56 protein-coding genes and 2 tRNA genes (1 of these 58 only partly in view) are annotated in these 57138 nt (G+C 70.1%); 38 read left to right on the forward strand and 20 right to left on the reverse strand.

Annotated elements, in window-relative coordinates:
* Positions 1-943 (forward strand): inositol-3-phosphate synthase (locus VF557_06760; GenBank protein ID HEX8079894.1); only part of this gene is annotated, 943 nt, incomplete at its 5' end.
* A gap of 92 nt (positions 944-1035) precedes the next feature.
* Here the strand turns inward: VF557_06760 and VF557_06765 are convergent.
* The 3 genes from VF557_06765 to VF557_06775 all read right to left on the reverse strand — a co-directional run bounded on the left by VF557_06765 (position 1036) and on the right by VF557_06775 (position 3749).
* On the reverse strand, positions 1036-2316 hold the full coding sequence (locus tag VF557_06765; GenBank protein ID HEX8079895.1) for a hypothetical protein: 1281 nt from the start codon (positions 2314-2316) through the stop codon (positions 1036-1038).
* A 92-nt stretch (positions 2317-2408) separates the two neighbouring features.
* Positions 2409-2894 carry a hypothetical protein gene (locus tag VF557_06770; protein HEX8079896.1) on the reverse strand — a complete coding sequence of 162 codons (486 nt, stop codon included), beginning with the start codon at positions 2892-2894 and terminating at the stop codon, positions 2409-2411.
* A 276-nt stretch (positions 2895-3170) separates the two neighbouring features.
* On the reverse strand, positions 3171-3749 hold the full coding sequence (locus tag VF557_06775) for a YqgE/AlgH family protein (GenBank protein ID HEX8079897.1): 579 nt from the start codon (positions 3747-3749) through the stop codon (positions 3171-3173).
* Positions 3750-3857: 108 nt separating this feature from the next.
* Here VF557_06775 and VF557_06780 point away from each other — a divergent pair, with 108 nt between their 5' ends.
* Positions 3858-5312, forward strand: coding sequence for an MFS transporter (locus tag VF557_06780; GenBank protein ID HEX8079898.1), 1455 nt, complete (start codon positions 3858-3860; stop codon positions 5310-5312).
* On the opposite strand, the gene VF557_06785 is transcribed toward VF557_06780, so the two are convergent.
* On the reverse strand, positions 5307-6848 hold the full coding sequence (locus VF557_06785; GenBank protein HEX8079899.1) for a CCA tRNA nucleotidyltransferase: 1542 nt from the start codon (positions 6846-6848) through the stop codon (positions 5307-5309). The genes VF557_06780 and VF557_06785 overlap by 6 nt on opposite strands.
* 40 nt (positions 6849-6888) lie before the next feature.
* Between VF557_06785 and VF557_06790 the strand changes: the two genes are divergently transcribed.
* The 6 genes from VF557_06790 (at position 6889) to VF557_06815 (ending at position 14840) form a co-directional block, all read left to right on the forward strand.
* Positions 6889-7356, forward strand: a complete 468-nt coding sequence (locus tag VF557_06790; protein ID HEX8079900.1) for an NUDIX hydrolase — start codon at positions 6889-6891, stop codon at positions 7354-7356.
* Complete coding sequence (locus tag VF557_06795) at positions 7353-9515, forward strand: hypothetical protein (GenBank protein ID HEX8079901.1); 2163 nt, start codon at positions 7353-7355, stop codon at positions 9513-9515. Before VF557_06790 ends, VF557_06795 begins: the two co-directional genes overlap by 4 nt.
* Positions 9512-11512: a murein biosynthesis integral membrane protein MurJ gene (murJ, locus tag VF557_06800; protein ID HEX8079902.1), complete on the forward strand. Its 2001-nt coding sequence runs from the start codon at positions 9512-9514 to the stop codon at positions 11510-11512. Before VF557_06795 ends, murJ begins: the two co-directional genes overlap by 4 nt.
* Before the next feature lie 72 nt (positions 11513-11584).
* A complete protein-coding gene (gene trxB / locus VF557_06805; GenBank protein ID HEX8079903.1) occupies positions 11585-12550 on the forward strand; it encodes a thioredoxin-disulfide reductase in 966 nt (321 codons plus the stop codon).
* 144 nt (positions 12551-12694) lie between these two features.
* Positions 12695-13024 carry a thioredoxin gene (gene trxA / locus VF557_06810; protein HEX8079904.1) on the forward strand — a complete coding sequence of 110 codons (330 nt, stop codon included), beginning with the start codon at positions 12695-12697 and terminating at the stop codon, positions 13022-13024.
* Positions 13025-13328: 304 nt separating this feature from the next.
* The gene (locus tag VF557_06815) at positions 13329-14840 is read left to right on the forward strand and encodes a S8 family serine peptidase (protein ID HEX8079905.1); all 1512 of its coding nucleotides are present in this window, start codon (positions 13329-13331) and stop codon (positions 14838-14840) included.
* 134 nt (positions 14841-14974) lie between these two features.
* Here the strand turns inward: VF557_06815 and VF557_06820 are convergent, their stop codons facing one another.
* Positions 14975-15595: a GNAT family N-acetyltransferase gene (locus tag VF557_06820; protein ID HEX8079906.1), complete on the reverse strand. Its 621-nt coding sequence runs from the start codon at positions 15593-15595 to the stop codon at positions 14975-14977.
* A gap of 5 nt (positions 15596-15600) precedes the next feature.
* The gene (locus tag VF557_06825; protein ID HEX8079907.1) at positions 15601-16827 is read right to left on the reverse strand and encodes a pyridoxal phosphate-dependent aminotransferase; all 1227 of its coding nucleotides are present in this window, start codon (positions 16825-16827) and stop codon (positions 15601-15603) included.
* Positions 16828-16903: 76 nt separating this feature from the next.
* On the opposite strand from VF557_06825, the gene VF557_06830 reads away from it, so the two are divergent.
* Positions 16904-17533, forward strand: a complete 630-nt coding sequence (locus VF557_06830; GenBank protein ID HEX8079908.1) for a nitroreductase family protein — start codon at positions 16904-16906, stop codon at positions 17531-17533.
* Here VF557_06830 and VF557_06835 read toward each other — a convergent pair.
* From VF557_06835 to rpmH, 8 genes are all read right to left on the reverse strand, one after another.
* Positions 17530-18633 (reverse strand): ParB/RepB/Spo0J family partition protein, encoded by a 1104-nt coding sequence (locus tag VF557_06835; protein ID HEX8079909.1) that lies wholly within the window; start codon positions 18631-18633, stop codon positions 17530-17532. The two genes, VF557_06830 and VF557_06835, sit on opposite strands and share 4 nt — an antisense overlap.
* Positions 18633-19478, reverse strand: a complete 846-nt coding sequence (locus tag VF557_06840) for a ParA family protein (GenBank protein ID HEX8079910.1) — start codon at positions 19476-19478, stop codon at positions 18633-18635. The genes VF557_06835 and VF557_06840 overlap by 1 nt, the downstream gene beginning before the upstream one ends.
* A 457-nt stretch (positions 19479-19935) precedes the next feature.
* The gene (gene rsmG, locus VF557_06845) at positions 19936-20637 is read right to left on the reverse strand and encodes a 16S rRNA (guanine(527)-N(7))-methyltransferase RsmG (protein HEX8079911.1); all 702 of its coding nucleotides are present in this window, start codon (positions 20635-20637) and stop codon (positions 19936-19938) included.
* Positions 20634-21149, reverse strand: a complete 516-nt coding sequence (locus VF557_06850; GenBank protein ID HEX8079912.1) for a R3H domain-containing nucleic acid-binding protein — start codon at positions 21147-21149, stop codon at positions 20634-20636. The genes rsmG and VF557_06850 overlap by 4 nt, the downstream gene beginning before the upstream one ends.
* A 66-nt stretch (positions 21150-21215) precedes the next feature.
* A complete protein-coding gene (gene yidC / locus VF557_06855) occupies positions 21216-22460 on the reverse strand; it encodes a membrane protein insertase YidC (GenBank protein HEX8079913.1) in 1245 nt (414 codons plus the stop codon).
* A complete protein-coding gene (yidD, locus tag VF557_06860) occupies positions 22460-22780 on the reverse strand; it encodes a membrane protein insertion efficiency factor YidD (GenBank protein HEX8079914.1) in 321 nt (106 codons plus the stop codon). The genes yidC and yidD overlap by 1 nt, the downstream gene beginning before the upstream one ends.
* A complete protein-coding gene (rnpA, locus tag VF557_06865) occupies positions 22777-23169 on the reverse strand; it encodes a ribonuclease P protein component (GenBank protein HEX8079915.1) in 393 nt (130 codons plus the stop codon). Before rnpA ends, yidD begins: the two co-directional genes overlap by 4 nt.
* Before the next feature lie 14 nt (positions 23170-23183).
* Positions 23184-23321: a 50S ribosomal protein L34 gene (rpmH, locus tag VF557_06870; protein ID HEX8079916.1), complete on the reverse strand. Its 138-nt coding sequence runs from the start codon at positions 23319-23321 to the stop codon at positions 23184-23186.
* Positions 23322-23794: 473 nt separating this feature from the next.
* Between rpmH and dnaA the strand changes: the two genes are divergently transcribed.
* From dnaA to VF557_06940, 14 genes are all read left to right on the forward strand, one after another.
* Positions 23795-25384, forward strand: a complete 1590-nt coding sequence (gene dnaA / locus VF557_06875; protein HEX8079917.1) for a chromosomal replication initiator protein DnaA — start codon at positions 23795-23797, stop codon at positions 25382-25384.
* Between the two features lie 444 nt (positions 25385-25828).
* A complete protein-coding gene (gene gnd / locus VF557_06880) occupies positions 25829-26752 on the forward strand; it encodes a decarboxylating 6-phosphogluconate dehydrogenase (GenBank protein HEX8079918.1) in 924 nt (307 codons plus the stop codon).
* Between the two features lie 21 nt (positions 26753-26773).
* Positions 26774-27913, forward strand: coding sequence for a DNA replication/repair protein RecF (gene recF, locus VF557_06885; GenBank protein ID HEX8079919.1), 1140 nt, complete (start codon positions 26774-26776; stop codon positions 27911-27913).
* 136 nt (positions 27914-28049) lie between these two features.
* On the forward strand, positions 28050-28556 hold the full coding sequence (locus tag VF557_06890; protein HEX8079920.1) for a DciA family protein: 507 nt from the start codon (positions 28050-28052) through the stop codon (positions 28554-28556).
* Between the two features lie 226 nt (positions 28557-28782).
* The gene (gene gyrB, locus VF557_06895) at positions 28783-30726 is read left to right on the forward strand and encodes a DNA topoisomerase (ATP-hydrolyzing) subunit B (protein HEX8079921.1); all 1944 of its coding nucleotides are present in this window, start codon (positions 28783-28785) and stop codon (positions 30724-30726) included.
* An 89-nt stretch (positions 30727-30815) separates the two neighbouring features.
* Entirely contained in the window at positions 30816-33842 is a 3027-nt protein-coding gene (gyrA, locus tag VF557_06900; protein HEX8079922.1) for a DNA gyrase subunit A, read from the forward strand.
* 7 nt (positions 33843-33849) lie between these two features.
* Positions 33850-34494 carry a DUF3566 domain-containing protein gene (locus VF557_06905; GenBank protein ID HEX8079923.1) on the forward strand — a complete coding sequence of 215 codons (645 nt, stop codon included), beginning with the start codon at positions 33850-33852 and terminating at the stop codon, positions 34492-34494.
* Positions 34495-34622: 128 nt separating this feature from the next.
* Positions 34623-34696, forward strand: a tRNA-Ile gene (locus VF557_06910).
* Between the two features lie 275 nt (positions 34697-34971).
* Positions 34972-35044, forward strand: a tRNA-Ala gene (locus VF557_06915).
* A 432-nt stretch (positions 35045-35476) separates the two neighbouring features.
* Positions 35477-37618 (forward strand): immune inhibitor A domain-containing protein, encoded by a 2142-nt coding sequence (locus VF557_06920; GenBank protein ID HEX8079924.1) that lies wholly within the window; start codon positions 35477-35479, stop codon positions 37616-37618.
* Positions 37619-37816: 198 nt separating this feature from the next.
* Entirely contained in the window at positions 37817-38062 is a 246-nt protein-coding gene (locus tag VF557_06925; GenBank protein ID HEX8079925.1) for a helix-turn-helix transcriptional regulator, read from the forward strand.
* A gap of 6 nt (positions 38063-38068) precedes the next feature.
* Entirely contained in the window at positions 38069-38755 is a 687-nt protein-coding gene (locus VF557_06930; GenBank protein ID HEX8079926.1) for a HipA N-terminal domain-containing protein, read from the forward strand.
* On the forward strand, positions 38673-39416 hold the full coding sequence (locus VF557_06935) for a HipA domain-containing protein (protein HEX8079927.1): 744 nt from the start codon (positions 38673-38675) through the stop codon (positions 39414-39416). The genes VF557_06930 and VF557_06935 overlap by 83 nt, the downstream gene beginning before the upstream one ends.
* 292 nt (positions 39417-39708) lie before the next feature.
* Positions 39709-39939, forward strand: a complete 231-nt coding sequence (locus VF557_06940) for a hypothetical protein (protein HEX8079928.1) — start codon at positions 39709-39711, stop codon at positions 39937-39939.
* Positions 39940-39985: 46 nt separating this feature from the next.
* Here VF557_06940 and VF557_06945 read toward each other — a convergent pair whose 3' ends face one another.
* Positions 39986-40174 carry a hypothetical protein gene (locus tag VF557_06945; GenBank protein ID HEX8079929.1) on the reverse strand — a complete coding sequence of 63 codons (189 nt, stop codon included), beginning with the start codon at positions 40172-40174 and terminating at the stop codon, positions 39986-39988.
* A gap of 268 nt (positions 40175-40442) precedes the next feature.
* On the opposite strand from VF557_06945, the gene VF557_06950 reads away from it, so the two are divergent.
* From VF557_06950 to VF557_06965, 4 genes are all read left to right on the forward strand, one after another.
* Positions 40443-41714 carry a DUF1727 domain-containing protein gene (locus tag VF557_06950; protein ID HEX8079930.1) on the forward strand — a complete coding sequence of 424 codons (1272 nt, stop codon included), beginning with the start codon at positions 40443-40445 and terminating at the stop codon, positions 41712-41714.
* A 33-nt stretch (positions 41715-41747) separates the two neighbouring features.
* The gene (locus VF557_06955; GenBank protein ID HEX8079931.1) at positions 41748-42461 is read left to right on the forward strand and encodes a glutamine amidotransferase; all 714 of its coding nucleotides are present in this window, start codon (positions 41748-41750) and stop codon (positions 42459-42461) included.
* A 169-nt stretch (positions 42462-42630) separates the two neighbouring features.
* Positions 42631-43158: a peptidylprolyl isomerase gene (locus VF557_06960; GenBank protein ID HEX8079932.1), complete on the forward strand. Its 528-nt coding sequence runs from the start codon at positions 42631-42633 to the stop codon at positions 43156-43158.
* Positions 43159-43202: 44 nt separating this feature from the next.
* Complete coding sequence (locus VF557_06965; GenBank protein HEX8079933.1) at positions 43203-44255, forward strand: rhomboid family intramembrane serine protease; 1053 nt, start codon at positions 43203-43205, stop codon at positions 44253-44255.
* 25 nt (positions 44256-44280) lie between these two features.
* Here VF557_06965 and VF557_06970 read toward each other — a convergent pair whose 3' ends face one another.
* A complete protein-coding gene (locus VF557_06970) occupies positions 44281-44562 on the reverse strand; it encodes a cell division protein CrgA (protein ID HEX8079934.1) in 282 nt (93 codons plus the stop codon).
* 215 nt (positions 44563-44777) lie between these two features.
* On the opposite strand from VF557_06970, the gene VF557_06975 reads away from it, so the two are divergent.
* From VF557_06975 to VF557_06990, 4 genes are all read left to right on the forward strand, one after another.
* Positions 44778-45578, forward strand: a complete 801-nt coding sequence (locus tag VF557_06975) for a DUF881 domain-containing protein (protein ID HEX8079935.1) — start codon at positions 44778-44780, stop codon at positions 45576-45578.
* A 127-nt stretch (positions 45579-45705) separates the two neighbouring features.
* On the forward strand, positions 45706-46821 hold the full coding sequence (locus tag VF557_06980; GenBank protein ID HEX8079936.1) for a class E sortase: 1116 nt from the start codon (positions 45706-45708) through the stop codon (positions 46819-46821).
* Positions 46822-46825: 4 nt separating this feature from the next.
* The gene (locus tag VF557_06985; GenBank protein HEX8079937.1) at positions 46826-46996 is read left to right on the forward strand and encodes a hypothetical protein; all 171 of its coding nucleotides are present in this window, start codon (positions 46826-46828) and stop codon (positions 46994-46996) included.
* Between the two features lie 23 nt (positions 46997-47019).
* Entirely contained in the window at positions 47020-47679 is a 660-nt protein-coding gene (locus tag VF557_06990) for an aminodeoxychorismate/anthranilate synthase component II (GenBank protein ID HEX8079938.1), read from the forward strand.
* A gap of 16 nt (positions 47680-47695) precedes the next feature.
* Here the strand turns inward: VF557_06990 and hutH are convergent, their stop codons facing one another.
* Positions 47696-49282, reverse strand: a complete 1587-nt coding sequence (hutH, locus tag VF557_06995) for a histidine ammonia-lyase (protein ID HEX8079939.1) — start codon at positions 49280-49282, stop codon at positions 47696-47698.
* On the opposite strand from hutH, the gene VF557_07000 reads away from it, so the two are divergent.
* Both VF557_07000 and VF557_07005 read left to right on the forward strand, forming a co-directional pair.
* Complete coding sequence (locus VF557_07000; protein ID HEX8079940.1) at positions 49281-50270, forward strand: NAD(P)H-quinone oxidoreductase; 990 nt, start codon at positions 49281-49283, stop codon at positions 50268-50270. The two genes, hutH and VF557_07000, sit on opposite strands and share 2 nt — an antisense overlap.
* 70 nt (positions 50271-50340) lie before the next feature.
* Positions 50341-50913, forward strand: coding sequence for a bacterial proteasome activator family protein (locus VF557_07005; GenBank protein ID HEX8079941.1), 573 nt, complete (start codon positions 50341-50343; stop codon positions 50911-50913).
* Between the two features lie 31 nt (positions 50914-50944).
* On the opposite strand, the gene VF557_07010 is transcribed toward VF557_07005, so the two are convergent.
* On the reverse strand, positions 50945-51778 hold the full coding sequence (locus VF557_07010; protein HEX8079942.1) for an HAD family hydrolase: 834 nt from the start codon (positions 51776-51778) through the stop codon (positions 50945-50947).
* 221 nt (positions 51779-51999) lie between these two features.
* Between VF557_07010 and VF557_07015 the strand changes: the two genes are divergently transcribed.
* The 3 genes from VF557_07015 (at position 52000) to VF557_07025 (ending at position 53827) form a co-directional block, all read left to right on the forward strand.
* Positions 52000-53160 (forward strand): inorganic phosphate transporter, encoded by a 1161-nt coding sequence (locus VF557_07015; protein HEX8079943.1) that lies wholly within the window; start codon positions 52000-52002, stop codon positions 53158-53160.
* 5 nt (positions 53161-53165) lie between these two features.
* Positions 53166-53390: a hypothetical protein gene (locus VF557_07020; protein HEX8079944.1), complete on the forward strand. Its 225-nt coding sequence runs from the start codon at positions 53166-53168 to the stop codon at positions 53388-53390.
* Between the two features lie 113 nt (positions 53391-53503).
* The gene (locus VF557_07025; protein ID HEX8079945.1) at positions 53504-53827 is read left to right on the forward strand and encodes a co-chaperone GroES; all 324 of its coding nucleotides are present in this window, start codon (positions 53504-53506) and stop codon (positions 53825-53827) included.
* A 29-nt stretch (positions 53828-53856) separates the two neighbouring features.
* Here VF557_07025 and pheA read toward each other — a convergent pair whose 3' ends face one another.
* Positions 53857-54810, reverse strand: a complete 954-nt coding sequence (gene pheA / locus VF557_07030) for a prephenate dehydratase (protein HEX8079946.1) — start codon at positions 54808-54810, stop codon at positions 53857-53859.
* A 55-nt stretch (positions 54811-54865) separates the two neighbouring features.
* Positions 54866-55402, reverse strand: coding sequence for a DUF4446 family protein (locus tag VF557_07035; protein ID HEX8079947.1), 537 nt, complete (start codon positions 55400-55402; stop codon positions 54866-54868).
* Positions 55403-55486: 84 nt separating this feature from the next.
* On the opposite strand from VF557_07035, the gene VF557_07040 reads away from it, so the two are divergent.
* Positions 55487-56086: a TMEM165/GDT1 family protein gene (locus tag VF557_07040; GenBank protein HEX8079948.1), complete on the forward strand. Its 600-nt coding sequence runs from the start codon at positions 55487-55489 to the stop codon at positions 56084-56086.
* A 30-nt stretch (positions 56087-56116) separates the two neighbouring features.
* On the forward strand, positions 56117-57138 hold the 5' portion of the coding sequence (hisC, locus tag VF557_07045; protein HEX8079949.1) for a histidinol-phosphate transaminase. It continues 67 nt past the right edge of the window; 1022 of the gene's 1089 nt are visible here — the first part of the coding sequence; it begins with the start codon at positions 56117-56119; its stop codon lies beyond the right edge, outside the window.

Raw genomic sequence — 57138 nt, forward strand, 5'->3', positions numbered from 1 at the left:
CGTGCGCGACATCGAGTTCGTCGCCGCCTTCGACGTCGACGCCAAGAAGGTCGGCCGCGACCTGTCCGAGGCCATCGTCGCCAGCGAGAACAACACCATCAAGATCGCCGACGTGCCTCCGATGGACGTCACCGTCCAGCGCGGCGTCACGCTGGACGGTCTCGGCAAGTACTACCGGGAGACGATCGAGGAGTCCGAGGCCGAGCCGGTCGACGTCGTGGCTGCGCTGAAGGACGCGCGCGTCGACGTGCTCGTCTCCTACCTCCCGGTGGGCTCGGAGGAGGCCGACAAGCACTACGCGCAGTGCGCCATCGACGCCAAGGTGGCGTTCGTCAACGCGCTGCCCGTGTTCATCGCCGGCACCCCCGAGTGGGCCGAGAAGTTCCGCGCCGCAGGCGTCCCGATCGTCGGCGACGACATCAAGAGCCAGGTCGGCGCGACCATCACCCACCGGGTGCTGGCGAAGCTGTTCGAGGACCGCGGCGTGGTCCTCGACCGCACGATGCAGCTCAACGTCGGCGGCAACATGGACTTCATGAACATGCTGGAGCGCGAGCGGCTGGAGTCGAAGAAGATCTCCAAGACCCAGGCCGTCACCTCCAACATCGACCACGACCTGGGCTCGCGCAACGTGCACATCGGCCCGTCGGACTACGTCCAGTGGCTCGATGACCGCAAGTGGGCCTACGTCCGGCTCGAGGGCCGCGCGTTCGGCGAGGTGCCGCTGAACCTGGAGTACAAGCTCGAGGTGTGGGACTCCCCGAACTCGGCCGGCATCATCATCGACGCCCTGCGCGCGGCCAAGATCGCCATGGACCGGGGCGTCGGCGGCCCCATCCTGTCGGCCTCGGCGTACTTCATGAAGTCCCCGCCGGAGCAGCACGACGACGACACTGCCCGCGACATGGTCGAGGCCTTCATCCGCGGTGAGATCGAGCGCTAACTGTCCTTGTTGGGCACGCCATTGTGCGGCCCGAATCCGCGCGCTGAGTCGATCTCATCGCGGATTCGGGCCGCACAATTCGTTTGTAGGGGTCAGCAGTACACGCAGGTGAGGAACCAGTAGTAGCCGGTCACATATCCGTGCAGGTAGGTCTCCTGCGCGCCGGAGAGGTTGACCAGCTCGACCGTGTCTTCGACGCGCTTGTTGATGGTCAGCTCGGTGGGCTGGCGGGCCGGCGTCGAGGACAGCGTCACCGTGCGGCTCCATGGACTATGCGGGTTGTACAGCCCGAGCAGGGTCGGTTGCCCGGGCTGGTCGGGAGAGAGAACGATGTTGTAGGCCAGCGTCAGCTCGTCGGTGACCCCCAGGTACAGGGGGAGCGGCTGCTGTTGGAACAGCCGGAGCTGCGTTCCGGAGCGGGTCCCCAGCATGGCCTTGATCGGCGTCGGGCTGACCGCGACATAGTGGCCCTCCACCACCTGGAAGTCTGGTGAGTCCGAGCCTGGCAGGTAGTAGCCCATCAGGTCGATGACCAGGTGGACGCCGGCGGTGCTCGACTGGCTGAAGGTGAGCTTGCCGTCGCTGTTCACCTTGACCACCCGCTGGGTCTGCATCGGCTGCGGCGCCGTCCGGTTGCCGAGGAACCGCATGTGCAGGGTGGCCTGGCGGCCGTCGCCGGTGGTGACGCTCAGCAGGCCGGTGGCACGCGCCGACAGCACCGCGATGTTCAGCACCACGGCGCTGGCGCCGCCGGCCGGGATGCCGCCGCGCCCGGGCATGGCCAGGGTGATCCTGCGGCCGGGAAGCAGCGGGCTGGTGGCCCGGGTGTCCAGGATCCTGGAGTCGAGGGCGGCGAACGTGCCGGACCGGGTGGGCGTACCGGGCTTGTAGTCGCCCAGCACCTCGACGATCAGGTGCACGGCCGTGGCCGAGTTGTTGCGGATGGTCACCCCGCCGTTCGCGCCCAGCTTGACCGTCAACTGCTGGCTGATGGTGCTGCCGCCGACCAGCGACATCGTCACGTGGCCGTTCCAGACGGAACCGCTGGGGTACACCGACAGCGACCCGGCCGGGGCGTTGCCCGGCACCGTCACCTTGATGACCGCCGCCGGTGTCCCTGCCCGCCTGACGGGGGCGGTGACGGTGTGCCTGGGCGCGACGGCGCCCAGCCGGCCGCCGAGTCCGGACCGGGTGTCGAGCACCCGGACCGGGTTGCCGCGGACCGGAAAGTAGCTGCCGGCACCCGGGTCGGGGAACTGGGAGGCAGCCGTCCGGGAAGCGGACAGCGTGCCGGGAGCGGCCCCGACCGGCGGACTCGTCAGCAGTCCGACGACCAGCGAGCAACCGGCGAGGACGGCGAGGATTCTGGACATGGCGCGCTCCTCTGAGCCACCGGGATCCGGTCGCATCGGCCGGTTACGCCCCTTACTGGCTAGACACCTGACGTCGGCAATCCGTTGACAGCTCAGCTGACTTTTTCCGACCGCTTTCGCCATGGGGCGGCCCCGAATCCGCGGTGAGAGCGGGGTACTGGCGGCTGTGACCAGGCCGTCCCGACCCTGGTGAGGACGCGGGCGTCGCGGTTGACGGCGACGCAGAACTGCGGGGTGGCACAGGAGACCTTGCGCAGCTCCATGATGTCGATCCGGACCGGCTGTGACCAGGCGCCGTTGTCGTAGCTCACCGCCAATCCCTCGGCGTCCACCGCGACGCAGGACGTCGTAGAGGCACAGGACACCGAGGTCAACCTGCGAGCGCCGTCTATCACCACCGGCTGCCCCCACCCGTTGCCGGTATAGCTGACCGCGCGTCCAATGCGATCCACCGCGACGCAGAAGGTGGGACTGGCACACGACAGCGCCGAGACCTCCTGCCCGGGAAACGCATCGGTCCAGGCGCTCCATCCCGCCTCGGTGTAAGTACGCGCCCCGCCCCAGCGGTCCAACAGCACACAGAAGTCCTGGGAGGTGCGGCCGGTCGAAGGTCATCGACCGGCCGTCGTGGTCGATGGCCATGCAGAGGCTGGGGGAGGAGCAGGACACCCCTTCCATCGTCCTGCCGGCGTCGATCTGGACCGGCGCCGACCAGTGGTCTCCGTCGTAGCCGATCGCTGCCCCGGAGCCGATCGCGACGCAGAAGGTCTGCGACACGCACGAGACCGGCCGCCGGCCGGGCTCGTCGCCGGCCGGCCCGCCGCCGGCGAGTATCAGCCCTGCCGGCCGCCGGCCTAGTTCAGGCCGACGTCCACCGGAAAGGTCGACAGCAGCGACAGCGGCGCGGGCTGGCGGCGCAGCACCGTGCGCCACAGGGTGCCCGGCTGCGGGGAGAAGACGTCGTCCAGGCCGCCGGCGACCACGAACCAGCCGCCCGCGGCGATCTCGGCCTCCAGCTGGCCGACGCCCCAGCCGGCGTGGCCGGCGAACACCCGCAGGCTCTGCGCCCCGAGCGCGACCTCGGCCGGCTCGGCGTCCAGGTCGACCAGGGCCAGCCCGCCGCTGACCGCCCGCAGGCCGTTGCCGGCGTCGGTGGCTCCGGACAGCCGGCCCAGGCCCAGGGCGCCGTCGCGCTGCACCGGCCCGCCGTTGAAGACCACCGACGGATCGCTCATCACCTCTTGCCAGTTCGGCAGGATGTGCCCGACCGGGGTGTGCGACGGCCGGTTGATGATCACCCCGACGGTGCCTGTGTCATCGTGCTCGATCAGGAACACCACGGTGCGGAAGAACTCCGGGTCCGCCAGGGACGGCGCGGCGATCAGCAGGCGGTGGGCAGCGGGCGGCAACTGCCAGCTTGGTTCGGCGGGCACCATTACATCCTGCACCAATACTGTGCGTCGCGGGCTAACGTCGAAGGCTCGTGCGCCGAACGGAGTACGTACGGGTTGCCACGGCAACTCGAGAAGAAAGCGGATCACGTGACACCCCTGGTCGAGCACCTGCGTCCGGCCCAGCCCCTGCTGGCTCGGCTGGACTTCCGTCGACTGCTGTCGGTGCGGCTGTTCGGCCAGTTCGCCGACGGGGTGTTCCAGGCCTCCCTGGCCGGCACCATCCTGTTCAACCCCGAGCGCCAGGCGCAGGCCGCCGACATCGCGGCCGGTTTCGCGGTGCTGCTGCTGCCGTACTCGGTGCTGGGCCCGTTCGCCGGCGTGCTGCTGGACCGCTGGTCACGCCAGCGGGTGCTGCTCGGCGCCAACCTGCTACGGGCGCTGCTGGTCTGCGGGGTGGCCGCCGAGATGGCCGTCGGCGTGCACGGCATGCCGTTCTACCTGAGCGCGCTGGTGGTCATCTCGGTGAACCGGTTCGTGCTGTCGGCGCTGTCGGCGTCCCAACCGCACGTCGTCGAGCCCGAACGGCTGATCACCGCCAACGCGGTGTCCACCACCTGCGGCGCCGTGGTGGCCGCGACCGGCGGAGCCCTGGCCATCACGCTGCGCGCGCTGCTGGGCGGCAGCAACATCGACTACGCCGTGGTTGCCCTCGGCGCGGCGGCCGCCTACGCGCTGGCCGGCTGGCGGGCCTCGGGCTTCCACCTCCTGCAACTCGGCCCGGACGAGGACACCCGCGAGCACTCCGATTCGGTGCGCAACGTGCTCACCGGGCTGGCCGACGGCGCCCGGCACGTCCGCTCGCACCCGTCGGTGCTGCGGGCCTTCGCGGTGATCGGGGTGCACCGCTTCGCCTACGGGGTCACCGCAATCTGCACCCTGCTGCTCTTTCGCAACTATTTCTCCGATGCGGGAGTGTTCCGGTCCGGGCTCGCCGGCCTGGGCCAGGTGGTGGCCGCGATCGCGATCGGCGGCGGCCTGGCAGCCCTGCTGACCCCCATCGCCGCGCGCCGGATCGGCTACACCCGGTGGCCGGCGGCCCTGCTGATGCTCGCCGGAGTGGTGGAGTTGACGCTGGGGCTGCCGTTCAAGCTGCAGACCTTCCTGCCGGCCGCCGCGCTGCTGGGCCTGGCCGCCCAGGGGGTGAAGATCTGCGTCGACACCCTGATCGCCCAGCGGGTGGCCGATGACTACCGGGGCCGGGTGTTCTCGCTCTACGACACCCTGTTCAACGTGATCTTCGTGGCGGCCGGGGTGCTCACCGCGCTGGCACTGCCCGAGAACGGCAAGTCCACCACCGCGGTGACGGTGATCGGCTTCGCCTACCTGATCACCGGGGCGGTGTACCTGTTCGCCCGCGACACCGATCCGTTCGCTCCGGTCGGCGGCGTGCCGACCACCCTTCCGGTCAGGGACGAGTCCCCCCACGCCGAGCCGGTCAGGACGCAGTCCCCCTGGGACGAGCCGGCCATAACCGAGCCGGTGCGAGCCGAACCCGTCCGGGCTGCCCGGCCGGCCGCCCGGGACGCGGTGCGCCCGCTATAGCCGAGGCTGCGGGTCCTGCTGGCCGGCATGCCAGGCCCGCAACGCCTGAACGGCCTGCTCGTGGGTCAGCGGCCCGTGCTCCATCCGCAGTTCGAGCAGGTGCTTGTAGGCCTTGCCGACCAGCGGCCCCGGCTCGAGCCCCAGGATCGCCATGATCTCGGTGCCGTTGAGGTCGGGCCGGATCGCGTCCAGCTCCTCCTGCTCACGCAGCCGGGCGATCCGCTCCTCCAGCGCGTCATAGGTCGCGGCCAGCATGGCGGCCTTGCGCTTGTTGCGGGTGGTGGTGTCCGAGCGCACCAGCTTGTGCAGCCGGTCCAGCAACGGCCCGGCGTCGGCGACGTAGCGCCGGACCGCCGAGTCGGTCCACTCACCGCGTCCGTAGCCGTAGAAGCGCAGGTGCAGAAAGACCAGCCGGGCGATGTCCTCGGTCTGGTCCTTCGGAAACTTCAGCGCCTTCAGCCGGGCCTTGGTGAGCCGGGCGCCGACCACCTCGTGGTGGTGGAAGGTGACCAGCTTGGCCCCGCCCGGACCGTCGGCGAACCGCCGGGTGTCCGGCTTGCCGATGTCGTGCAGCAGCGCCGCCCAGCGCAGCACCAGGTCGGGCTCGGCGCCGGGTTCGCGCTGCTCCAGCTCGATCGCCTGGTCGAGCACCTGCAGGGTGTGGGCGTAGACGTCCTTGTGCTGGCCGTGCTCGTCGGCTGCCATCCGCAGCGCCGGCAGCTCGGGCAGCACCACGTCGGCCAGGCCGGTGTCGACCAGCACCTCCAGCCCCCGGCGCGGGTGCTTTCCGCCGATCAGCTTGTTCAGCTCGGCCTGCACCCGCTCGGCGGTGATCCTGGCCAGCTCGCCCGAGGACTGCCGGATCGCCTCGATCAGCGGCTCGGCCGGCGTGACCCCGAGCTGGGACACGAACCGGGCGGCCCGCAGCATCCGCAGCGGGTCATCGCCGAAGGACTCCTCGGGGGTGGCCGGGGTACGCAGCACGCCCCGCGCCAGATCGGCCAGCCCGCCGTACGGGTCGACGAAACCGCGGTCGGCCACCGAGACCGCCATCGCGTTCATGGTGAAGTCCCGCCGGCGCAGGTCCTCGGTGATGTCGGCGCCGAACGCGACCACCGGGTTGCGGCTGACCCGGTCATAGCTGTCGGCGCGGAAGGTGGTGATCTCACACGGCTGGCCGCCGATCTGCGCGCCGATGGTGCCGAATTCGATGCCGGTGGTCCAGGTGCCCGACGCCAGGGGAGACACCAGCTCCAGGACCCGCTCGGGGTGGGCGTCGGTGGTGAAGTCCAGGTCGTTGACCGGACGGCCCATCAACGCATCGCGCACCGGGCCGCCGACCAGGTAGAGCTGGTGGCCGGCCGCGGCGAACACCTCGCCCAGCCGGGCGGCCACCGGTGGGATCGGCACCAGCTCACCGGGGTTGCCGACCGCGGCCGGCGCTGCCGTATCGCTGCGATGCTCGCTCACCGGCCCACTAATCGCCGCGCCGTCCTGGGAAGCCTTGGCTCCCGTATCGCTGCGCTGCTCGCTCACGTCCACTGACCCTACTGAACCGCCAAGTAGCATCGTTGGCATGTCCCGTGCGTCGAACAACCGGCGTCCACGGCTTCCCCGGGTCGACGAGACCAGCGCCGGCGGGTTGGTGCTCGACCTGTCCGGACCCGTGCCGCACGGTGCGCTGATCGGGCGCACCAACAGGCGTGGACGCCTGCTCTGGTCACTGCCCAAGGGCCACCTGGAAGCGGGCGAGACCCTGGAACAGGCGGCGATCCGCGAGGTCGCCGAAGAGACCGGTATCACCGGCGACATCATCGGCAGCCTGGGCACCATCGACTTCTGGTTCGTGGTCGACGGCCGGCGGGTGCACAAGACCGTCCACCATTACCTGATGCGCGCCGTCAGCGGCGAGCTCTCCGACCAGGACGTCGAGGTCACCGAGGTGGCCTGGGTGCCGTTGCCGCGCATCGCCGACCGGCTGGCCTACTCCGACGAGCGCGGGCTGCTCGATGAGGCCTGCCGGTTGCTGCGGGACACCGCGTGAGCCGGCGCGGCCCCCGTCGAGCACTGACCGGCCGGCTGCCGGCCCTGACGGTCGCCGCGGCCCTGAGCCTGCTCAGCGTGGTCAGCGTGGCGCTGGCGCCGGCCGGCGGCGCGACCGGCCGGCCGCGGACCGCCGCACCGGCCGCGATCACCCCGGTCTCGATCACGCTGAACTCGATGAGCCCGCGCAGCCCGGACGCGACCAAGTCCAGCCAGCCGGTCACCTTCGCGGTGACGCTCACCAACAACACCGACAACACCTACTCCGACGTCGAGCTGGGCCTGCGCCGCGGCCTGTCGATCGGGCGCCAGGAACTGCTGGACGAGGCCCTCAAGCAGCCCCCGGACACCGACTACCAGGTGCCCGAGCCGCTGCGACTGGGCAAGCAGCTGTTGCCGCGGCAGAGCCTGAACCTCAGCTACCGCACCACCAACAACGACCTCTGCCTCTGCTTCGACGGGGTCTACCCCTACGCCCTGGTCGTCCGGGCGGTCAGTAACCCCAGCGTGGGCTCGGTGGAGCTCGGCCGGCTGCAGGTGTTCGTGCCGTCCTTCATAAACGTGCCCCAGCCGGTCCTGCACGGCTGGGTCTGGCCGCTGCTCGACACCCCGCACCGCTCGGTGGACGAGGGCGTCTTCCTGGACGAGCAGCTGGCGGGCTCGGTCGGACCCGGCGGCCGGCTCGACCGGGCGCTCAGCACCGCCGAGCTGGTCGCCGGCAAGGCCCGGCTGACCCTGCTGGTCGATCCCGACCTGCTGGACAGCCTGGCCGTGATGGCCGGACCGGCCGGCTACAAGGTGCGGGCCGGCACCGGAACCGTCCCGGGCACCGGCGGCCGGCTCGCCGCCGACTGGCTGGGCCGGCTCAAGCTGCTGCAGGCCGAGCACGACGTGGTGCTCACCGCCTACGCCGACCCGGACGTCAACGCCGTCTCCCGGGCCGGCCTGAAGTTCTCCACCGCCCTGGAACCACAGGTGCAGGCGCGGATCGCCCCCACCCTCAACGGCGACTTCTCCTCCGACCTGCTCACCTGGCCGGCCGGCAGCGCGCTGACCGGCAAGGCGCTGAACGCCCTGGTGGGTGGCGGGGCGTCGACGGTGCTGCTCAGCGACGCGGCGCTGCCCGGCCAGAACGACACCGAGCCGCGGCCCGACGCGCTCTCGCCGCTGCCCTCGGCGGCCGGCAAGGCGCTGGCCCTGGTCACCGACAGCGCCATCCAGGCCACCGTGGCCCGGGCGCTGCGGATGGGCTCGGCAGCGGCCAACGACCAGCAGACGTTGCTGGCGCAGCTGGCGATCCGGGCGGCCCAGCAGCCCGAGCGCAGCCACTTCGTGGTGATCGCGCCCGACCGCTACATCAACGCCAACCCGGTGACGGCGGCCCAGACCATCCTGGCCGCGAACGGAGCCAGCTGGGCGCGTCCGATCGCCCTGCGCTCGGCGCTGCGGACGGTCACCCCGGTGGACCGCGGTGCCCTGCACACCGGCGCCGAGAGCGCCGCCGCCGAGCTCAACCCGTCCGACATGGCGGCGCTGCGCCGGATCGAGCAGCAGGTCGCGTCGATGAACGAGGCGCTGCGCGACAACGACGCCGCCGCGGAGTTGCTGGGCGGCTTCAACAACGGCATCAAGCGGGCCGAGTCGAGCGCGTGGCGGCGCAACCGGGCCGGCGGCTCGGCGGTGACCCGCAGCCTGCAGACCCGGATGAACCAGCTGACCTCGGCCGTGTTCCTGGTGCAACCGGCCGACGGCACCTACAGCCTGTCCTCCTCGGACTCGCCGGTGGTGGTGACGGTCTCCAACCAGCTGCCCCGGCCGGTGACCGTTCAGGTGAGGGTGACGCCGGCCAACGGGGTGGTCGGCTTTCGGGCCCCGCCGGCACAGCAACAGACAATTCCGGCGCGCAGCATCGCCACCATCCGCATCCCCACTCATGTCGACCGGCTGGGTAAGTTTCGGGTCGTGGCAGTGCTCAGCACGCCGGACGGCCGGCAACTCGGGGCCGGCGTGACCCTCAACCTGCGGGCGACCTCGATCGGCACGGTCACCAAGGCGATCACCGTCGTCGCGGTGAGCGTGCTGGTGCTGGCGCTGCTGCGGCGGCTGGTGCGGCGAATCCGCCACGGCTCCAGCAGGGCCCTGGCCGGCGCGGCCTCATGACCGAGGACGGCTGGTCACCGCCCAAGATCTACGGCACGCCGATCCCGCTGCCCAGTGACGCCTCGGCGCTGGCCGTGGAGACCGCCCAGCCCGACACCGGCGACGCCTGGAGCGCGCCGATCTATCACGGCCCGCGCCGGCGCCGGCCCCGCTCGTTCGAACAGCCCGCCGAGCAACCGGTCGGCGCCGGAGCTGCGGCCGGCCCGCTCGGTGCGGCCACCGCCGCGCCACCCCGGGCAGAGCCGCCCGGAACTGGACCGTCGGCCGCTCCCGACGCCCCGGCCCAACCGTCCCCGGCCACAGCCGCCCCGGGCGAGCCGCCCCAGGACGAGCCGGTCGAACCCAGCCTGATGGCCAGCAGCCGGACGATGGCGATCGCCAGCATGGTCAGCCGGGTCACCGGCTTCCTGCGCAGCGTGGCCATCGCGGCCGCGGTCGGGGCCGGCCTCTACAGCGTCGGCGACGCCTACGGCCTGGCCAACACGCTGCCCAACATGGTCTATGAGCTGCTGCTCGGCGGGGTGCTGACCAGCGTCCTGATCCCGGTGCTGGTCAAGGCCCAGCAGGACGACCAGGACCGCGGCCTGGCCTACACCCAGCGGCTGCTGTCGATCGCCACCGTCGGGCTGGGCGGCGCCACCCTGCTCGCGGTGCTGGCGGCGCCCTGGCTGATCGGCATCTTCGGCGGGCCGCCGCAGTACCGCTCGGTGGCCGCGCTGTGGGCGACCCTGCTGCTGCCGGAGATCTTCTTCTACGGCCTCGGGGCGATGATCGCGGCGATCCTGAACTCCCGGCACATCTTCGGCTGGCCGGCCTGGGCGCCGGTGATGAACAACCTGATCACCATCGCCGCGGCGCTGCTGTTCCTGCTGGTACCAGGCCCGGCCAAGCTCAGCACCGGCAACATCACCAACACCCAGATCCTGGTGCTGGGCATCGGCACCACGCTGGGCATCGCCGCGCAGGCGCTGGTGCTGCTGGTGCCGTTGCGCCGCAGCGGCTTCGTCTGGAAGTGGCGGTTCCGGGCCTCGCCGAACGAAGCCGGCCGGATGGCCGAGTTCCGGACCCTGACGCTCTGGGTGCTGGGCTACGTGGTGGTCAGCCAGCTCGGGGTGGTGGTGATCAACCGGGTCGCCAACCAGAACGGCGGCGTGCAGATCTTCGCCTTCGCCGACCTGCTGTTCATGGTGCCCTACGGCATTCTCGGGGTGTCGCTGCTCACCGCGCTGATGCCCCGGATGAGCCGGTCGGCGGCTCGTGGCGACACCACCGCGGTGCTGGCCGACCTCGAGCTGGGCTCCCGGCTCTCGGCGGTGGCGCTGGTGCCGATCTCGGTGGGGCTGATGGTCTTCGGCCCGGCGTTCACCAGCGTGATCCTGCTCGGCCGGTACAGCCAGAGCAACGCCCAGCTGACCGGCCTGGCGCTGGCGGCCGGCGCTTTCGGGCTGGTGCCCTTCGCCGTGGTGATGCTGCAGCAGCGAGTCTTCTACGCGATGCGCGACGCCAGGACGCCCACCTTCATCAACGTCGCCATGGTGGCCACCAAGATCGCCCTGGTGCTGGCCGGCAGCGGGCTGCTGGAGGGCCGGGCGGTGATCATCTGCCTGACCGTGTCCACCTCGGCGTCCTACCTGGTGGGCTGCCTGGTCGGGCACCAGCTGCTGCGCCGCCACTTCGGCCAGGTGCGGTTCGCCCCGGTGGCCCGGACCGTCGGGTGGATCGCGGCGGCCTCGGCCGCCGCGGGAGTCGTCGGCCTGCTGGTGGTGCTGGCCGGCAACGCCGTGCTCGGCGGTGGCCGGCTGGCCGCGCTGGCCGAGCTGGTGGTCGGCGGCACGCTGGCCGGCGTCGTCCTGGTGCTGCTGGCGCTGCGGCTGCCGCTGCCCGAGGTGGCCCAGATCGCCTCGGCGGTGCGTGGTCGGGCCGGTCGAGATCCCGCCGGCGCGACCGCCGACGCGACCGCCGACTCGAGGGCCGGTGCGGGGCCGGGGCCGGAATAGCGTTCGGCCTAAACTGGTTGTTGACGCCGACTCCGCTGATCGGCGGAGGAGTCAGGCGGGATCGAGGTAGTTGTGAGCGAGAACCACCGCAAGGTGATCGTGGTCGGTTCGGGACCGGCTGGTTACACGGCGGCCCTGTACCTGGCGCGGGCCGACCTGCGGCCGCTGGTCTTCGAGGGCAGCCAGTACGGCGGCGCCCTGATGAACACCACCGACGTCGAGAACTACCCGGGCTTTCCGTCCGGGATCATGGGCCCCGAGCTGATGACCCAGTTCCGCGACCAGGCCGAGAAGTTCGGCGCCGAGCTGGTCAGCGACGACGTCGTGTCGGTCGACCTGGAGTCCCCGGTCAAGGTGGTGCGCACCCTGTCGGGTGAGTTCACCGCCGACGCGGTGATCCTGGCGATGGGCTCGGCGTACAAGAAGCTGGGCGTGCCGCGCGAGGACGAGCTGTCCGGGCACGGGGTGTCCTGGTGCGCGACCTGTGACGGTTTCTTCTTCCGCAACCAGCACATCGTGGTGGTCGGCGGCGGCGACACCGCGATGGAGGAGGCCACCTTCTTGACCCGGTTCGCCGAGTCGGTCACCGTCGTGCACCGCCGCGACACGCTGCGGGCCTCGCGCATCATGGCCGAACGGGCGAACGCCAACCCCAAGATCCGGTGGGCCTGGAACTCAGAGGTCGCCGAGATCCACGGCGACAACAAGGTCACCGGCCTGACCCTGCGCGACACCCGCACCGGGCAGACCCGCGAGGTCGAGGCCACCGGGCTGTTCATCGCGGTCGGCCACGACCCGCGGTCGGAGCTGGTCAAGGGTCAGGTCGAGCTCGACGACGAGGGCTACATCCTCACCGAGGGCCGCTCCACCCGCACCAACCTGGCCGGTGTGTTCGCGGCCGGCGACGTGGTCGACCACGTCTACCGGCAGGCGATCACCGCGGCCGGCACCGGGTGCCAGGCAGCCCTGGACGCCGAGCGGTTCCTGACCGCGCTGGAGTCGGTCGGCGACGCCCAGCTCGCCGCCATGGAAGGCTGAGACAAGCGCGTTGGGACAAGCCGCCAGGAATGCCGGGACCAGCCGCCGCTGGCGCCCGCCTCGGCGGACGCTGGTCGGGAAGGGTTCAGGCCCGTCCCGTGTTAGGACTACAGCACATCACTCGAGCTAGAAGGAGTTGCCGTTATGGGTGCCAACACCCCCGCCGTCACTGACGCGAGTTTCGCCAAGGACGTCCTGCAGTCGGACAAGCCGGTGCTGGTCGACTTCTGGGCCGAGTGGTGCGGGCCGTGCCGGTTGGTCGCCCCGGTGCTCGAAGAGATCGCCAGCCAGCACGGTGAGAAGCTGCAGATCGTCAAGCTCAACATCGACGAGAACCCGCAGATCGCCCGCGATTACCAGATCATGTCGATCCCGACCATGTCGGTGTTCCAGGGTGGCAAGGTCGTCAAGACCATCGTCGGCGCCAAGCCGAAGGCCGCGCTGCTCAACGATCTGGCCGCCTACATCTCCTAAAAGCCTGCGTTCCATCGCAGCCGCGTTCCGCCACGCCGGGTCGGCCCTTACGGGCCGGCCCGGCGTTCGGCTGTCTGGGGCACGGCTGCTCGCCGACGGGGCAGGACCCGACGAACTACCGAGACCGTACCGCCACCTAACCGCAATCTAACCGACATCTAACCGACACCTAGCTGTGACCTAACACGTCGAGGCGTAACGTCCCGGGGCAGAAATCGTTGGAAAAAGGTCCGCGCGGCCAGCACCCACCCGTCAGGCCGCCCGTCATGCCGGCTCACCCCGCCGGCCGCTCCGGAGGTTTTACATGACCAAACACCCCCGCTGGCGCACAGCCGGCCTGGCCACCGTAGGCCTGTCAGTCATCCTGACGTTCGTCCCCGCGACGCAGACCGTCGCCACCCCCACCCAGGACACCGCAGCCGTCTCCAGCAGCCAGGGCCAGGCCCTGCGAGCGATCGAGGGCCGCTACCTGGTCACCCTGGCCGGCACCACCTCCCCCGCCGGCACCTTCCTCACCACCGGCAGCACCGCTGCCGTCTCCGCCCTGATCGCCTCGGCGGGCGGCACGATCGTGAACAACCTGTCCCGCCAGATCGGCGTCCTCACCGTCCAGTCCGCCAACCCCGCCTTCGCCCAGCTGCTCGACGCCTCGCCGCTGGTGGACTCGGTGGGCAACGACTTCGCCGTGCGGGTGCACGAATACCCTGCCCCGGACCCGTCCGCCGACCCGCTTGAGCCGCTGCAGTGGGACATGCGCCAGATCAGGACCGAGCAGGCCCACGCGATCCAGGCCGGCAGGTTGGCCGTGGACGTCGGCGTGCTCGACAGCGGGATCGACGGCCGGCACCCGGACTTCCAGAAGGCCGGCGTCTCGAACGTGGACTGCACCCGCGGCCGGAACTCCCTCGCGGCACTGCCTCCCGGCGTGGCCGTCGGCGTGCCGGACCCCTGCACGGACAACCAGTTCCACGGCACGCACGTCGCCGGCACCATCGGCGCCCGGGCCAACGGGATCGGCATGGTGGGTGTCGCTCCCAACGTCACGCTCGTCCCGGTGAAGGTCTGCGACACGACCGGCTACTGCTACGCCAGCCCCGTCGTGGACGGCATCACCTACTCCGGCGACCAAAAGTTCGACGTCATCAACATGAGCTTCTTCGTCGATGACAACGAGTTCCAGGAGTCGACCGAGTTCAAGTGCGCCTCCGACCCGATCCAGCGCACCTTCCGGCACGCCGTCGAGCGCGCCATCCAGTACGCCCGCAGCCAGGGCGTCACCCCGGTCGCCGCCCTGGGCAACTCCGACCAGGATCTGGCTCACCCCGTGGATGCCAGCGGGCAGCCCATCTCCAACGAGTGCGAGGTCGTGCCGGCCGAGACCCAGGGCGTCATCGGCACCTCGTCGCTGGGCCCCGCCAGCGAAAAGGCCTTCTACTCCAACTACGGAGTGGGCATGAACGACGTGTCGGCCCCGGGCGGCAGTGGTGGCACCGGTAACTGCGCGACCACCATTCTGTCCACCTTCCCCGGTGGCGGCTACGTCTGCATCCAGGGAACGTCGATGGCATCCCCGCACGCTGCTGGGGTCGCCGCGCTCATCATCAGCCAATTCGGTGAGCTCGGCCAGGACGGCGACGTGAAGATGCCGCCGCAGAGTGTCGAGGCCCTGTTGCAGGCCACCACGGTCGACATCGGCCTGCCCGGCTACGACGAGTGCTTCGGCCACGGTCGGATCGATGCCCTGCGGGCTGTCACCGCGGACACCGATAACCTCTACGACGCGACCGCGCCGCCCTGCCCCGAGTACACGGAGTAGGAACCGTCAGCACTGGGAATTAGCCCGTAAGTAAAGGGACTCAGCGCTCGACCCCCAACGGGGGCCGAGCGCTGAGTCTTGCTCAAAGCCCCTGGCGCGCTGTGGCGCCGGCCCGACAGCCTGAAGGCCCTGGCTCAGCGGGCGGGAGTCAACGAGCCGACGTTCGTTCCGAAGATCCGCTCCAGGGCGTACTCGACGTCATAGCGCCACGACACGGTCGACCTCAGCTCCATCCGCAGCCGTGGATAGGCCGGATGCGGGCGCACGGTCTTGAACCCCACCGACCGCAGGTAGCCGGCCGGCAACAGGCAGCCGCGCGACAACGGGCCGGTGGACCCGAAGGCCTCCACTGCCTTGACCCCCCGCGGCACCAGCTCGGCGGCCACCGACTGCGCCAGCATCCGGCCGATGCCGCCGGAGCGCCAGTGCGGGGCCACGTAGGCGGCCAGCAGCAGCACCGCGTCACCCGACACCGGCGAGGTGGGGAACGACATCGAGCGGGGCACGAAGCCAGGCGGCGCGAACAGGGCGTAACCCACCGGCTCACTGCCGGCGTAGGCCACCTTGCCGCAGCTTCCCCAGTCCAGCAGGGTCGCCGACAGCCACGACTCCTTGGCCAGCTTGGCCTCGTCCGGCGGCATCGGCCGCGGATCGGCCAGCGGGCCCAGCTCCCAGAACAGGCAGGTCCGGCAACTGTCCGGCAGGTCCTCGAGGTTGTCCAGGGTGAGTGGCACCACCCGACGAGAGACCGACATGCCGACTAGTCAAGCCGACCCGGGTCATAGCTGTCCAGGAAGGTCCCCAACCGCCGGATCGCCTCGGTCAGGACATCGGCGTGCGGCAGCGTGACTATGCGCAGATGATCCGGCTTAGGCCAGTTGAATCCGGTGCCCTGCACCAGCAACACGTGCTGGTCGCGCAAGAAATCGAGCACGAAGCGCTGGTCGTCGGTGATCGGGTAGTGCTCGGGGTCCAGCCGCGGAAAGACGTAGAGAGCCCCCTTCGGCTCGACGCAGCTGACGCCCGGGATGGCCCGCAACGCCGCCACCGCCGCGTCGCGCTGCTCGAGCAACCGGCCGCCGGGCAGCACCAGGTCCCGGATGCTCTGCCGGCCGCCGAGAGCGGTCTGAATGGCGTGCTGGGCCGGCACGTTGGCGCACAGCCGCATGTTGGCCAGGATGGACAGGCCTTCGAGGTAGCTGGTGGCATGCTGCTTCGGGCCCGAGGCCACCATCCACCCGGACCGGAACCCGGCCAGCCGGTAGGCCTTGGACAGGCCGTTGAAGGTCAGGGTGAACAGGTCGGGAGCGAGCACCGCGAACGGTGTGTGGGCGGCGTCGTCGTAGAGCACCTTGTCATAGATCTCATCGGCCAGCACCACCAGGCTGTGCTGGCGGGCCAGCTCGGCGAACTCCTGCAGGATCTGCTCGGAGTAGACCGCGCCGGTCGGATTGTTGGGGTTGATCAGCACGAGCGCCTTGGTCCGAGGGCTGATCTTGGCTCTCAGGTCCTCCAGGTCGGGCTGCCAGCCCGCTGACTCGTCGCAGCGGTAATGCACCGGCAGGCCGCCGGCCAGCGAGGTGGCCGCCGTCCACAGCGGGTAGTCCGGTGCGGGAATCAGCACCTCGTCGCCGTTGTTCAGCATCGCCTGCAGCGACATCACGATCAGCTCGCTGACACCGTTGCCCAGCCACACGTCATCGACGGTGACCGCGGGATCCAGCCCGCGCTCCTGGTAGTGCTGCACCACGGCGGTGCGCGCCGACAGCACCCCCTGCGAATCGGAATACCCTTGCGCGTTACGGAGATTGCGGATCACGTCCACCAGGATCTCGTCCGGTGCGGTGAAGCCGAACGGCGCCGGATTGCCGATGTTCAGCTTGAGGATCGAATGGCCCTGGGCCTCCAGCCGCTTAGCCTCGACCAGCACCGGGCCGCGGATGTCGTAACACACATCAGCGAGCTTGTTCGACTGAGTCAGCTCCATCCGACGAGGGTTTCATACCGAGATGTACCAAGGCCATCCCGAGGATTTCCAACGGCCTTCGTGATACACACCAGGCATGGAATTCACCGAGGTGGTGCGCAAGCGCCGGATGGTCCGCGCCTACGATCCGGACCGGCCGGTGGCCCGGTCGGTACTGACCGAACTGCTCGAACTGGCGATCCGGGCGCCGTCGGCCGGGTTCAGCCAGGGCTGGCACTTTCTGGTGCTCGACACCGCCGAGGACCGGGACGTGTTCTGGAACGCCGGCGCCGACGACCCGGCGGCCGAACCCGACCCCTGGCTGCGCGGCATGCGATCAGCACCCGCGTTGATCCTCGCGATGTCGGACAAAATGGCTTATTTGGATCGGTATGCGGCTGCTGACAAGGGCTGGACCGACCGCGACGAGGCCCGTTGGCCGGTGCCGTACTGGGATGTCGACACCGGCATGGCGAGCTTGCTGATCCTGCTGGGCGCCGTCGACCACGGGCTCGGCGGCTGCTTCTTCGGGGTGCCGGTCGAGGGGCACCAGCAGGTGAAGCAGGCCTTCGGGGTGCCCGAACGGCTGTCGATCGTAGGGGTGATCAGCCTCGGCTACCCCGCGCCCGACCGCAAGTCGCCGTCGCTGAAACGCGGCCGGCGGCCGGTGACCGAGGTGGTCTCCTACGGCCGGATGCGGCCCGAGCCGGCGCAGCCGGGCAGTTAGCCCTGCGGGGCGGTCGTCGCCGTCGCCAGCTGAGGGGCGATCACGGCGATGATCCGCTCCAGATCGTCGATCGAGCCGAACTCCACGGTGATCTTTCCCTTGCGGCGGCCCAGCTCGACCTTCACGCGGGTTTCCAGGGTGTCCGAGAGCTTGCTCGCGAGCTCGCCGAGGGCGGGGGCGGTCGGTCGGCGGCTGGGCTTGGCCCGGCTCTTCGGCACTGCGCTGCCCACGGCAAGGGTGACGAGTTCCTCGGTCGCCCGTACCGAGAGCCCCTCCGCGACGATCCGGCTCGCCAGCTCGTCCTGCTGGTCGCGATCCTCCAGGCCCAGCAGCGCCCGGGCATGCCCGGCGGACAGCACCCCGGCAGCCACCCGGCGCTGGACCGGCACCGACAGGTTCATCAGCCTGATCGTGTTGCTCACCTGCGAGCGGCTGCGCCCGATCTTGCTGGCCAGCTCCTCGTGGGTCACGCCGAACTCCTGCAGCAACTGCTGGTAGGCGGCCGCTTCTTCCAGGGGATTGAGCTGAGCCCGGTGGATGTTCTCCAGCAGCGCGTCCCGCAGCATCGCCTCGTCAGCGGTCTCTCGCACGATGGCCGGAATGGTGTCCAGGCCGGCGGCGATCGCGGCGCGCAGCCGGCGCTCACCCATCACCAACTCGAAGCCGGAGCCCTGGGGACGCACCACGATCGGCTGAAGCACGCCGAACTCTTTGATCGAATGGCTCAGCTCGGTCAGGGCCTCCTCGTCGAAGACCTGCCTCGGCTGCTTCGGGTTGGTGGTGATCTGATCCGGTCGGAGCTGCCGCAGCGTCGTGCCGGGCACCGGCGACGGGTCGAAGTAGAAGTCGGTCGCCGACGAGGCCGACAGCGAGGACAGCGACGGCACCCGGTTGACGACCTTGACGCCGCCGCCCGCCGGACTCGCCTGGTTCGTCGGTCGAGCGGTGACCTCGGCGTCCTGGTGGTCGGCGGCCACCGGCTCGGGGTCCTCCGGGTACCGGTAGTCGGGAGCCTCGATATCAGCCGGCTGAGCAGGAGCCGTCGGGATCAGGGCGCCCAGGCCTCGACCGAGGCCACCGCGTCGTTGGGGTTTGGTCATTACCGCGCCTCCCGCTGCTGCTCGTCCTGCTCCGGCTTGGCGGCGCCGCGCTCGGCAAGCTCGCGTGCGGCCTCGAGGTAACTGACCGCCCCGCGGGAGCCTGGGTCATACGTGATCACGGTCTGGCCGTAGCCAGGAGCCTCCGACACCCGGACGTTGCGCGGAATGACGGACCGGATCACCCGGTCACCGAAGTGCTGGCGCACCTCGTCCGCCACCTGGTCGGCGAGGCGGGTGCGGCTGTCGTACATGGTGAGCAGCACGGTCGACACCTCGAGGGCCTCGTTGAGCTGGCTCTTGACCAGCTCCACCGTGTTGAGCAGTTGGGCGAGGCCCTCCAGCGCGTAGTACTCGCACTGGATCGGGATCAGGATCTCCTTGGCGGCGACCAGGGCGTTCAGGGTGAGCAGCCCCAGCGCCGGGGGAGAGTCGATGATGACGTAATCGACCTTGTCGGTGTAGCTCACCAAAGCCCTGCGCAGCCGGTGCTCGCGGGCGACCTGGGACGCGAGCTCGATATCCGCGCCGGCCAGGTCGATGGTGGCGGGCACGCAGCGCAGCAACGGAGCGGCTTCGACCGGCACAGCCACTGCCGCGAGTGACATGCCGCCGAGCAGGACGTCATAGACCGAGGGCGTGCCGGCGGAGTGCGGTACCCCCAGCGCGGTGCTGGCGTTGCCCTGGGGATCGAGATCGATCAACAGCACGTTCAGGCCATGCAGCGCCAACGCCATCGCCAGGTTGACGGCAGACGTGGTCTTGCCGACCCCGCCTTTCTGATTCGCCACCGTGATGATCCGCCGCTGGGCCGGCGCGGCCCAGGACTGTTGCCGGACATTGCGCACCTGAACAGCCTGCATCGCCTCGCGAGCAATCGGGGTGTTGTTGAGGGATGTTTCACGTGAAACATGAGGTTGCCCGGGATGGAGTGCCTCATGGGCCAGGTCAGCCTGCAGTGCCTCGTAGAGGTCGGTACCGAGCGATGTTTCACGTGAAACATGCATGCCGTTCCCGCTTTCGGACCGCCAGCCGCCGGGGGCCGCGCCAGCTGCGGTCGGAATCGCGTCGTCCACGGAGGCAGGGGCTGGCTCGGACTGCTCTGAAGCCAACGGAATTACGGTACTGCGGATGGAAATAGTGTCGAGCTCGTCCGGCATCCCGGATGTCACCTCATCGGCTGGTCGGTGGAGCTGGCTACTCACATGGCTACTCACGCGCGCCGGTTCATCGGCGGAGTGCCGGAAGGCTCAAGCCCGCCGAGCGGGCTGAAACAGGCTGATAGTGACAAAACGGGTGCTGGGGCTACTTGCGCACCAGGTGCACGACCCGGGTGGGCGGATCTACCAGTTCGGCGCCACATTCGATGACCCCTCTAACCTCGGCCCGCATCCGGGTCAGGAACTGCTGATGCTCGCTTACTTCGTCCTCAGCGCTTGCTCCCTTGAGGGCGAGCAAGCTGCCACCTGGTCGCAGTAGCGGAAAGCTCCATCGGACCAGCCGGTCCAGTGGCGCCACCGCGCGCGCCGTCACGAACTGCGCTGAACCTACCGTGTTACGCACGGCGCTGTCCTCCGCCCTGCCCCGGATCACCCGAACTCGATCGGCCAATCCCAGCGCGGCCACCACTTCGGTGAGAAAGTCGGTGCGCCGGAGTAACGATTCCACCAGATCGACCGTCAGATCGGGACGAACGCACGCCACTGCCAAGCCGGGCAAGCCGGCCCCGGTGCCGATATCGACCAATCGTGCGTGTTGCGGGATCAACTCCGCCAGAGCCACCGAATTCAACAGGTGGCGATCCCACAACCGTGGCACCTCGCGGGGGCCGAGCAGGCCGCGGGAGGTCCCGGGTCCGGCCAGCCACTCGGCATAGCGCGTCAGCAGCTCGGCGGCGGGGCCGAACCGGCGCAGCACGATCTCGGGCGGGGCCGGGGCTGCCGGCCCGGGCTGAGCAGGCGGCCCGTCCGGCGCTGATGGCGCGGCGGCAGGACCGCTGCCGGTCACGTGGCCGGCAGGACCACAACCCGCCGGTTCGGCTCCTCGCCCTCGGACTCGCTCAGAACACCGTCGGTGGCCGAGATGGCGTCGTGCACCACCTTGCGCTCGAACGGGTTCATCGGCGACAACCGGACGGGGGCGCCGGAGCTCAGCACCTCGGTGGCGGTCTGCTTGGCCAGTGCGGTCAACTCGTCCCGGCGGGCCCGGCGGTGTCCGGACACGTCCAGCATCAGGCGGCTGCGGATGCCGGTCTGCTGCTGCACCGCCAGCCGGGTCAGTTCCTGCAGGGCGTCCAGGGTGGCGCCCGCCGGGCCGATCAGCGGCTGCAACTCGGAGCCGACAATGGCGACCATGGCCCTGCCGTTCTCGACGTCGAGGTCGATGTCACCGTCATAGTCGACGATGTCGAGCAGTCGCTCGAGGTAGTCGGCGGCGATGTCACCTTCCTGGACCAGCAGCGACGGGGCGTCCCTCTCAGGCCCTGATGTGGCGGTGTCGGGCGAGGCGGTGTCGGTCATCAGCAATCCCTCGTTCTTTCTCTCACTGCGCAGGTTGCAGTGCTATGGGTGGGACAGGCTCGCCGGCTAACGGCGTTTCTTGCTCGGAGAACGCTTGTTGCCGGAAGGCCGGTTGCCGGCGGGGCGCTGGCCGCGACCGGGCGAGGCGGACCCGGCCGGAGCAGCGGCGGACCCGGCCGGAGCAGCCGCCGCGTTGTCTACCGGTTGGCTGACGGCCGGCTCGGATTTGGACAGGTTGACCTGGGCCCCGGCGCCATTGGCCGTGCCCTTGGCGTTGGCAGCCTTCGCCGTCCCAGCAGCCTTCGCCGTCCCAGCGGCCTTCGCCGTCCCAGCGGCCTTCGTGGTCCCAGCGGCCGGCGTCGCGGCGCTCGCGGTGCCCCGTCCGGGGGTGGCGGGGCGGGGAGCGGTGCCGGGGCGGGTGCCCTTGGGGCTGACCGGCTTCTGCCCGACCTTGGGGGCCAGCGTCTTACCCACCTGGCCGGCCGGGACGTCGGCGGTGGCCGCGGCGGTGCCGGGAGTGTGCGGGTGGTACTTGAAGATGTAGTACTGCTGCCCCATCGTCCACAGGTTGCTGGTGAACCAGTACAGCAGCACCCCGATCGGGAAGATGAAGCCCGACACCAGGACGGACACCGGGATGCCGACCAGCATCAGCTTCTGGATCATCGCGGCCTGGCCCTCGGGTGGGGTGGTCTGGTTCTGGATCACCGCCCGCTGGGTCAGGTAGGTCGCCAGGGCGCTGATGATCACCAACACGATGGTGACGATCCGGGTGGTGCTGACGTCTCCGCCGAGTTCTCCCTGGATCTTCTCCGCCGAATCCCGCAGCTGGGCGGCCAGCGGGGCGTCGAAGAGCTTGGCGGCGGCCGCGTCGGTGGTCTGCTGCTCGGTGAAGCTGTACAGCGTCAGGCCGCGGGAGCCGGGCGGCAACCCGACCGAGTTCGAGATGTGCTTGAGCACGTGGAACAGCGAGATGAAGATCGGGATCTGCAGCAGCATCGGCAGGCAGCCCGAGATCGGGTTGAACCCCTCGGACTGCTGCAGCGCCATCATCTCGCGCTGCAGGCTGGCCTTGTCGCCCTTGTGCTTCTCCTGCAGCTTCTTGATCTTGGGCTGCATCTCCTGCATGCGGCGCTGGTAGTGCACCTGCTTGATGAAGAACCGGAACATCATCAGCCGGGCCGTCACCGTCAGCATGACGATCGACAGCGTCCAGGTCAGGCCGCTCTTCTCGTCCATGCCGAGCCAGGTGAACAGCTGGTACCAGCGCAGCAGCACCCATGAGATGGAGGTGTAGAGGAAATCCAGCATCAACCAGCCTGTTCTAGGAGAGTCTTCTCATCCGACGAGTCGGTGCCGGGATCGGTTCCCCCTGGCGCAGGCCCTTCGGCCTCGTCAAGCGGTGGAACCGGGTCATAACCACCAGGTCGAAAGGGTTGGCACCGGCCAAGGCGCTTGATTCCCAACAGAGCACCTCGAACCAGCCCAAACCGTGAGATAGCGGTCGCGGTGTAGGCGCTGCAGCTGGGGGTGAACCGGCAGGCCGGGGGACGCCGGCAGCTCCAGGCGCCCTGGTAGAAAGCGATTGCCGTGAGCGCCGCGCGCGCCGCCGGTCCGGGACGGTCCGTCATCGACTGGATCCGCTCCCTTCCTTGCTCGCGCCGGCCCGCTGCTCGGCCTGGGAGCTCAGCTTGTCCAGGGCTCGACCCAGATCACGGCCGAGCGCTGCCGACGAGGCGGTCGAGGTCTCGGGAAGGGCGCGTACCACCAGCCTGGCTCCACTCGGAATGCGATCCAGCCGTTCCTGGAGTTGGGCACGCAACCGGCGGGATACCCGGTGACGCACCACACTGCCCCCTACCGCCTTGCCCACCACCAGCCCGGCCCGGCCAGGGTCGTCGGGACCGGCCGGCTCGGTGAGCAGGTACACCACCATCGAGCCGCTGCGCGCCCGCCGGCCGTGCTTGGTCACCGCGGTGAAGTCAGCGGCCGACCTGAGGCGATGAGCGGCGGGCAACACCTGGGACGACCGGCTCAGGCGGACAGTTCGCCGCGGCCCTTGCGCCGGCGGGCCTGCAAGATGGCGCGACCGGCACGGGTCCGCATCCGCAGACGGAAGCCGTGGGTCTTGGCCCGGCGGCGGTTGTTCGGCTGGAAGGTCCGCTTGCTCACGGTCTGGCTCCATCACAATTCTTCACGCCTGGTGCGCGACTGGCGGGCGCACTCGGCTGGGTTAACGACGTCGCGCCCTACTGGGTCGTGACTTTGGTGGAACGGCACAGGAAGTGACCGGCGAAAAGAGACGGCACACGAGAGTTCAACGGTACGGATCGACCCCTACCGAGGTCAAACCGGCGCCGGGCCGGCCAGCTCCCCTCAGCAGGGCCCACATCGCTCATGTCTTGCCCGCCGGCGCAAGTGGGCAACTCGCGAGTTGCGTCCGGGCAACTCGACACGCCCGAAGTGGCCTCAAAGTGGCCCTCCGGCATTGTGAGTTGGCCTGCTCCGCTGTTAGGTTGTCGGCTCGAACCCAAACGCTGCGGGATTTGAGCGAGACTTCGGCCAGCAGGCCGGAGTTGTTTCGGCACCCCTCCACAACCTGTGGATAATTGTGTGGATAGAGATCCGGGTATCGGATTGCCGCGGTGAGCAAGTTCATCCGGTCGGGCAAGGGCCGCGGTGCGGTGCACGAGGGCAATGACCGAGGGAGTGAATCCAAAGTGGCGGACGAGCTCGCCGATCTCGCGGATGTCTGGCACCGCGCGATCAACCAGCTCGACGACCCCTCGGTTCGGCCCCATCAGCGCGCCTGGCTGAGCCTGACCCGGCCGATCGGGCTGCTGGAGGACACCGCGCTGCTGGCCGCGCCCAACACCTATGCCAAGGATTACCTGGAGAACAACCTCCGACCGCTGATCACCGCGACCCTGAGCGAGGCGCTCGGCCGCGACATCAACGTCGCCGTCACGATCCAGCCGATGGAGCCGGGCGATCGGCCGAGCGCCGCGGTCGAGGACGCCGAGGACGCCGAGATCGACACCTACGACCGGTTCTACGACGGCGCCGACGAGCGGGTCGACGCCCTGGTCGACAGCCGGCTGGACAGCCTGGCCGACGGGCGGATCGACGGCCCGGCGAACCGGGCGGGCCGCGGGATCTTCGGCAGCGTGCCGACCCCGGCGATGGTGCGGATCGACCACGACGCCCGGCTCAATCCGAAGTACACCTTCGAGACCTTCGTCCCCGGCTCGTCCAACCGGTTCGCCCACGCCGCGGCGGTGGCGGTCGCCGAGGCGCCGGCCAAGGCCTACAACCCGCTGTTCATCTATGGCGAGTCCGGCCTGGGCAAGACCCACCTGCTGCACGCGATCGGCACCTACGGCCGCCGGCTGGAACCGACCATGCGGGTCCGCTACGTCTCCAGCGAGGAATTCACCAACGACTTCATCAACTCGGTCCGGGTCAATGACGTCCAGTCCTTCCAGCGCCGCTATCGCGACGTCGACCTGCTGCTGATCGACGACATCCAGTTCCTGGAGCGGGCCGAGCAGACCCAGGAGGCGTTCTTCCACACCTTCAACACCCTGCAGTTGGCCAACAAGCAGATCGTGATCTCGTGTGACCGCAAGCCCGAGCAGCTGTCCGGGCTGCAGAACCGGCTGGTCACCCGGTTCAAGTCGGGGCTGATCACCGACGTGCAGGCGCCGGACCTGGAATTGCGGATCGCGATCCTGCGCAAGAAGGCCGCCAAGGACGGCATGACCCTGCAGCCGGGCGTCATGGAGTTCATCGCCTCCAAGATCCAGAGCAACATCCGCGAGCTCGAGGGCGCGCTGATCCGGGTGGTCGCCTTCGGCAGCCTGAACAAGCAGGACATCGACCTCAAGCTCGCCGAGATCGTGCTCAAGGACCTGATCTCGGAGTCAGACCGGCCCGACATCACCGCCTCGACGATCATGGCGGTGACGGCTGAGTACTTCGGCATCACCCTGGAGGACCTGACCGGCGGCTCGCGGACCCGGGTGCTGGTCTCGGCCCGCCAGATCGCGATGTACCTGTGCCGGGAGCTCACCGAGCTGTCGCTGCCCAAGATCGGCCAGACCTTCGGCGGCCGCGACCACACCACGGTGATGCACGCCGAGCGCAAGATCCGGTCCCTGATGACCGAGCGCCGCAACGTCTACAACCAGATCACCGAGCTGACCAGCCGCATCAGGACCCGCGCCCGCTCCTGAGCGCCGGCTGAGCGCCGCTGTCCCGCCGCTCGCCCTACCGGTAGTCCCTCCGCCGCGTCCACTTCGAGGTTGCCCGTGGGGCGTCGCCGGTAACCGGGTGCTTCCACACAGTGTGGGCAGGCGTGTGGACAAGGTTCGCCGTTGATGTGGAGGACGACTTCGAGATTGCTGTCGTCCACTTCGACGTTGCTCGCCTCTCAGGTTGTCCAGCAAGCCACCCACACCCGGACATGCCTGCTGACCAGGGCAAACACCGGTTATCCACAGTGTCCACAGGCCTTATGACGACGATTACTTAGCTCTGAATAGAAAGACAAGAACTACCTATAGGCGCTGGGGACGAGGTGCGTCGGGGGCGGCCTGCCCGCCGCGGCCCGGGACGGCTACGGTGAAATCTCGGGGTCCACGAGTGGCCGGGCACGGCATCGAAAGCTGGAGGCGGGCATGGAGATCGGTCTGATCGGACTGGGCAAGATGGGCGGCAACATGGCCGAGCGGCTCCGCAACGGCGGTCACACCGTCGTCGGGTTCGACCGGTCGCCCGAAGCGGGGCGCGATGTCGCCTCGCTCGAAGAGCTGGTCAGCACGCTGACCGCGCCCCGGACGGTGTGGATCATGGTTCCGGCCGGCGCGGCGACCGATGACACCGTCCACGCCCTCGGTGGGCTGCTCGCCGAGGGCGACCTGGTCATCGACGGCGGCAACTCCAAGTACACCGACGACGCCCGGCACGCCGAGCTGCTCGGCGCCAAGGGCATCTCCTTTCTCGACGCCGGCGTCTCCGGCGGTATCTGGGGCCTGAAGAACGGCTACGCCCTGATGGTCGGCGGCCCGGCCGCCGACGTGGCCCGGGCCCAGCCGATCTTCGACACGCTCAAGCCCGAGGGCGAGGGCGGCTTCGTGCACGCCGGCACCGCCGTCGGCGCGGGACACTTCGCCAAGATGGTCCACAACGGCATCGAGTACGGCATGATGCAGGCCTATGCCGAGGGCTACGAGCTGATGGCGGCCTCGCCGCTGCTGGACAACGTCGCCGAGACGTTCAAGTCCTGGCAGCAGGGCACCGTCATCCGGTCCTGGCTGCTGGACCTGGCGGTGCTGGCGCTGCAGGACGACCCCGAGCTGAGCAAGCTGCGCGGCTACGCCCAGGACTCCGGCGAGGGCCGGTGGACCGTCGAGGCGGCGATCGACAACGCCGTTCCGCTGCCGGTGATCACCGCGGCGCTGTTCGCCAGGTTCGCCTCCCGCCAGGAGGACTCGCCGGCGATGAAGATGGTGGCCGCCCTGCGCAACCAGTTCGGTGGCCACGCCGTCGAAGCGGTCGGCAGCGTGTCCGCCTCCCAGGCCATCTCGCCCGGCGCCTCCTAGAGCGTCCCGCCGCCGGCCTCGATGTACGTCCAGCACCTCAGCATCGCTGACTTTCGGAGCTGGCCCCGGGCCGACGTCAGCTTCGAACCCGGCGCCAGCGTGCTGATCGGGCCGAACGGCGAGGGCAAGACCAACCTGCTCGAGGCGATCGGTTACCTGGCCACGCTGGGAAGCCACCGGGTCGCCACCGACGCCCCGCTGATCCGGGCGGGCGCTGACCGGGCGGTGGTGCAGGCCGCGGTGGTGTCGGCCGGCCGGCAACTGGTGCTCGAGGTCGAGATCACCGCCGGCCGGGCCAACCGGGCCAAGCTGAACCGGTCACCGGTGACCCGCCCGCGCGACATCCTGGGCGGGCTGCGGACCGTGCTGTTCGCCCCCGAGGACCTGGCCATCGTGCGGGGCGACCCGTCCGAGCGACGGCGCTTTCTCGATGACGTGCTGGTGCAGTTGACGCCCCGGTTAGCCGGCGTGCGCGCCGACTACGAGCGGGTGCTCAAGCAGCGGGCAGCGCTGCTCAAGACCGCCGGCGCGGCGCGGCGGGCCGGCGGTGCCGGGGACCTGCGCACCCTGGAGGTGTGGGACGGCCACCTGGCCACCCACGGCGCGCAGTTGCTGGCCGCCCGGTTGGAGCTGGTGGCCGCGCTGCGCCCGCACGCCGCCCAGGCCTATGCCGAGCTCGCGCCGGCAAGTGGCCGGCTGGCGCTGAGTTATGTCAGCTCGATTGTGGATCCGGCAGGTAATGACACCGGTGTGATTCCTGATGTCGAGGCCCTGTCCCAGGCGTTGCTGGACGAGCTGGCCAAGGTCCGGCAGCAGGAGATCGAGCGCGGTGTGAGCCTGGTCGGCCCGCATCGCGACGATCTGGAGCTCCGGCTCAACGACCTGCCGCTGCGCGGTTACGCCAGCCACGGCGAGGGCTGGTCGGCGGCGCTGGCGCTGCGGCTGGCCTGTTATGAGCTGCTCTCGGCAGACGGCGCCGAACCGGTGTTGATCCTCGACGACGTCTTCGCCGAGCTGGACGCGGCCCGCCGCGAGCAGCTGGCCAGCATCGCGGGCAAGGCCGAGCAGGTGCTGATCTCGGCCGCCGTCCTGGCGGATGTGCCGCCGGCGCTGACCGGTGCCCACTACTCGGTAGCTGAGGGTGAGGTTCGGCGTGCGTGAAGTTCCCACCGGGGCTGGAGATATCCACCGAAGACGTGACCGGTATGCCATCCCTGACCCTCAGTTGCCCACAGAAACGTCAGAGTTATCCACAGCCGGTTCCACACCGGTCCCGGACACGGTGGGTGATGACAGGGTGGGTGATGAGCCGGCCGCGCCGGACCTCGCGGCGGGCGCGCTGCGCTCGGCCCGGTCGATCGCGGCCGGTCGCGGCTCCGGCCGGCCGGCTCGGCTCGGCCGGCGGCGCTCACCCGGGGGCGGCTACAGCGGGGCCCGTCCGGACGAGCGCGACCCGGCTCTGATCGGCAGCATCCTCGGCAACACGATGGCCGAGCTCGGCTGGGTGGCGCCGCTGGCCCAGGCCAGGTTGATGAGCCAGTGGGCGAGCGTGGTGGGCTCCGAGATCGCTGCCCGCTGCCAGCCGGTCAGCCTGGTGGACGGCGAGCTCAAGGTGTCGGCCGAGTCCACCGCCTGGGCCACCCAGCTGCGGTTGATGGCGCCGCAGATCCTGGCCCGGATCGCCCGGGAGCTGCCCGCCGGGGTGGTCTCCAAACTGATCATCACCGGGCCCTCGGCGCCGTCCTGGAAACGGGGTCCGTGGTCGATGCACGGGGGCCGTGGGGCACGCGACACCTACGGCTGATCCGGCTCGCGCTGCCGAGCCAGGGCGCGATGCCGCGTATCCCGATTCACCGGTGGCCGCAAAATGGCTCTGTGGGACGATCAGCGGTGTTGCAAGCGGCATTGTGGCCGCGTCACCCCGTAGACTGGTGAGGTTGACCCCCGCTGGTGGGGTCCCACTGATTCAGCGCTGTGGCGCGAAGGCGCAGTACGGCATGTGACGAGCAGTCCAGATGAAGGAGCACCGAGTGGCGGCTAAGGCTGCGTCTGAATACGGAGCAGATTCGATCACCGTCCTCGAGGGGCTCGAAGCTGTCCGCAAGCGACCGGGTATGTACATCGGCTCCACCGGCGAGCGAGGACTGCACCACCTGGTGTGGGAGGTGGTCGACAACTCCGTCGACGAGGCGCTGGCCGGTCACTGCGACCGGATCGAGGTCGCCCTGCTGCCCAACGGCGGCGTGCGGGTCATCGACAACGGCCGCGGCATGCCGGTCGGCATGAACACCGCCCAGAAGAAGCCCGCGGTCGAGGTGATCCTGACCATCCTGCACGCCGGCGGCAAGTTCGACAGCGACTCCTACGCGGTCTCCGGCGGCCTGCACGGCGTCGGCATCTCGGTGGTGAACGCGCTGTCCTCCCGGCTGGAGGTCGAGATCAAGCGCGAGGGCTACGTGTGGCGCCAGCCCTACGTCAACCAGAAGCCGGCCGCCCCGCTGCAGAAGGGTGAGCCCAGCAAGGAGACCGGCACCATGGTCACCTTCTGGCCCGATGACTCGATCTTCGAGTCGGTGGAGTTCTCCTACGAGACCATCATCCGGCGCTTGCAGGAGATGGCCTTTCTGAACAAGGGCCTGACCATCATGGTGTGCGACCAGCGCGGCGGTGACCACGAGCTGCGAGAGGTCACCTACCACTACGCCGGCGGCATCGCCGACTTCGTCAAGCACCTCAACGCCACCAAGTCCCCGATCCACAAGTCGGTGGTCTACTTCGAGGCCGAGGACAAGGAACTGCGGCTCTCGGCCGAGGTCGCGCTGCAGTGGAACGAGTCCTACTCCGAGTCGGTCTACACCTTCGCCAACACCATCAACACCCACGAGGGCGGCACCCACGAGGAGGGCTTCCGCAGCGCGCTGACCTCGGTGGTGAACCGGTGGGCGACCGAGAAGAAGATCTTCAAGCCCAATGACGAGAAGCTGACCGGCGACGACATCCGCGAGGGCCTGGCGGCGATCATCTCGATCAAGCTGGCCGAGCCGCAGTTCGAGGGCCAGACCAAGACCAAGCTGGGCAACTCCGAGGCCAAGTCCTTCATCCAGAAGGTCTGCAACGAGTGGCTGGCCGACTGGTTCGAGCGCAACCCCACCGAGGGCCGCATGATCATCACCAAGGCCACCTCGGCGGCCCGGGCCCGCAAGGCCGCGCAGCAGGCCCGCAAGCTGGCCCGCAAGAACGCCCTGGACACCATGGGGCTGCCCGGCAAGCTGGCCGACTGCCGCTCCACCGACCCCGAGAAGAGCGAGCTCTACATCGTCGAGGGTGACTCGGCCGGCGGCTCGGCCAAGTCCGGCCGGGACTCGATGTACCAGGCGATCCTGCCGATCCGGGGCAAGATCATCAACGTCGAGAAGGCCCGGATCGACCGGGTGCTGAAGAACACCGAGGTCCAGTCGCTGATCACCGCGCTGGGCACCGGCATCCACGAGGACTTCGACCTGGCCAAGCTGCGCTACCACAAGGTGGTGCTGATGGCCGACGCCGACGTCGACGGCCAGCACATCACCACACTGCTGCTGACCCTGCTGTTCCGGTTCATGCGCCCGCTCATCGAGCACGGCCACGTCTTCCTGTCCCAACCGCCGCTGTACAAGATCAAGTGGTCCAAGGGCGAGCCGGACTTCGCCTACTCCGACCGTGAGCGCGACGGCCTCATCGCCCAGGGTGAGGCGGCCGGCCGGCGCCGGGCCGCCGGCGACTCGATCCAGCGTTACAAGGGCCTGGGTGAGATGAACGCCACCGAGCTGTGGGAGACCACCATGGACCCGGCCACCCGGGTGCTGCTGAGGGTCACCCTGGACGACGCCGCGCTCGCCGACGAGCTGTTCTCGGTGCTGATGGGCGATGACGTCGAGGCCCGCCGGTCCTTCATCATCCGCAACGCCAAGGACGTCCGGTTCCTCGACATCTGACCCACGACGACGTCGCGTCGCCGCCGGCGCGGGCCTGAGGCCCATCCCGGCTCGTTCCGCCTGATCTGGAATCACAACGAAAGGCCTTCATGACCGAGATCCCGATCCCGCCGCCGCCGACGACCGACCGGATCGAGCCGGTGGACATCCAGCTGGAGATGCAGCGCAGCTTCCTGGACTACGCGATGAGCGTCATCGTGGCCCGGGCGCTGCCGGACGTGCGGGACGGGCTCAAGCCGGTGCACCGGCGGGTGCTCTACGCGATGTATGACAGCGGCTACCGGCCCGATCGCGGCTACGTCAAGTGCTCGCGGGTGGTCGGCGACGTGATGGGCAACTACCACCCCCACGGTGACTCCGCGATCTATGACACCCTGGTCCGGCTCGCCCAGCCGTGGTCGATGCGGGCGCCGCTGATCGACGGCCAGGGCAATTTCGGCTCACCGGGCAACGACCCGGCGGCCGCGATGCGTTACTGCGTCACCGGCCCGACGATGATCGCCACCCCGGACGGCGAGGTGGCGATCGCCGACCTGCTGCCCGGGGCCGAGCCGAACAGCAGCACCGAGGTCGACTTCAAGGTGATCGGCCGCGACGGCACGCCGGTGCGGGTCAGCGCCTTCCACCACTCCGGCGAGCACCCGGTGCTGACGGTGTCGGCCGGTGGCCGGTCGGTGACCGGCACCGCCAACCACCCGCTGCTGGTGATCGGCCGGGTGCAGAACGTCCCGACCCTGATGTGGAAGCTGATCGGCGAGATCACCGCCAGCGACGTCCTGGTGCTGCGCTCGTCGGAGTTCAGCAGCCAGAGCTGGGCCAAGGCGCTGCCGCTGCTGCCCGACCTGAGCGTGGCCTACCGGACCGGTCAGGCCCGGCACCTGCCCGATGACGGCGGTGACCCGCGCCAGTTCACCCTGGTCCCGGTCGACGCGGTGACCCCGGCCGGCGTCGAGGCGGTCTACTCGCTGCGGGTGGACTCGACAGACCACGCGTTCCTCACCAACGGCTTCGTCTCGCACAACACCGAGGCCCGGCTCTCGCCGCTGGCCATGGAGATGCTGCGCGACATCGACGAGGAGACCGTCGACTTCAAGCCCAACTACGACGGCCGGTCCTCCGAGCCGGTGGTGCTGCCGTCCCGGATCCCGAACCTGCTGGTCAACGGCGGCGGCGGCATCGCGGTCGGCATGGCGACCAACCTGCCGCCGCACAACCTGCGCGAGGTGGCCGCCGGCGTCAGCTGGGCACTCGACCACCCCGACGCCACCCCGGAAGAGCTGCTCGAGCAGCTGATGAGCGACATTCCCGGCCCGGACTTTCCGACCAAGGGCCTGATCGTCGGCCGGGACGGGATCGAGGAGGCCTACCGCACCGGCCGCGGCTCGATCCGGATGCGCGCGGTGGTCACCGTCGAGGAGGACAGCCGGGGCCGCACCATCCTGGTGGTCACCGAGCTGCCCTACCAGGTCAACCCCGACAACCTGGTCGAGAACATCGCCGGCCTGGCCCGCGAGGGCAAGGTCGGGGGCATCGCCGACATCAACGACGAGTCCTCGGACCGGATCGGCATGCGCATCGTGGTCACCCTCAAGCGGGACGCGGTGGCCAAGGTGGTGCTGAACAACCTCTACAAGCACACCCAGCTGCAGACCACCTTCGGCGTCACGATGCTCGCGATCGTGGACGGGGTGCCGCGCACGCTGGCGCTGAATCAGGTGGTCAGCTACTACGTCGATCACCAGGTCGAGGTCATCAAGCGGCGGACCGAGTACCGGCTGCGCAAGGCCGAGGAGCGGGCGCACATCCTGCGCGCCTACCTCAAGGCCCTGGACGCCCTGGACGCGGTGATCGCGCTGATCCGCAGCTCGCCGTCGGCCGACGCGGCCCGGACCGGGCTGATGGAGCTGCTGACGATCGACGAGATCCAGGCGGTGGCGATCCTGGACCTGCAGCTGCGCCGGCTGGCCGCCCTGGAGCGGCTGCGGATCCAGGAGGAGGCCGCCGAGATCGAGGCCAAGATCGCCGACTTCAAGGACATCCTCGCCAAGCCCGGCCGGCAGCGCCAGATCATCCGCGACGAGCTGAACGAGATCGTCGACAGGTACGGCAACGAGCGGCGCACCCGGCTGGTCCCCTACGACGGCGACATGTCGATGGAGGACCTGATCGCCGCCGAGGACGTGGTGGTGACCATCACCCGGACCGGCTACGCCAAGCGGACCAAGACCGACCTGTACCGGGCCCAGCGCCGCGGTGGCAAGGGCGTGCAGGGCGCGGCGCTCAAGACCGATGACCTGGTGGCGCACTTCTTCGTCTGCTCGACCCACGACTGGATCCTGTTCTTCACCAACAAGGGGCGGGTCTACCGCACCAAGACCTATGACCTGCCCGAGGCCAACCGCAACGCCCGCGGCCAGCACGTGGCCAACCTGCTGGCCTTCCAGCCGGACGAGGTGATCGCCGAGGTGATCACCATCAAGAACTACGACGCCGCGCCGTACCTGGTGCTGGCCACCAAGGCCGGCCTGGTCAAGAAGACCAAGCTGACCGACTTCGACTCCAACCGCTCCGGCGGCATCGTGGCCATCAACCTGCGCGAGGAGGACGAGCTGATCGACGCCTCGCTGATCTCGCCGACCGATGACCTGCTGCTGGTGAGCAAGAAGGCGCAGTCGATCCGGTTCAAGGCCGACGACGAGACGCTGCGGCCGATGGGCCGGGCCACCTCCGGCGTGATCGGCATGCGCTTCGGCTCCCATGACGAGTTGCTGGCCATGGAGGTCGTCCAGGACGACATGGAGATCCTGATCGCCACCGACGGCGGCTTCGCCAAGCGCACCAAGGTCGCGGAGTACCCGGTGCAAGGTCGAGGCGGGAAGGGCGTGCTCACCGCGCGTATAGTCTCCACGCGTGGTGCCTTGGTCGGCGCGATGACGGTGCGTCCCGAGGATGAGATCTATGCGATCACGTCCGACGGTGTGGTGATCCGGACATCGGTGGCCGAGGTGCGGCGAACGTCTCGTCAGACAATGGGCGTGCGGCTGATCAACTTGCCTGACGGCGTCAATCTGATCTCGATCGCTCGCAATGCCGACGAACCCGAGGAGCAGGAGTAGCAGGGATATGACTCAGGGCTATCCGCCGCCTGCCCGGGGCAGCAACGCCGGCGCCGATCAGGACACCGCGACCCTGCCGAAGGTGGGGACGCAGCAGCCGCCGAGCCAGCAGTCCAGCGGTTGGTCAACCGGCTCCACGGTCAACTCCGGCCCCGGTTCGGACGACGGTTCGTCGGGCAGCGGGCTCGGGTCCAAGCTGGCGTCCAAGGCCTCCTCGGCAAAGGACGCGATGAAGGCCTCCGCGGCCGAGGCCGAGACCCGGGCCGGCCGGGGCCGTTCTGCCCGCGGCGTCCGGCAGCCACGGCGGGCCCGGCTGACGCTGAGCCACATCAACGTCTATTCGGTCTTCAAGTTCTCGTGCGTGCTGGCGATCGCGCTGTTCTTCGTCTGGCTGATCATGGTGGGGGTGCTGTACGGCATCCTCGACGTGGCCGGAGTCTTCAGCCAGGTGAACGAGACGGTGCAGACGATCTCCGGTGACGAGCGGACCGGTGACGTGGTGACCGGCTCGCTGGTCTTCGGCGGCGCGATCATCATCGGCGCGGTCAACATCGTGCTGTTCATCGCGATGAGCACGATCGGGGCGATGATCTACAACCTGTGCGCCGACCTGGTGGGCGGCGTCGAGGTCACGCTGTCCGAGCGCGAGTAGCGCGGTCGCTTTGCGGCCGGCGGCTCAGCTCGTCCCGCGCAGTGCGGCTCGTACTGCGCGCCCAGGGGCCGGTTTGGGGCCGGCCAGCCCCAGCCGGTAAAGTCACTCCTCGCGCGTAAGCGTGCAGCGGGCCTATAGCTCAGACGGTTAGAGCGCATCCCTGATAAGGATGAGGCCGGAGGTTCAAGTCCTCCTAGGCCCACTCTGCAAGGCGTTCTCACGGCCCCGCCGGGCTCGTGTGCAGCGAGGGAGAAGCCCGTGAAGAAGTTGCTCATGCTCGCCGCCGCGGCTGCCGTGCAGTACGCCATGAAGCGCAAGAAGGGCAAGGACAGCCGCGAGGTCTGGAAGCAGGCCACCCGCTAGCTGTCCGGCTCGGAGCCGGCCATGGCGCTGAAATCTGGCGCCGGTCCGGATGGCCGTCGGCGGGCCGGCGGCTAGGATCGGTTGTGCCGCGAGCTCGCGCTTGCGGCGTTTTCTGGGGACGTAGCTCAATTGGCAGAGCACTGCCTTTGCAAGGCAGGGGTTGAGAGTTCGATTCTCTTCGTCTCCACTTCGGGTTGATCTGATGTGTCGGCTGCCTGCGTGTCAGGTCGAGAAGTCACCGACCCCTGCCGCTGATCGTTGGCCGCTGAGCAGGGCGACCCGCCGGCGCGGTCACTGCTACCGGGCCAACGAACACCGCTGACGGCAGGCTGGCAGCCGGTCCACGAGGCCATCGCGCACCGCCCGAAAACCATGCTCCCACCGACCAGTGGCACCAGGGCAGTCCACCTGCTCCCGAACTACTGACTTTTGCCGTTTTGCCGGTTACTGTTCAGCCACCCAACCCACCCTCAGCAGGAGGAAGGCCCTCGTGCAGCGACTCACTTTCGGCGCTTTAGGCGCTGTGGCGGCCATGCTCACCAGCATGGTCGTCATCCCTTCAGCCACCGCGGCGCCGGCTCGTGCCGAGTCATCGCCGGCGGGGGCAAAGGCGCACCGCGTGGACAACCACCCCGGCCCCCTGACGGCCCGTCAGGAAGCCCGTCGCAAGGCGGCGCAGAAGCTCATCCTGTCCGGTCAGGCATCGCCGAACGCCGACGGCGTCGTCAAACTGGCCGACGACAAGTACTACCAGGCGGCGGTGACCGGCACCGGCAACGTCTTCACCATCCTGTCCGAGTTCGGCACCTCGGGCAGCGGCAAGCTCGGCACCACGCCTGGACCGCTGCACAACCAGATCGCGCAGCCGGACCGCAACGTCGACAACAGCACGGTGTGGCGCAGCGACTTCAACCGGGCGCACTACCTCGACCTGCTCTTCGGCCCCGGCGAGTCGTTCAAGAACTTCTACCTGGCGCAGTCCTCGGGCGCCTACACGGTCGCCGGCGACGTCACCGACTGGGTTCGGGTCTCGGGCAATGCCTCCACCTACGGCGACAACACCGTGGAGAACAACGGCGGCGCCTGGCAGTTCGTCGAGGACTCCGGCAACGCGTGGTACGCCGCGCAGGTCGCCGCCGGCCGCTCCGATGCCGACATCAAGGCGCAGCTGGCGTCCTTCGACGTCTGGGACCGCTACGACCACGACAACGACGGCAACTTCGACGAGTCCGACGGCTACCTCGACCACTTCCAGGCGGTGCACGCCGGTGAGGGCGAGGACGGCAACGGCGGCGAGGACGCGATCTGGTCACACCGCTGGTACGTCAACCAGACCGACTACGGCCTGACCGGCCCCACGGTCAACGGCACTCAGGTGCGCTTCGGCGGTTCGCAGATCGGCAACACCGGCTACTGGATCGGCGACTACACCGTCGAGCCGGAGAACGGCGGCCTCGGCGTGTTCGCACACGAGTACGCCCACGACCTCGGCCTGCCGGACCTGTACGACACCAACGGCGGCGACAACGGCACCGGCTTCTGGACCCTGATGTCCGCCGGGTCCTGGCTCAACCACGGCACGGTCGACATCGGCAGCACGCCGGACTACATGGGCCCGTGGGAGAAGCTGCAACTGGGCTGGCTGTCCTACTCGGTGGTGTCCCAGGGGCAGAGCGGCAGCCACACGCTGAGCCCGGCGGCCGTGCAGACCGCGGGGCAGGCCCAGGCACTCGTCATCGACGTGCCGGATCGGGCTGTCCAGGAGTCCTACACCACGCCCTACTCGGGCAGCTACGCCTGGTGGACCTCCAGCGCCGACGACCTCAACGCGACGCTGACCCGCAACCTCAACCTGACCGGGGTGCGCAGCGCGACGGTCACCGCAAAGGCGTGGTACGACATCGAAGCCGGCTATGACTACCTGCACGCCGAGTACTCGACCAACGGCGGGGCCAACTGGACCGAGATCGGCACCCCGCTGTCGAGCTCGTCCAGGGGCAGCTGGTCCACCCTGCGGTACTCCGTTCCGGGCGGTCAGCAGACGCTGTTCCGGTTCCGGATGCAGAGCGACGGCGGCGTGCACCTGGCCAACGCCTTCCTCGACGACATCACGGTGAAGTCGGGCGGCAGCACGCTGCTGTTCGACAACGTCGAGTCCGGTGACAACGGCTGGACCGCTGTCGGCGGGTTCAAGCGCAGCACCGGCACCGAGTCCTCGATAGGGGACCGGTACTACCTCGCCGAGAACCGGACCTACGTCGGGTACGACTCGACGCTGCAGACCGGCCCGTACCAGTTCAGCAAGGGCATCACCGCGCCGAACTGGGTGGAGCGGTTCCAGTACCAGGACGGCATGCTCGTGTGGGCCGTGGATGAGACGTACACGGACAACAACACGATCGACCACCAGGGCCGCGGGTTGGCGCTGCCGGTCGACGCGCGTCCGGCGCCGTTCACCTACCCGGACGGCTCCATGCCGGGCAACCGGCGCCAGCCGTTCGACGCCACCTTCGGCCTGCAGGCGACCGACGCGGTCGCGCTGCACAAGGAGGTGATGGTGGGCAAGACGGTCCAGACGCAGACCGCGCCGGCCCCGTCCAACCCCGGCATCGCGACCTTCAACGACTCGGTCGCCGACCGGTACTGGTCCTCGGCCAACCCGCTGTCCTCGGCGCTGGTCGCCGGGCACGGCGTTACGGTCACCGTGACCTCTCAGGTGACCAACGGGGCGCTCACCGTGACGGTGAACAACCCGTCCTGAGGTAGCTCGCAGCAGGCGGGCCCGCTCCGGATTCCGGCGCGGGCCCGCCTGTTTCCCTACCCCGATCGCAAGGTGCGGCCGAGCGAGCCTTGCGACGTTCGCCCACCCGCTGGTGTTGGAATTCATTGGCACTGCCCCTCTGATGTTCGATGCCAAGATACTTTGACATCACGTCGACTTTAAGCCTAGTGTTGGCATATGCCAACATCCCCTGAGGCCGGCCAGGCGACTCGAGTGCGCTCGCCCGCCGCGCTGGGCCGGGCTATCCGGGCCGCGCGCTCTCAGGCAGGGCTCACCCAGGCGGAGCTGGCCGAGCGCGCTCGCGCCAACCGCTACGCGATCGTGCAACTCGAGGCCGGCCATGAGACGCGGGCGATCGAGATCCTGTTCGACACCCTCGCGGCGCTGGACCTCGAGCTTTCTGTGCGCCCCCGGTCGGGTTGAACTCCCATGGAGCTTGATCTGTGGCTCGGGCACAAGCTGGTGGCCCGGACCGTGACCGCGGCCCGCGGCGGCAGAGTACGCATCCATTACGACGAGGCAGTCTCGGCAGAGCACCCCGCCGAGACGCCCCTGCTGTCCTGCTCGCTGCCGACGCCCGGTCCTGGTGAACCTGCGAAATCCCGGGCGTTTCTCGAGGGATTGCTGCCCGAAGGCAGCGCGCTGGCCGCCGCGGCGGCCCAGGTGCGCGGCGTCCGGCTGGTCAACGGTTCGCCGGAGGCCGCGGCCGACACCGTGGCGCTACTCGCCGAGTTCGGTCGCGAGTGCGCCGGAGCCATCGTGGCGGTGCCCGCCGGGCACGAGGCGCCGAGCAGCGGGCACTTCGAGCCGCTGGACGGCGAAGCGCTCGCGTCACTGGTGCGCGAGTTGCCGCAGCGTCCGCTGGGGACCGAGCTTGGCCGCGACATCCGGATGTCACTCGCCGGGGCCCAGCAGAAGTTCCTGCTCGCCCGGGTCGAAGGCCGCTGGTGCGAGCCGATCGGCGGCGCCCCGTCGACCCACATCCTCAAGCCGACCACCGTATGGCCGCACAGCGCTGAACGAGGCCCTGATCCTGGCTCTCGGCCGCGCCTGCGGGCTCACCGCCGGTGCTGCCTGGACGGAGCCGATGGGCGACGCTACGGTCCTGGTCGCTGAGCGGTACGACCGGCGAGTCGTGAACGGCCGGATCACCCGCCTGCATCAGGAGGACATGTGCCAGGCCGTCGGCATCCGGCCGTCCCAGAAGTACGACATCGGACCGCCCAGCGGCAGGATGGCTCGGCTGCTGCGCGAGTTCGCCGACGAGCCTCGCGCGGCGGTCGCGGCGCTGTTCAACCAGCTCGCGTTCCGCGCCGTCGTGGGTGACGAGGACGGCCACGGCAAGAACTACTCGCTACTCCTTGAGGACGGCAAGGTCAGCCTCGCACCGCTGTACGACTCGTTGTGCACCCTGGTCTACCCCGAGCTCACCGGCACGATGGCCACTCCTATCGGCGTCCAGCAGAATCTGGCCGAGGTGAATCGTCAGGCCCTGGTCGAGGAGGGCCGGGCGATGGGAATGGCCGAGGCCGAAGCTCGCGCCGCACTCGACGCCCTGGCGGTGGGGTTGCGTGCCGCACTGGAGGACCTGGGTGATGAGTACACCGCGGGGTGGCCGAGTGAGCGCGTGATCGAGATCGTGCGGACCCGGTCGCACCGCCTGGACACCGGCGATCCACTCGGCTTGGCCACGGCGCCCCAGCCGCGCGGCACCCGCAGGCTCGACGGCGCCACCACCCGCCGCGAAGCCGGCCTTGGCGGTGCTGCGCCCGGCTAGAGCGGGGACGGCCGCCTCGCCGTGCGTTGGCCGCCCGATCGGGGGGCCGCTTTCGCCGTGCGCCGGCCGGTCGATCGGTGGCCGCTGGGCAGGGCGACACGCGGGCGAGGTCCCTGCTACGGGGCCAACGATCGGCGCTGGAGCCAACGATCGGCGCTGGAGCACGAGCGGCGCTGGAGTGCGCTGGCCCGGTGGCGGTGGCGACCGGACCCGGTCAAGATGGAGAAGGCTGCCGTCAAGCGGCCGGCGCGTTCCAAACCCGAACCGCCTGAGCAGGTGTGAGGCATTTTCCATGACCGAGTCGAACCCCACCGAGCACAACGCTCCCACCCAGCACGGCACCGGCCAGGCCGACAGGCTCGAAGAGGCCGCCCAGGACGGTCCGCTGCCCGAGACCGACAGCATCGACGAGGCGGCCGAGGCCGGTCGCGACCACTCCGAGGCCGACGACCCGGGCGACAACAAGGACACCGACCCGATCGCCGGCGGTGGCATCCTGGGCCATATCGCCCAGTCGCGCTGACCACCGCTCGGCTGTCACCAGCAGCGGTTACCCGGCGCCCGGGTGGTTACCCGCCAGCCGGGTCCTCGTAGTCGCAGCGCACGCACTGCCTGACGGTGCCGATCGGTTGCATCCCGCGGTTGCTCATCGCGTGCATGTCGATCTCGAACCTGCCGGTCGTGCTGCACTCATCGCACCAGAGGTCATTGCGAATGGTGCCGCCGACGACCTGGACGACGTGCCGGGTCACCGCCATGTCGCGCCGCCAGCCGTGCTGGCGGTGTGGAACCGAGGACGTGGATTGGTCATGGGGTGCTCCCTGTGGTTTCAGGGGGTGGTCAAAGCCTTACAGTTTCCTTACTCGTTACTCAGTGTGACAGCTAGTTATCACCCTGAGGTGACGTTTCAGTGTCAAACGCCACGGCGAGTCGTGGAGTACCCAAAGCATGACAAGGAAGGGGGATCGCGGCGCACTGTCCGAGTGCTCAGTTGGCCGAGCGCCGGTCGGTAGCCTGGGCAGCACCATGGACATCCTCGCGATCTGGCTCGGCAAGCTGACGTTGCTGGCGCTGCGGGCCCTCGGCCGGCGCGGCACGGCGCTGCCCGGCCTGGTGGTGGAGAAGGTCTTTCCGCGATTCCTGGCCCGCCGGCTGGCCACCCTGCCGCTCGGCGTGGTGGTCATCAGCGGCACCAACGGCAAGACCACCACCACCAAGATGGTCGCCACCGTGCTCGGCCAGCGGCACCGGGTGCTGACCAATGACACCGGCGGCAACTTCGTCCGGGGCGTGCTGACCTCCGTCGTGCAGCAGTCGTCCTGGCTCGGCCGGACCCCCGCCGACGTCGCCGTGCTCGAACTGGACGAGGCCCACGCGGTCCGGTTCTGCCAGGTGCATCAGCCGGAGCGGCTGCTGCTGCTCAACGTGCTGCGCGACCAGCTCGACCGGTTCGGCGAGATCGACACCACCGCCGGACTGCTGGCCAAGGTGGCTGCCCGGACGACGCGGCACGTGGTGGTCAACCGGGACGACCCGAGGCTGGTCGCGCTGGCCGCCGGGCTGGCGGCCGAGGTCAGCTATTTCGGGGTGGCGCCGGCGCTGCGCGCGCAGTTCCCCACCGACGAGGAGATGTACGGCGGCGAGGTGGAGCTCTCGGAGCTGAAGGCGGCCGTCGAGCTGCTGGCCCTGGAACTGGGGGTCAGCACCGAGCTCACGCTGCGGATCGGTGACACCGAGGAGGCCATCACGCTGCAGGCCGAGGGCGCGCACAACGCCCAGAACGCGGCGGGCGCGGCAGCCCTGGCGCTGACCTTCGGCCTGGACGCCGGCGCCATCGCGGCCGGCCTCCGGATGGTGCAGCCGGCCTTCGGCCGCGGCCAGGCCTTCGAGCTCGCGGGCCGGCGGGTGGTGCTGCAGCTGGTGAAGAACCCGGCCGGCTTCCGGCAGTCGCTGCGCACCGTGACGGGACTGCGGCCGGCCGCGACGGTGATCGCGATCAACGACGACTACGCCGACGGCCGGGACATGTCCTGGCTGTGGGACGTCGAGTTCGCCTCGGTGCTGACCGGCAATTCCGGCCGGCTGATGACCTCGGGTACCCGGGCTGCGGACATGGCGGTGCGGTTGCACTACGACGGCCTGGCGGTCGAGCAGGTCGAGGTCGACCTCGGCCGGGCCGTCCAGCAGGCGGCGGCCGCGGTCGCGCCGGGGGACACGGTCGTGGTGTTCTCGACGTACACCGCGATGTGGCAGCTGCACCAGGTGCTGGCCAAGCTGAGCGGGGTGGCCCTCCGATGAGCGCTCGTGCGACGGAAGGGCAGTGAGGCACCCATGACCACGTTGACGCTGGCGCACCTGTACCCGCGCGAGATGAACATCTACGGCGACACCGGCAACGTCCTGGTGCTGCGCAAGCGGCTGCAGTGGCGAGGCCTGGACGCCGACGTCATCGGTGTCCAGGTGGGCGATCCGCTGCCGGCCGACACCGACATCCTGCTCGGCGGCGGCGGCCAGGACGCGGCCCAGGGCGACATCGGCCAGGACTTCGTCAGCCGCGGTCCCGAACTGCGGGCGATGGCCGACGACGGCGTGGTGATGCTGACGATCTGCGGCAGTTACCAGCTGCTGGGTCACCACTTTCTCACCAAGGACGGCCGCAAGATCGAGGGCGTCGGGGTGCTGGACGTCGCCACCACCGGCTCGGACCAGCGGCTGATCGGCAACAACCACATCGACACCGCCTGGGGCCGGCTGGTCGGGTTCGAGAACCACAGCGGGCTCACCGAGCTCGGGCCCGGCGCCCAGCCACTGGGCCGCACGGTCCCCGGCCGCGGCAACAACGGCCAGGACCAGACCGAGGGCGCGGTGCGCGGCAACGTCTTCGGCACCTACCTGCACGGCCCGGTGCTGGCCAAGAGCCCGCAGTTTGCCGACGAGCTGCTCCGCCGGGCGTTCCAGCGTCGCGGACTGAGTGCCGAACTAGAACCGCTGGATGACAGCCTCGCCCTGACAGCCGCGGACGTGGCGATCCGGCGCCCGAGGTGAGCAGGCGATGAGCCCCGGCCGGCTGGCCGTCCCCGCTGGCCGGCGCCGTCCGCAAAAGGCGCCTCGGTGGTCACCGTGCCAACCCGGCAGCCATACGCTGCAGTGAACGCCTTTTCTGCTCGCCCGACTGATAGCCCCGACAATCAAGTGACGACAGGAGTCATGCACAGTGACCGCAGCAACCCAGAAGGCCGTCCTGCACACCTCGGCCGGTGACATCACCGTCAACCTGTTCGGCAACCACGCCCCCAAGACGGTCGCCAACTTCGTCGAGCTGGCCACCGGCGCCAAGGAGTGGACCGACCCGCGGACCGGCAAGAAGACCACCGCCAACCTCTATGACGGCACCGTCTTCCACCGGGTCATCGACAACTTCATGATCCAGGGTGGAGATCCGCTGGGCCGGGGCACCGGCGGCCCGGGTTACAACTTCGGCGACGAGTTCCACCCCGAGCTGAGCTTCGACCGGCCGTACCTGCTGGCCATGGCCAACGCCGGACCGGGCACCAACGGCAGCCAGTTCTTCATCACCACCACCCTGACCCCGCACCTCAACCGCAAGCACACCATCTTCGGCGAGGTCGCCGACGCCGACAGCCGGGCGGTGGTGGACGCCATCGGCAAGACCCGCACCGGCGCGCAGGACCGTCCGGTCACCGACATCACCATCAACTCCGTCACCATCGCCGACGCCTAGGCCGCCGACGCCCAGGCCCTTCGGCCGATACGAGAGCAAGGGACATGCAGCCGACGCAACCGCCCACCGGGCCCGATCCGTACTACGGCTTCGCCGGCTGCTACCGGCATCCGGACCGGCTCACCGGTGTGCGGTGCGTCCGCTGTAACCGCCCGATCTGCCCGGAATGCCAGCGGGCGGCCTCGGTGGGCTTCCAATGCCCGGACGACGTCAAGGCCGGCGCGGCCACCGTCCGGCAGGGCCGGACGGTGCTGGGAGCGCCGGTCGGCTCGCAGATCCCGTACATCACCTACGCGCTGATCGCGCTGAACGTGGTGATCTACCTGATGACCGGCCTGGGCCCGGGCAGCTCGCTGATCGACAACACCAACACCGAGCTCTTCCAGGACTGGGAGCTGGTGCCCAACGTGGTGGGCTTCGAGCGTGACTACCTGCGGCTGGTGACGGCGGCCTTCCTGCACCTGGGCCCGCTGCACCTCTTGCTGAACATGTTCGCGCTCTACGTCATCGGCCCGCCGCTGGAGCGGGCGATGGGCTGGTGGCGATTCTCGGCCGTCTACCTGCTCGGCGCGCTCGGCGGCTCGGTGGCGATCCTGCTGTTCGGTGACGTCCGTCAGCCGGTGGTGGGCGCCTCCGGAGCGATCTTCGGGCTGTTCGCGGCGGCGCTGGTGCTGTCCCGGGTGGTCGGGTTCGACACCCGGTCGCTGGTGATCACGATCGGGATCAACTTCATCTTCACCTTCTCGGTGCCCGGCATCTCCAAGCTCGGCCATATCGGCGGCTTCGTGCTCGGCGGCCTGGCCAGCCTGGCGCTGCTGGGCTGGACGCTGCAGCGTCGAGGGCCGCTGACCGACCGGTTGCGCACCATTCAGGTGGCCAGCCTGGCCGGGTTGTTGGCGGTGCTGGTGGTGCTGGCGCTCTGGCGCACCGAACAGATCCGCGACGACCTGTTCGGTGAGCTGAGCAACTTCCAGGAGCAGAACGCGGCCACGCAGCAGTCCTGGCATCCCGGGCCGGCTCCAGGGCGCGTCCCGTCATCCACAGCGGTGGACGATGCTGGGGAGAACTACAGGGGTGTAATCACAGCAGTGCAATAACCTGTGGACAACGTGGCCCGGGCGGTCACCGCCAGCGAACCGCCAGGCCCAGGCCAATGATCAGGAAGCCGAAGCCGACCGCGAAGTTCCAGCTGCCCAGGCTGTTCATGAACGGGATGCTCTCGGCCGCCATGTAGTAGACGACGATGTAGGCCAGCCCGATCAGCAGGAACGCCGCCATCACGCCCGGGTACCAGGGCGGGCTCGGCTTGGTCATCTTCGCGCCGCTGCCGCCGGCCGAGGCGCGAGGGCCGGTCGCCGGCGAGGGCTGGTAGCTCGACTTCTTGCGAACCTTGGACTTCGGCACGTACGTCTCCTCATGAACCTGTGGACCGGCGCGGATGTCAGGAGAAATCCGGCCCCGCCGACCGACCGGCAACGGTGCGGCTAGCCTAATCGCCGCACGGCCCGCAGCGCACGCCTAGGCGTCTGCCGCCCCGCTGGTACGCCGGCGCACGGCGCGCCGGACGCCGCAGCGGCGTGGATGTGGCCAGAGGACGAGACGAATGCGACAGTAGGCACATGGTGGGCAGTACAGCGAAGCAGCCCGGCGGTGGGTCCCCGGACGGGGCCGCCCCACGCCGCCGGTTGCCCCGGCCCGCCAACCCGGGACTGTGGCGGGTGCTGGTGCCGGTGATCGCGCTGCTGGCCGGGCTGCTGGTCGCCACCACGGCGCGCACCGCCCGCGGCACCGACCTGCGCTCGGCCGGTCGCAGCAACCTCACCGACCTGATCCGCCAGACCGAGACCAGGCTCGCCCAGGATGACCGGCTGGTGCGGCAACTGCAGGCCGAGGTCGCCGCGGCCACCGACCGGCTGGCCGAATCCGACGAGCGGATCGCGGCGATCAAGGCCCGCGCCCAGCCGCTGCTGACACCGGCCGGGTTGGTCGCGATGACCGGACCGGGACTCAGCATCACCCTCGATGACGCGCCCGTGACCGAGCTGGAGAGCGACCCGGTCAACGCCAACGCCCTGGTGGTGCACGAGTCCGACCTGCAGGCCGCGGTGAACGCGCTGTGGGCCGGCGGCGCCGAGGCGGTGATGGTGATGAACCAGCGGCTGTCGACCACCAGCGCGGTCCGCTGCGTCGGCAACACGCTGTTGCTCCACGGTCGGGTCTACTCACCGCCCTTCACCATCTCCGGCATCGGACCGGTCGCCGGGATGCGGACCGCCCTGAACGAGTCGGTCAGCCTGCAGCAGTACCGCGAGGACGCCGACGCCTACGGCCTGGTCTATGAGGTCAAGGAACGCGAAAAAATCGAGGTGCCGGCCTATGACGCTCCGATCGGGCTGCGCTATGCCGAAGTAGGTAAGTGACGTAGGCAATGGCACGCATGAGCACGCAACACATGGGTTCGTAACCGGCACGGGGGCTGAGGCACTCACTCGTTCGAGCTGAGCTGCGCAGAGCGGAGCGGGGGAGAAAGAAGGGCTCGACCAACCGATGACTGCCAAGCACCGCGGTGGCGGAAAAGTCGCCACCGCGGCCCAGACCCTCCCTGATGTCGACTTCCGCCATCCGGACCTTCCCGCCCTGGATCGACCCGCCCCGGACCTTCCCGCCCCGGATCGACCCGGCTCGGACGCTCGCCCTCCTGGCGCCGGCGGCCCGCGCTATGCCGGCAGTCCCAGCACCGCCAGTCCCAGCACCGCCAGTCCCAGCACCGGCGGTCCGAAGTATGCCGGCGTCCCCAGCCACGTCGGCGGCCCGAGCGTCGGCCAGGGTCCCGGCGGCGTCCGCCGTTCCAGCGACAGCCCGGGCCGCCGGGTCGCCCGCGGCCTGGGCGAGCTGCTGCTGACCTGCGGCGTGGTCCTGCTGCTGTTCCTCGGCTACGAGGTCTGGGTCTCCAACCTGTTCGCCGAGCGCAAGCAGGCCCAGGTGCGCGAGCAGCTGATCACCTCCTGGGCGCGCGGCCAGGACCCGCTCAAGGGCCAGGACCGGCGCAACCTGCCGATCGCCAAGCAGGTGGCGCTGCCGGCCGGGCAGGGCTTCGCCAACCTCTACATCCCGGTGCTCGGCAAGGACTACGTCCGGACCGTCGTGCAGGGCACCAGCGACCGCCATCTCGAATCCGGCCCGGGCCACTACGTCAACAGCCAACTGCCGGGGCAGCTGGGCAACTTCGCCGTCGCCGGGCACCGGGTCAGCAAGGGCCAGCCGTTCCTCAACCTGGACAGGCTGCGCCCCGGCGACTCGATCGTCGTGCAGACCGCCCGCAACTGGTACGTCTACGCCGTCCTGGGCAGCCGGTCGGCCTACCTCGCGGCCAACAAGCTGGCCGATCCCGACAAGCGCGAGGCGGCCGTCGCGGCCGCGCTGGCGAAGCCGGACAGCCAGGGGGTGCGCGGCCGCGAGATCGTCCACCCGGCAGCGGTGCACGTGATCGACCCGGTGCCCAACCACCCGCGGGCCGTTGCGACCCGGGCGCTGCTGACCCTGACCACCTGCCATCCCAAGTACTCCGCCGACCAGCGGCTGGTCGTGCACGCCCAACTCAGCCGCGCGGTGCCGCGCACCGGCTCGCTGCTGCCCGCAGAACTACCCGGAGGGACGATCTAGGCGGATGTACGGCTTGATATGGCGCAAACTGCCCGGCGGCACCGCCCTGCGGGTGTTCCAGGCGCTGCTGCTGGTGACCCTGGTGTCGGCCCTGCTGCTGTTCGTGGTGTTCCCCTACCTCGAACCACGGCTGCCCACCAACCCGCTGACCGGGCCCGCCACCGTCAGCGAGTAGCGCACAGGCGCACACTGGTGCTCATGACGCGCATCCTGGTCATCGACAACTACGACAGCTTCGTCTACAACCTGGTGCAGTACCTGGCCCAGCTGGGCGCCGAGGTGGTGGTCCGGCGCAATGACGAGATCACCGCCGACGAGGTGCTGGCCCTCGACGTCGACGGCGTCCTGATCTCGCCCGGCCCCGGCGTGCCCGAGGACGCCGGCGTCAGCCTGGCCGTGGTGAGCGCCGCCGCGGCCGGCGAACTACCGGTGCTCGGGGTCTGCCTGGGGCATCAAGCGATCGGCGTGGCGTTCGGGGCCGTGGTGGAGCGGGCGCCGGAGCTGCTGCACGGCAAGACCAGCGACGTGCTGCACACCGGGGACGGGGTGCTGACCGGGCTGCCGACGCCGTTCACCGCGACCCGCTACCACTCGCTGACGGTGCGCGAGGACACCCTGCCCGAGCAGCTCGAGGTCACCGCGCGGACCGCCTCGGGGGTGGTGATGGCGGTGCGGCACCGCGACCTGCCCATCGAGGGCGTGCAGTTTCATCCCGAGTCGGTGCTGACCCAGGGCGGCCACCGGATCCTGGCCAACTGGCTGGTCCGCTGCGGCGGCCAGGTCGACTGGGCCCGGGTCTCCGAACTCGGGGCCGGCCTGGACACCCTGCGCGGCCAGGCCTTCAGCTCCGCCGTCTGACCTGCCGCAGGGCCGCTCAGCGCAGCGGCTCGGCCAGCGCCTTGTCGGCCACCTCGACGGCCCGCCCGGACCGGACGAACTCCACCGCCGCCTCGATCTCCGGCGCCAGGTACCGATCAGGTCCCGGGCCCGGCACCGTCTCGCGCAGCGCGTCCAGCACGGCGCCGGTGGCCGGTCCGGGCCGCAGCGGCAGGCGCAGGTCCAGCGCCCGGGCAGCGGACAGCAGCTCGATGGCCAGCACCTGGGTCAGCCCGTCCACCGACCGGCGCAGCTTGCGTGCCGCGGACCAGCCCATCGAGACGTGGTCCTCCTGCATCGCGCTGGACGGGATCGAGTCCACCGAGGCCGGCACCGCCAGCCGCTTGAGCTCGGAGACGATCGCGGCCTGGGTGTACTGGGCGATCATGTGCCCGGAGTCCACGCCGGCGTCGTCGGTCAGAAAGGCGCTGAGCCCCCGCGAGCGCGCGACGTCGAGCATCCGGTCGGTCCGCCGCTCGGACATGCTGGCCAGGTCGGCGGCCGGGATCGCCAGGAAGTCCAGCACGTAACCGACCGGGGCGCCGTGGAAGTTGCCGTTGGACTCCACCCGGCCGTCCAGGGTGACCACCGGGTTGTCCACCGCCGAGGCCAGCTCGTAGCCGGCCACCCGCCGGGCGTGGGCCAGGGTGTCACGGGCCGCGCCGGCCACCTGCGGCGCGCAGCGCATCGAGTAGGCGTCCTGGACGTAGGTGCAGTCCGGCCCGGCGTGCGAGGCCACGATCGGCGAGGCGGCCAGCAACGCCCGCATGTTGGCCGCGGCCACCGCCTGACCGGGCTGCGGCCGCAACGCCTGCAGGTCGGCGGCGAACACCCGGTCGGTGCCCAGCAGCGCCTCGATCGACATCGCCGCCGTCAGGTCGGCGGTGCGCAGCAGCAGGTCGAGGTCGGTGCAGGCCAGCAGCAGCTGCCCGAGCATCCCGTCGGTCCCGTTGATCAGCGCCAGGCCTTCCTTCTCGGCCAGCGTCACCGGTTCGATGCCGGCCGCGGCCAGCGCCTCAGCCGCCGGCTGCAACCGCCCGCCGGCGTCGCGCACCTCGCCCTCGCCCATCAGCGCCAGCGCCACGTGGGCAAGCGGCGCCAGGTCACCGGAACAGCCCAACGAGCCGAACTCGCGCAGCACCGGCGTGATCCGGGCGTTGAGCAGGCCGGCCAGGGTCTGCGCGGTCTGCACCCTGATGCCGGTGCGACCGGTGGCCAGGGTCGACAGCCGCAGCAGCATCAGCGCCCGCACCACCTCGGCCTCGATCTCCGGGCCCGAGCCCGCGGCGTGCGAGCGCACCAGCGAGCGCTGCAGTTGAGCGCGGCGATCGGGCGGGATGTGCTTGGTGGCCAGCGCCCCGAAGCCGGTGGAGATGCCGTAGTGCGGCTCGACGTCATCGGCCAGCGACTCCACGATCGAGCGGGAGGCGGCGATCGCCGACAGCGACTCGGCGCTCAACTCGATCGGGGCCCCGGCGCGGGCGACGGCTACCAGTTCTGCTTCGGAGATGGGACCCAGGCCCACCGACACCGTTGTCATGCAGACATTCTCGCCCAGCCGCGGCGCCGGGTAGGTTCGGGGCATGAAAGCGGTGCTGGCATCGGGGCCCGGCGGTCCGGAAGTCCTGTCGCTGGGGGACGCGCCCGACCCGGCGCCCGCTGCCGGTGAGGTGCTGCTGGACGTGGCCGCGACAGCGGTGAACCGGGCCGACCTGCTGCAGCGGTCCGGCAACTACCCGCCGCCGGCCGGGGCGTCACAGATCCTGGGACTGGAGTGCAGCGGCCGGATCGCCGCGCTGGGCGAGGGTGTCACCGGCTGGCAGGTCGGGGACGAGGTGTGCGCGCTGCTGTCCGGCGGCGGCTACGCCGAGCGGGTCTGCGTGCCCGCGGCGCAGCTGATGCCGGTGCCGGCCGGGCTGGACCTGATCAGCGCGGCCGCGCTGCCCGAGGTGGCCTGCACGGTCTGGTCGATGGTCTTCGACCGGGCGCCGGCAGCCGCGCTGGCTGCCGGTGAGAGCTTTCTGGTGCACGGCGGCAGCTCCGGTATCGGCACCATGGCGATCCAGCTCGCGGCTGCCCAGGACTGCCGGGTCTTCACCACGGCCGGCACTGCCGAGAAGCTGGCCGCCTGCCGCGAGCTGGGCGCCGAGCTGGCGGTCAACTACCGCGACGACGACTTCGTGGCGGCGATCCGGGAGCACACCGGTGGCGTCGGGGTCGACGTGGTGCTCGACACCGTGGGCGCCAAGTACCTGCAGCCCAACCTCGACGTGCTGGCCACCGGCGGCCGGATCGCGGTCATCGGCCTGCTGGGCGGCAGCTCCGCGACCCTGAACCTGGCCGCCCTGCTGCAGAAGCGGGCCACCCTGCACGCCGCCGGCCTGCGCGCCCGTCCTGCTGAGCAGAAGGCGGCGATCGTGGCCGGCACCCAGGCGCAGGTCTGGCCGTTGATCGAGGCCGGGCGGGTCCGTCCGGTGGTGCACCAGGTGCTCGCGCTGGCCCAGGCCGCCGACGCGCACCGGATCGTGCAGAGCAGCGGGCACATCGGCAAGCTGGTGCTGGCAACCGGGTGAGCCGGCACGCCTCTAGGATCGAAGGCCAGGGCCCAGCGATCTTCTCGATCTCCACAGACAGGATGTGCTCATGACCAGCGGCGACACAGGTTCCTACCCCAACGGCGATCAGCCCGCGGCAGCATCGGAGCCTGCCGTCGATCAGGTGGTGGTGCTGCCGCCGGGTGGTGAGGATGGCGAGGACCGCCAGCACGACCTGATGTCGCAGGTCGAGCAGCCCGCGAAGGTGATGCGGATCGGCACCATGATCAAGCAGCTGCTCGAGGAGGTGCGGGCCGCGCCGCTGGACGAGGCCGGCCGGACCCGGCTGCGCGAGATCCACCAGTCCTCGATCAAGGAGCTCGAGGAGGGCCTGGCGCCCGAGCTGCGCGAGGAGCTGGACCGGCTGACGCTGCCCTTCGACGACGACCACGTGCCCAGCGAGGCCGAGCTGCGGATCGCCCAGGCCCAGCTGGTCGGCTGGCTCGAGGGCCTGTTCCACGGCATCCAGACCGCCCTGTTCGCCCAGCAGATGGCCGCCCGCGCCCAGCTCGAGCAGATGCGCGGACGGGCCCTGCCGGGGCAGGTCGGGCCGGGCGCCCCGGTGGGCATGCCCGGGATGCAGCGTCCCGACGGCGAGCACGGCACCGGGCAGTACCTCTAGCCCGACCGACCGCCTCTAACCCGACCGACCTCTAGCCCGACCGCTCGGGCCCCAGCAGCGTCCGGATCAGCTTGGCGACGGCGTCCTCGTCGTTGGTCTCGGCCAGCACGGTGCCGGCCGCGGCCAGCGCCGACGGATGGGCGTTGGCCACCGCGTAGGACTGGCCGGCCCATTCCAGCATCGGCACGTCGTTGGGCATGTCGCCCACCGCCGCGATCTGGTGCCGGCTGACGCCGTGCGAGTCGGCCAGCGCGGCCAGTCCGAACGCCTTGGTGATGCCGGTGGCCGAGATCTCCACCAGCGGCGAGTGCCCGGACCGGGTCACCGTCACCTGATCGCCCACCAGCGACTCGACCAGGTCCATGAACTCATCCGGCGGCATGCCGCGGCCCCTGGCCAGCAGCTTCACCGCCGGCTTGTCCAGCAGCCCGGACAGCTCCACCGCGGCCGGGGTGGGTAGCCGGCGGCCGTTGCGGTCGGTCTCCGGGGTGACCCCCCAGTCATGGCGGTACTCCGGCTCGTAGGCGAAGTCCAGGCCGTACTCCAGGGCGAAGCGGACCTGCGGGATCTTGGCCCGCAGCACGCCGGTGACCTCGGCCAGCATCCCCGGCGGCAACGGGTGCTCGGCCACGATGGTCTCGGTGTGCAGGTCATAGGTCAGTGCGCCGTTGGCGCTCACCGCGATTCCCCGGTGGCCGGTCGCCTCGGCCACCTCGTGCAGCCAGCGCGGCGGCCGGCCGGTGACGAAGGCGACGATCAACCCGGCCGCCTCGGCAGCGGCCAGGGCGTCCCGGGTGGCCTGGCTGACGGTGTTGTCGGTGCGCAGCAGGGTCCCGTCCAGGTCGCTGGCCAGCAGCTTGATCACGACCGGGCCGACCCGATCTGGCAGGCGCGCGAGCCTGCCCGGAAGGCGGGGGCGGCGGGCGACGGGATCACTTCTCACAGCCTACTTGCCGTGCCGGCAGGAGCCGCCCGCGTCTGCGTCGGAGGCCACCGGCTCATCGCCGAAATCCCAAACCGGACACACGTATGTTAATTCCCGGTGAACGTTTGCCAAAGGTGGGGTGGTCGTGAATCGTCTTTCTCGTGTCCGATGTCGTCCTGTTGCTCATCGTTGTCACCGCCGCGCTCACCTTTGATTTCACCAACGGTTTCCACGACACCGCCAACGCCATGGCGACGTCCATCGCGACCGGGGCGATGAAGCCGAAGGCCGCCGTCGCGCTGTCGGCCGTCCTCAATCTCATCGGCGCGTTCCTGTCCATCAAGATCGCCGCGACCATCGCCAGCGGCATCGTCGACTCCGGCGTGATCACGCTGCCGATCGTGTTCGCCGGCCTGCTCGGCGCGATCATGTGGAACATGATCACCTGGAGCATCGGCCTGCCGTCCTCGTCCTCGCACGCGCTGATCGGCGGGGTCATCGGCGCCGCGCTGGTCGCCGGCGGGACGTCCTCGATCCACGGCCAGTCGATCATCGTCAAGGTGATCATCCCGGCGCTGCTGGCTCCGGTGCTGGCTGGCCTGGTGGCGATGCTGGCGACCCGGCTGAGCTACTGGATCGCCAAGCCGGACGAGCGGCCCCGCAGCCACCGGTACTTCCGCTATGGCCAGCTGGCCTCGGCCTCGCTGGTCTCGCTTGCCCACGGCACCAACGACGCGCAGAAGACCATGGGGGTCATCACCCTGGCGCTGATCGCCGACCAGCAGATCCGGCCGGGCGCGGACCCGCCGATGTGGGTCATCGTCAGCTGCGGTGTGGCGCTGGCCGCCGGCACCTACTTCGGCGGTTGGCGGGTGATCCGCACGATGGGTCACCGGCTGACCCGCATCGAATCGCCGCAGGGCTTCACCGCCGAGACCTCAGCCGTCGCGGTGCTGCTGACCGCAGCCCAGGGCGGGCTGCCGCTGTCGACGACCCACATCACCGCGGGAGCGGTGCTGGGCTCCGGACTCGGCCGCCGGGGCGCCGGCGTCCGCTGGCGGGTGGCGGGCTCGATGCTCGGCGCCTGGCTGCTGACGCTGCCGGCGGCCGGCCTGATCGCTGCCGGTATCTGCTTGATCGTCGTCGACGGCGGATTGTGGCCGATCGTGGGAGTCTCGGTCGTTGCGGTGGCGCTGCTGCTGGGCTTCTGGCTCTGGTCGCGGCGCAACCCGGTCGGCGCCGAGAACGTCAACGAGCCCGCCGACAGCTTCGGACGGGTCAACGCCATCGAGCGCCCGGTGCTGGAGCAGGCGGCGGGCTGAGCGCGATGAGCGGTTACCTGGATCTCGAGGTGTTGGGCAACGTTGCGCTGGTGGCGCTGGTGGCCGGGATCGGCATCACGGTGCTGTTCTCGGTCGCGGTGCGATCCATGACCACCGCCGACGAGCAGCCCGACGAGCCTGCCGTGGGGGCCCGGCTGCTGGCCGCCGGCTGCCTGCTGGTGGTGCTGGCCGCCATCGCGATCGGACTGTGGGCGGTGCTGGCCAAGTAAGCGGTGCCGGTCACGTAGCGGTGCCGGTCAGGTAGCGGTGCCGGTCACGTAGCGGTGCCGGTCAGGTAGCGGTGCTGGTCACGTAGCGGTGCGGGCGATCTAGGCTAGCGGGCGTGACCACGTCAGACCGGCTCCCGATCAAGATGCTGCACGACCGGGTGCTGGTCCGGGTCTCGGCCGAGGAGGGTGAGCGGCGCTCCTCCGGCGGCATCCTGATCCCGGCTACCGCGCAGGTCGCCAAGCGGCTGATCTGGGCCGAGGTGCTGGCGATCGGCAACCACGTCCGCTCGGTCGAACTGGCCGACCGGGTGCTGTTCAGCCCCGAGGACCGGCACGAGGTCGAGATCTCGGGCGAGGACTACCTGCTGCTGCGCGAGCGCGACATCCACGCGGTCGCCGCCAAGCGGATCGAGTCCAACACCGGCCTGTACCTGTAAGGGCGGTGCCGACCGCTGCCCCGCTTCAGCTACCCCGCCCCAGCGCCGCGGATCCGGTCCAGCCAGCCGGCCGCCTCCTCGAAATCGGCGTCGGCGCGCCCGCGCAGGATCTCACCGCGCCGGCCGGCAGCGCCATCTGAGCGAGGGTAGGAGCCCAGGTAGCGCACGTCGGCGCAGATCCGGCGCAGCGCGGCCAGGGCGTCGCCGACCCGGGCCTCGTCGACGTGGCCCTCGCAGTCGATCGAGAAGCAGTACTGGCCCAGCCGGCCCTTGGTGGGACGGGACTCGATGCGGGTCAGGTTCACCCCCCGGATCGCGAACTCGGTGAGGATCTCGAGCAGGGCGCCGGCGTGGTCGTCCTTGAGGTAGGTCACCACCGTGGTCCGGTCGTCGCCGGTCGGCGGCGGCGGCGCCGACGGGCTGCTCAGCAGGACGAACCTGGTCACCGCCCCGGGGTTGTCGGCGATGTCGTGGGCCAGGCTGTCCAGGCCGTAGCGCCGGCCCGCGGCCGCCGGGGCCACCGCGGCGTCATAGCGGCCGTCGGCGACCGCCTGGGCGCCGCCGGCGGTGGACTCCACCGGGATCACCTTCGCCGCCGGCAGCTGGGCCCGCAGGTACCGGCGCACCTGCGCCGCGGCATGCGGGTGGGTGGCCACGGCTGCGATGTCGCCCGGTCGGGTTCCCGGGCGCGCCAGCAGGTCGAACACCACCGGCAGGTAGGCCTCGGCGGCGATCACCAGCGGCGAGCCGTTTCCGGCCAGCTCGTCCAAGGTGGCCGGCACCGAGCCCTCGACGGAGTTCTCCAGCGGCACCACCGCGCCGGCCACCGTGGCCGCGCGCACCGCGTCGACGGCTTCGGCGACGCTGGCCTGCGGCACCAGCTCGGCGCCGCCGGCCAGCGCCTGGGCGGCCGCGTGGGCGAAGCTGCCTTCGGGGCCGAGAAAGCCGTACGGCCCGTGCGGGGCGGCGCTTGCGGGTGGCACGCCGTGCAGTTTAGTGCCGGAGGTGGTGCCCGAACTCCGCGGCGAGCGCCAGGCGCTAGCGGGCCAGCGCCGCCTTGACGGCCTGCTCCTCCTCGGGCGAGAGCGGGTGCTCGCCGACGCCGGCGGTCAGCGCCTTGGCGTAGAGCCGGGTGTCGGAGGTGCTGGCGATCGAGGTCAGCGTGACGCCGTTACCGCCGTCGTCGAGCAGCGCCAGCGAGAACGACAGCCGCCCACCCAGGTCCTCGAAGGCGTCGAAGCGCACCAGGGCCACCCGCCGCAGCACCGTGCCGACCGAGCTGGTCAGGCCCTGCACGGTCTCGGCCAGCGCCTGCCGCTCGGCCGTCATCCCGGCCGCCAGCTCCTGCTGGGCCGCGGCCAGTTCACGCTGCAGTTCCAGGATGTCCTTGCGGACCGCCTCGCTGGCGGCCATGTGCTTGTCGGCGACCTCCAGGATGGTCTCGCGGCCCGACGTGCCGCGAGAGAGCAACGCCACCGATCGCCGCAACCTGCTGAGGGTGCGCAGGGCCAGCACGCCGGCCACCAGGCCGGCCAGTCCGAAGATCACGGCGCCGACCGCCAGCCAGGTACTCATCGCTGGTCAGGGTATGGCCTGAGCCGGCGCCGGCGGGCGCACCGACACTCTCCGGCGCCCCCGCCGGGCAGAATGGACTCCGAGATGACAGCCTTCCTCGCGGCGTTCGCCATCGCCTTCGCCGCGATCGTGCTCGTCGAGCTGCCCGACAAGACCATGGTGGCCACGCTGGTGCTGTCCACCCGGTACCGCAGGCGGCCGGTGCTGGCCGGCGCGGCCGCCGCCTTCGCGCTGCAGTGCGTGCTCGCCGTCACCGCAGGCGGCCTGCTGCACCTGCTGCCGCCCCGGATCCTGGAGGCAGTCGTGGCGCTGCTGTTCGCCGCCGGGGCGGTGCTGCTGTTCCGGGAGAGCGTGGCCACCGAGGACGAGCCTCTGGCGGCCGACGCCCCGGCCGAGCCGGGCCTGAGCGACCGCCGGGTCTTCGGCATCTCCTTCGGGGTGCTCTTCGCCGCGGAGTGGGGCGACGCCTCGCAGCTGGCCACCGCGGGCCTGGTCGCGCGCTACGGCCAGCCGGTGGCCACCGGCCTGGGAGCCTTCGTGGCGCTGCTGTGCGTGGCCACGCTCGCCGTCCTGATCGGCAAGGTCATCCTGCGCAAGGTGCCGCTGCGGCTGGTGCACCGGATCGCCGCGGTGGCCTTCACGGTCTTCGCCCTGGTTGCGGCGGTGGCCGCGATCCGGGGCTGAGCGCTCAGCCCGCGCGATAACCTCTATCCCATGACTGTTCGGATGCGCCCGGTTCTGGCCGCGCTGCCTGCCTACGTGCCGGGCCGCAACGTCCCCGGTTCGATCAAGCTGGCCAGCAACGAGACCGCCTACGGGCCGTTGCCCCACGTGCTGGACCGGATCACCGCCGCGGCGGCCGAGGCCAACCGCTACCCCGACACCAATTCCAGCGAGCTGCTGCGGGCGCTGTCACAGCGCTTCGACATCGGCGTCGAACACCTGGTGGTCGGCTGCGGCTCGGTGTCGCTGTGCCAGCAGCTGGTGCAGGCCACCGCCGGCCATGGCGATGAGGTGATCTTCGGCTGGCGGTCCTTCGAGGCCTACCCGATCATCACCGCGGTCGCCGGGGCCCAGGCGGTGCAGGTGCCGCTGCGCGAGCAGGTCTATGACCTGCCGGCGCTGGCGGCCGCGGTCACCGACCGGACCCGGCTGATCTTCGTCTGCAACCCCAACAACCCGACCGGCACCGCGGTGCCCGGCGTGGAGCTCACCGAGTTCCTGGACCAGGTGCCCTCGGACGTGCTGGTGGTGCTGGACGAGGCCTACCGGGAGTTCGTTACCGACGAGAAGGTGCAGGACGGCACCGGCCTGCTGGAGCGCTACCCGAATCTGATGGTGCTGCGGACGTTCTCCAAGGCCTACGGTCTGGCCGGCCTGCGGATCGGCTACGGCCTGGCCGCGGACCCGGCGGTGGCGATGGCGGTCCGCCAGACCCAGGTCCCGTTCGCGGTGACCCACGTCGCGCAGGCCGCCGCGCTGGCCAGCCTGGAGCCCGAAGCCGGGCAGCAGCTTGCCGACCGGGTGGCCGAGGTGGTGGCCGAGCGGTCCCGGGTCACCAGCGCGCTGCGCTCGGCCGGCTACCAGTTGCCCGACTCCGAGGCCAACTTCGTCTGGCTGGCCGAGGGGCCGCCGGAGCAGGGTGGCGTGGACGCCACCGCGTTCGGCGCCGGCTGCGAGGCCCGGGGCCTGATCGTGCGGGCGTTCGCCGGCTCCGGCGTTCGGATCACCATCGG

Source organism: Jatrophihabitans sp., assembly GCA_036389035.1.
Lineage (GTDB): Bacteria > Actinomycetota > Actinomycetes > Mycobacteriales > Jatrophihabitantaceae > Jatrophihabitans_A.

Bases quoted from the DNA above. Each gene is read 5' to 3' on its own strand.
- VF557_06765 (HEX8079895.1), bottom strand. From the start codon at position 2,316: ATGTCCAGAATCCTCGCCGTCCTCGCCGGTTGCTCGCTGGTCGTCGGA.
- VF557_06790 (HEX8079900.1), top strand. From the start codon at position 6,889: ATGTCCCGTGCGTCGAACAACCGGCGTCCACGGCTTCCCCGGGTCGAC.
- murJ (HEX8079902.1), top strand. From the start codon at position 9,512: ATGACCGAGGACGGCTGGTCACCGCCCAAGATCTACGGCACGCCGATC.
- trxA (HEX8079904.1), top strand. From the start codon at position 12,695: ATGGGTGCCAACACCCCCGCCGTCACTGACGCGAGTTTCGCCAAGGAC.
- VF557_06815 (HEX8079905.1), top strand. From the start codon at position 13,329: ATGACCAAACACCCCCGCTGGCGCACAGCCGGCCTGGCCACCGTAGGC.
- VF557_06820 (HEX8079906.1), bottom strand. From the start codon at position 15,595: ATGTCGGTCTCTCGTCGGGTGGTGCCACTCACCCTGGACAACCTCGAG.
- VF557_06825 (HEX8079907.1), bottom strand. From the start codon at position 16,827: ATGGAGCTGACTCAGTCGAACAAGCTCGCTGATGTGTGTTACGACATC.
- VF557_06830 (HEX8079908.1), top strand. From the start codon at position 16,904: ATGGAATTCACCGAGGTGGTGCGCAAGCGCCGGATGGTCCGCGCCTAC.
- VF557_06835 (HEX8079909.1), bottom strand. From the start codon at position 18,633: ATGACCAAACCCCAACGACGCGGTGGCCTCGGTCGAGGCCTGGGCGCC.
- VF557_06850 (HEX8079912.1), bottom strand. From the start codon at position 21,149: ATGACCGACACCGCCTCGCCCGACACCGCCACATCAGGGCCTGAGAGG.
- yidC (HEX8079913.1), bottom strand. From the start codon at position 22,460: ATGCTGGATTTCCTCTACACCTCCATCTCATGGGTGCTGCTGCGCTGG.
- yidD (HEX8079914.1), bottom strand. From the start codon at position 22,780: ATGACGGACCGTCCCGGACCGGCGGCGCGCGCGGCGCTCACGGCAATC.
- gnd (HEX8079918.1), top strand. From the start codon at position 25,829: ATGGAGATCGGTCTGATCGGACTGGGCAAGATGGGCGGCAACATGGCC.
- recF (HEX8079919.1), top strand. From the start codon at position 26,774: ATGTACGTCCAGCACCTCAGCATCGCTGACTTTCGGAGCTGGCCCCGG.
- gyrA (HEX8079922.1), top strand. From the start codon at position 30,816: ATGACCGAGATCCCGATCCCGCCGCCGCCGACGACCGACCGGATCGAG.
- VF557_06905 (HEX8079923.1), top strand. From the start codon at position 33,850: ATGACTCAGGGCTATCCGCCGCCTGCCCGGGGCAGCAACGCCGGCGCC.
- VF557_06925 (HEX8079925.1), top strand. From the start codon at position 37,817: ATGCCAACATCCCCTGAGGCCGGCCAGGCGACTCGAGTGCGCTCGCCC.
- VF557_06930 (HEX8079926.1), top strand. From the start codon at position 38,069: ATGGAGCTTGATCTGTGGCTCGGGCACAAGCTGGTGGCCCGGACCGTG.
- VF557_06940 (HEX8079928.1), top strand. From the start codon at position 39,709: ATGACCGAGTCGAACCCCACCGAGCACAACGCTCCCACCCAGCACGGC.
- VF557_06945 (HEX8079929.1), bottom strand. From the start codon at position 40,174: ATGGCGGTGACCCGGCACGTCGTCCAGGTCGTCGGCGGCACCATTCGC.
- VF557_06950 (HEX8079930.1), top strand. From the start codon at position 40,443: ATGGACATCCTCGCGATCTGGCTCGGCAAGCTGACGTTGCTGGCGCTG.
- VF557_06955 (HEX8079931.1), top strand. From the start codon at position 41,748: ATGACCACGTTGACGCTGGCGCACCTGTACCCGCGCGAGATGAACATC.
- VF557_06965 (HEX8079933.1), top strand. From the start codon at position 43,203: ATGCAGCCGACGCAACCGCCCACCGGGCCCGATCCGTACTACGGCTTC.
- VF557_06975 (HEX8079935.1), top strand. From the start codon at position 44,778: ATGGTGGGCAGTACAGCGAAGCAGCCCGGCGGTGGGTCCCCGGACGGG.
- VF557_06980 (HEX8079936.1), top strand. From the start codon at position 45,706: ATGACTGCCAAGCACCGCGGTGGCGGAAAAGTCGCCACCGCGGCCCAG.
- VF557_06985 (HEX8079937.1), top strand. From the start codon at position 46,826: ATGTACGGCTTGATATGGCGCAAACTGCCCGGCGGCACCGCCCTGCGG.
- VF557_06990 (HEX8079938.1), top strand. From the start codon at position 47,020: ATGACGCGCATCCTGGTCATCGACAACTACGACAGCTTCGTCTACAAC.
- VF557_07000 (HEX8079940.1), top strand. From the start codon at position 49,281: ATGAAAGCGGTGCTGGCATCGGGGCCCGGCGGTCCGGAAGTCCTGTCG.
- hutH (HEX8079939.1), bottom strand. From the start codon at position 49,282: ATGCCCCGAACCTACCCGGCGCCGCGGCTGGGCGAGAATGTCTGCATG.
- VF557_07005 (HEX8079941.1), top strand. From the start codon at position 50,341: ATGACCAGCGGCGACACAGGTTCCTACCCCAACGGCGATCAGCCCGCG.
- VF557_07020 (HEX8079944.1), top strand. From the start codon at position 53,166: ATGAGCGGTTACCTGGATCTCGAGGTGTTGGGCAACGTTGCGCTGGTG.
- VF557_07035 (HEX8079947.1), bottom strand. From the start codon at position 55,402: ATGAGTACCTGGCTGGCGGTCGGCGCCGTGATCTTCGGACTGGCCGGC.
- VF557_07040 (HEX8079948.1), top strand. From the start codon at position 55,487: ATGACAGCCTTCCTCGCGGCGTTCGCCATCGCCTTCGCCGCGATCGTG.